We start from the raw sequence: 57,671 nt of genomic DNA on the forward strand, positions 1-57,671 counted from the left end.
AAGCAAAAGATTATGCGTGCTGCAAGTACAACAGATTCAGACGTTATCATTACTGAAGTTGGTGGTACTGTTGGTGATATTGAATCACAACCATACCTTGAAGCATTGCGTCAAATGAAAGCTGAAGTTGGCTCAGAAAACGTTGTTTATATTCATACATCACTAGTACCTTACTTGAAGGCAGCTGGTGAAATGAAGACAAAGCCAACACAACACAGTGTTAAAGAATTACGTGGTATCGGTATCCAACCTAACATCTTGGTTGTTAGAACTGAACTTCCAATGCCACAAAATATGAAAGACAAGATTGCATCATTCTGTGATGTTGATTCCGAAGCTGTTATTGAATCACGTGATGCTAACTCATTGTATGATGTTCCATTGAACTTACAAGCTCAAAACTTTGATGACATTGTATGTCGTTACTTGCACTTAGATACAAAACCAGCTGATATGACAGATTGGCATAAGTTGGTTGACCGTGTTCACAATTTGAAACATAAGACAAAGATTACCCTAGTTGGTAAATACACTAAATTACAAGATGCTTACATTTCTGTTACTGAAGCACTTCGTGCTGCTGGATATGTATATAATACAGAGATAGAAATCGAAAAGATTTCAGCTGACCTTATCAATGATGACAACGTTGCTGATTATCTTAAAGATTCTGATGGTATTCTAGTACCAGGTGGTTTTGGTAGCCGTGGTCTAGAAGGAATGATTGCTGCTATTAAGTATGCTCGTGAACATGATGTTCCATATCTTGGACTATGTTTAGGTATGCAAATGGCAAGTATTGAATTTGCTAGAGACGTTGCTGGTATCAAGGATGCTACAACTGGTGAAGTTGATCCAGATGCAGCAAACAAGATCATTGATATCATGGCAGATAAGAAAGATGTTGAGGATCGTGGTGGTACTTTACGTTTAGGCGCATACCCATGTAAGTTAAAACCAGGTTCAAAGACAGCTGCTGCATATGACAATCAATCAGTTATCCAAGAAAGACATCGTCATAGATATGAATTTAACAATGAATATCGTAAGCAATTTGAAGATCTTGGACTAGTATTCTCAGGTGTTTCACCAGATAACCACTTGGTTGAAGTTATCGAAATTCCTGAAAACAAGTTCTTTATCGCTGCTCAATACCATCCAGAATTCTTGTCAAGACCTACTAAGCCAGAAGGCCTATTCAAAGCCTTTATCGGTGCAGCTTCAGGCCTTGCAGAAGACAACATGTAGTCTTCTCTTGAAGTAGTCAAATATAGTTAGGAAAAAGCTTATGCAAAAACTTGTAATCAACGGTGGAAAGAAATTATCAGGTGAAGTAACAATTGGCGGGGCTAAGAACAGTACTGTAGCTTTGATTCCAGCTGCTATTTTGTCTGATACACCTGTAGTGTTAGATTCAGTACCACAAATTAGAGACGTAAAAAATTTGCGTTCAATTTTAAAAGATATGAACGTTACTTCTGAAATGAATAATGATGTATTAAAAATTGATCCAACTAAAATCCAATTTGCTGAATTGCCTAGTGGAAAAGTTAGTAGTTTGCGAGCTTCATATTACTTTATGGGAGCAATGCTAGGCCGTTTTGGTAAAGCTGTTGTCGGTTTCCCAGGTGGGGATGATATCGGACCACGTCCAATCGATCAACACATTAAAGGATTTGAAGCACTAGGTGCACACGTTGAGAACAGACACGGGCAAATCATTATTACAGCTCCTGAAGAAGGCCTAAAGGGAGCAAAGATCTTTTTAGATATGGTTTCAGTTGGAGCAACAATTAATGTTATCTTAGCGGCCGTCAAAGCTAAAGGGACAACTATAATTGAAAATGCTGCTAAGGAACCTGAAATCATCGATTTAGCAACATTTTTGAACAATATGGGTGCTACCATCCGTGGTGTTGGGACGGAAACCATTCGTATTGAAGGTGTTGATACATTACGTTCAAACAATGCTCATACGATTATTCCAGATCGTATTGAAGCAGGAACTTATCTTAGTTTAGCTGCAGCTAATGGTGGCGATATTTTGGTGAAAAATATCATCAGTGAACATTTGGATGCTTTTTTAGCTAAACTAGACGAGATGGGCGTTAATCTTGAGGTTGGTGAAGATAGTATTTATGTGAAACCATCTCCCAACTTGAAAGCTGTTAATATCAAGACGATGCCATATCCTGGTTTTGCCACAGATTTACAACAACCAATTACACCATTGCTAATGAAAGCCAGTGGTGAAGCAATGATTATTGATACCATTTATCCCAAACGAGTAAAACATATTTCTCAATTGACGAAGATGGGTGCCGATATCACTAGTGAAAATGATTTGATTTTTGTTCATGGCGGAGCCCAATTAAAGGGTGCAAATGTGAGTGCAGATGAAATCAGAGCTGGTGCTTGCTTGATGATTGCTGGTTTATTAGCTGATGGTCAAACCGTTATTAGTCATGCTGAAAATATTCTACGTGGCTATGATCAAGTCGTTTGGAAGCTACATTGTTTGAATGCTGATGTTAAATTGATCGGTGAAGATGATTTAGTTGAGTCTTGACATTAAGGATTTAAATTGGTAGATTAAGTGATAGTTTAATACAAGAGAGGAAGTGCGCCGTTGAGAAACTAAGCTAGAGTTCAAAATTATACAAATATAGAAATATATGGTGTGTAGTTTGGCTCGGCTTAAATTCTCAACAGTGCTTCCCAAAATAATTAGGGAACGCTGTTTAGCGTTCTCTTTTTTTGTCGAAAAGAATGAACAAACCAAGTCGATCTGACCCACACCTTAAGTGGGGTGTTGTTTTATGGGAACAATTCAAATAGAAAATGTAAGTTTTAGATATGATCAAATGGTGGATAACTTATTCAATGCTTTGAATTTAAAGATTGATGAGAGTTGGAAATTAGGATTGATTGGACGTAACGGTCGTGGCAAAACAACTTTGATGAAAATGTTGTTAGGTCAATTGCAGTATCAAGGCCAGATCGTCTCCAATTTGAATTTTTATTATTATCCACAGACAGTTGTTGATAAAAATGTGCCAACTGTTGAAGTAGTTAAGAATTTAGCACATTTAGAGGATTACGATCTCTGGAAAATTGAGATCGAATTAGAAAAGTTACAAGTTGACGTGGACGTTTTGCAACAAGAGTTTTCAACCTTGAGTCCAGGTGAACGAACTAAAGTATTATTGGCAATTCTGTTCATTGACGAGTCAGGATTTCAATTAATTGATGAACCAACCAATCATCTGGATATTGAGGGTAGAAAGATCGTTTCAGATTACCTCAAGAGTAAGAAAGGTTTTATTGTGATCAGTCATGATAAGAGTTTCTTGAATCCAGTGATCGATCATGTTATTTCAATCGACCGTAACGATGTGGTGGTTTATAAAGGGAATTTTGATACTTGGCAAGAGCAAAAGGAACGTCAAGATCAATCAGAACTAGCTGAGAAAGAACAATTAAAGAAAGATATTAGTCGTCTTCATGAAACAGCGGTTAAACGTGAGAATTGGTCCAGACAAACTGAATCACAGAAGAATAAGAAACATTATACTGAAAAAGTGCATTTGGATAAGGGCTTCATTGGTACCAAGGCAGCTAAGATGATGAAAAAGGCTAAAACAGCTGAACGTCGAGTTAATTCGGCTATTGATGAGAAGAAAACCTTATTAAAAAATATTGAAATAGAAGCCCCTATCGAACTAAATTACGAAGAATTATCGCATCCTGACGTATTTGTACAGGTGGAGAATTTAACTTTGCAGCATGAGAATATTGTGACACCAACAGTTGATTTCAAAGTGAAACGAGATCAAGTAGTGTCAGTGATTGGACCTAATGGAATTGGTAAGACAACGATCTTTAAACAAATTCTAGGTTTGTCACAGCCTTTTGAACAGACCGGGCAAATTCATGTTGCCAATAATTTGAAAATTTCTTATCTGCGTCAAGACAACGAATTACAAGGAACTATCAGAGAATTGGCGGAACAAAAACAAATTGAATCAGAATTGATTTTTTCCAACTTACGCAAATTAGGTTTTGAACGCTATCTCTTTGAACAACCAATCGAGCAGATGAGCCAAGGTCAACGTCGAAAAGTCGCACTGGCAGTGAGTTTGTCAGAAGAAGCCAATCTTTATTTCTGGGACGAACCGTTGAACTATTTAGACGTAATTACTCGTCAACAAATTATCGAAGCAATAAAAGAACAACACCCAACGATGTTGTTAATTGATCATGATCAAGATCTAATTGATTCAGTTTCTAGTAAAAGAATTGAACTACATAAATAATCATGTGGGAACGAAAGGGAGTTTTAAAGTTGAGAAAAAAATTCTTTAATTCATCATATAAATTTATGTAGTCCAAGTAAGCCTTTGACTACATCGGGGGTATTTTTCTTATGGGAACAATACAAATAAAAGATGTTAGTTTTAGATATGATCAAATGGCAACAGATCTTTTCAGCAAAATCAATTTGAAAATAGATGAGTCGTGGAAATTGGGCCTGATAGGGCGTAATGGTCGAGGTAAGACGACTTTATTAAAGATGATAATGGGGCAATTAAATTTTTCAGGGGAAATAATTTCTAATCTGAACTTTTATTATTATCCACAGACGGTTGTTGATAAAAATGTGTTAACTGTTGAAGTTGTTAAGAATTTAGCGCAATTAGAAGATTACGACCTTTGGAGAATTGAGATTGAATTAGAAAAGTTGCAAGTTGATGCGGATGTTTTGCAACGAAAATTTTCTAATTTAAGTCCTGGTGAACAAACTAAAGTGTTGCTGGCTATTCTATTTCTTGATGAATCAGGTTTTCAATTGCTTGATGAACCGACGAATCATTTAGATATTGAAGGTCGAAAAACAGTAGCTAAATACTTAAAAGGTAAAAAGGGATTTATAGTTATAAGTCATGATAAAAATTTTTTAAATCCGGTGATTAATCACGTAATATCAATTGATCGAAATGAAATTTCGGTTTATAAAGGAAACTTTGATACTTGGCAACAGTAAAAGAATTATCAAGATGAACGAGAATTATCTCAAAAGAATCAGTTGCAAAAAGATATTAATCGTTTAAAAGTCACGGCTAATGAACGAAAAAATTGGGCATTGGAATCGGAAGTTAATCCTGATAGTACTGCTAGAAAGATGATGAAGAAGGCCCAACACGTTATGAAACGAATTGATAAATCGGTAAGTGAGAAGCAGTCTTTATTGAAGAATATTGAAATTGAAGATCCATTAAAATTTAATTATCAAGAATTAAAGTATCCTAAGGTTTTTCTGCAAGTAGTTGATTTATCTTTAAAAAAAGGTGAAATAATAATTCCTAAAGTTAATTTTAAAATAGAAGTGAATCAAGTCGTTTCACTTATGGGACCCAATGGAATTGGAAAAAGTTCAATCGTCAAAAGTATTTTAGGATTGTCTCATTTTTTTGAACAGAGTGGAGATATCCAATTGGCTAAAGGGTTAAAAATTTCTTATCTGCGTCAAGATAATGAATTACAAGGCACTATTAGACAGTTAGCGGAACAAAAACAAATCGAACCTGAATTGATTTTTTCCAATTTACGTAAGTTAGGCTTTGAACGCTATCTCTTTGAACAACTGATTGAACAAATGAGTCAGGGACAACGTCGAAAAGTCGCATTGGCAGTTAGTTTGTCAGAAGAAGCTAATTTTTATTTCTGGGACGAGCCTTTGAATTATTTAGACGTAATTACTCGTCAACAAATTATCGATGCAATAAAAAAACAACACCCAACGATGTTGTTGATTGATCATGATCAAGATCTAATTGATGCGGTATCTAGTGGAAAAGTCAATTTACATTACTAGAATTGTATTGAATAATTGTCTAACTCATGATATTATTAGACACTGTTAGTAATTTAATCTATATTTCTGTAAAAGATTTATGGCAAAGGAGCGACATAGAATGAAACAAGGAATTCACCCAGATTACCATCAAGTTGTCTTTATGGACTCATCAACAGGTAAGAAGTTCTTAGCTGGTTCAACTGTTCAATCAAAAGAAACAACTGATTACGAAGGTAACGAATATCCATTAATTCGTGTTGAAATCTCATCAGATTCACATCCTTTCTACACTGGTAAACAAAAGTTTGCTCAAGCAGATGGACGTATCGACCGTTTCAACAAGAAATATGGCTTGTCAAACAAGTAAAAAAAAGTCATCCGAATGGATGGCTTATTTTTTTTGAAAAGCTTTATATTTTGACTTTACTTTTCTTTGATTTCAAATGTGTGTAGACCCAAATGAAGTTGATCAAAGCTAAACCACTGGTACTGATGAAGACAGCGGAATAACTTAAGGCACTGGTAATATAAGAACCGAGAAGTGGTCCACAGACATTACCAACTGATTGGAATGACTGATTATAACCGAAGATTCTACCAGTGTATTTTGGATCAGTATATTTGGCCAGAATTGTCTGAACTTGAGGAACCAAGCAGGCATCAGAGACACCAACTAGGAATCTTAAAGCAGCCAACTGCCAAACGTTAGTGACGAAGGCTTGAGGAATATAAACTAAGATGGCAAAAATTAATCCACCAACTAAAATTTTCCCCGTTCCAATTTTGTCACCTAAAGCACCAAATCTTGGTGCCGCAATAATATTAGCAATACCAGGCATCGCCGCAACGACCCCAGCAACCAATGTGACCTGACTAGAATTGTGCATTAATTGCTTAATGTACAAACTAATGATTGGGTTGATCGAATTGTTAGAGGTCTGAATGATCATGGTTGTGACAAACATTGCTAAAATGAGATTAGGATTTTTCAACTTGTGGAAAATTTCCTTAGTTGATTCCTCTTCTCCTTTAGGAATTGGTTTGAAGTCTTCTTTGATGAAGATAGTAACCAAGATGAAAGCAATGAAAAGTAGAGAACCGGTTATCATAAATGGAATTCGATAACCGAAATATTGTGCAATTACACCGCCGACCAGTGGTCCTAACAAAGTACCGGAAATAACACCGGTATTTAAAGTACCTAAGGCTTTTCCACTTTCAGATCTAGGAGCTGTTGAAGCAATTAAGGTGTTGGAGTTACTAACGAATCCTGAAAAGACACCTTGAAGGAGTCTTAGAACAACTAATTGCCATGGGGCAGTTACGAAGGCCTGTAGGAAAATAACGATTGCCATACCTAGTGAAGCTCGGATCAGCATTAACTTCCGACCGCGTCGATCGGCAATCTTACCCCAAATAGGAGAAATGATCGCCATGACCAAGAAGGTCGATGAAAAGGCAATACCATTCCAGATCACAAGCTGACTTTTTGTGAAATTACCTAACTGGTTAATGTATAATGGCATAAAAGGTGTAATCATACTAAAGCCAATACCTGATACAAAAGTACTAAACCATAAAACTATTAGATTCTTTTTCCAATAATTATTCGGTTCAGGAGTATCACTTGTATTAGATGTCATATACATCAAATCCTTTCTAAGTATCTTAGTATACTCTTTTTTTGTTTATATCTTATAAAATTATTTTTTCAAATTAAGGAAGTTTTTCTATGAAGATGAAGTTAAGGGAAGTTTACTCTGCATTAAAAATTGAAAGCGACAAGGTTGAAGACGTTGAAATAACAGGCGTTTGTTTCGATAGTCGTAAAGCTAAAGCCGGTGACTTATTCTTTCCATTGCAGGGGGAACGTGATGGGCATGAGTTTATTAATAGTGCAATTAAGAATGGAATCAGCGCTACTATTTGGCAAAGTGACCACGAAATTCCTAACGACCAAGTGCCATATGTTATTGTAAAAAATGTTTCAGAAGCATTTGAGAATTTAGCTAAGTATTATTTGAAGAAAGTTAACCCTAAAGTTGTTGCCGTAACAGGTAGTAATGGGAAGACTACAACTAAAGATATGATTGCTAAAATTTTGAGTACAAGCAATAATGTTGCCAAAACTCCACAAAACTTTAATAATGAGATCGGTGTGCCATACACAATTTTGAATATGCCAACTAATACAGAAGTTTTAGTTGTTGAAATGGGAATGGATCGTCCTGGTCAAATCGACCATTTGAGCGATATTGCTAACCCCGATATTTCCGTGATCACAATGATTGGTGAAGCGCACATCGAGTTTTTTGGTACTAGAGATAAGATTGCTGATGCAAAAATGGAGATCGTCGATCACCTAAATGAGGATGGAACCTTTGTTTTTAATGGGGATGAACCTTTGTTGCTAGAACGTGCTGAGAAAGTAGAACAACGACAAGCTACTTTTGGTAATCACGACAGCAATGATTTGTATGCAACTGAAATTAAGCCTGGTAAAACTACAACTAGTTTTAAGACTAACTTGTGGCCAGAACTTGAATTTGAAATTCCTATGATGGGTGAATACAACGTTAATAATGCCTTAGCTGCAATGCAAGTAGGTCGTATTTCGCATATTAAACCAGAAGCAATGCAACAAGCACTAAAAGAATTATTTGTTACAGCTAACCGTACTGAATGGATGAAGGCTAAAAACGGAGCCGATATTTTAAGTGATGTTTATAATTCTAATCCCACTGCCGCTATTGAAGTTCTTAACAGTTTAAAGGACATCAAGACTACAGGTCGTAAATTGATCGTTCTAGGCGACATGCTGGAATTAGGGGATGCATCAGAAAGACTCCACGAATCCTTAGCCGATTCTATTAATAAAGAAGATTTTGCTAAAGTTTATCTTGTCGGTGATTATATGAAGTATTTACGCGATAAGTTGAACGCTAAATATGATACAAACGATCTTTTCTGGTTTGAAAAGAATCAGTTAGATGAATTAACTATAAAATTAAAAGAAGAATTACAGCCCAATGACACGATTTTATTAAAGGGTAGCCATGGAATTCATTTAGAAAACGTTTTACATGAACTAATTTAGTCTTGTCAATTGAGATTGTTCATAAAACATGGTAGAGTAGATAGATTGTTATTTTATCGTGTTTTAAAAAATGGAGGACATTTGTGAAATTTAAAGAATTAGATTTAGATCCCAGATTATTGAGCGCTATCAATGAAGCCGGTTTTGAAGAAACGACACCAATCCAAGCTCAAACTATTCCGCTAGTTATGAGTGGAGCCGACGTAATTGGTCAAGCTCAAACTGGTACAGGAAAGACGGCAGCCTTTGGTTTACCAATTTTAAATGCCGTTGATACTCAATCAAGCAACATTCAAGCATTGATTATCTCTCCAACTAGAGAATTAGCTATTCAAACACAAGAAGAACTTTACCGCTTAGGTAGTGACAAGAAGGTTAAGGTTCAAAGTGTTTATGGTGGATCAGATATTAGAAGACAGATCCGTGCCTTGAAGAATCACCCTCAGATCGTGGTTGGTACTCCCGGAAGAATGCTTGACCACATCAACCGTCACACCTTAAAACTTGGCAACGTTAATACCGTTGTTCTTGACGAAGCTGATGAAATGTTAGATATGGGATTCGTTGAGGATATTGAAAGTATCCTTTCAAACGTACCAAACAAACATCAAACATTATTATTCTCAGCTACAATGCCAAAACCTATCATGAAAATTGCTGATAAGTTTATGACAGAACCTAAGATCGTTAAAATCAAGTCAAAAGAATTGACTGCTGATAAGATCGATCAATACTTTGTTAAAGCTAAGGAATTTGAAAAGTTTGACTTGATGACTCGTTTATTCGATGTTCAAGCACCAGAGCTAGCTTTGATCTTTGGTCGTACAAAGCGTCGTGTTGACGAACTTACACGTGGTTTACAAGCTCGTGGCTATAATGCTGAAGGTATTCACGGTGACTTGTCACAAGACAAGAGAACTAGCGTATTACGCAAGTTCAAAGCCGGTAAGCTAGACTTCCTAGTTGCAACTGATGTTGCTGCTCGTGGATTGGATATTTCAGGTGTATCACATGTTTATAACTATGATATTCCTCAAGATCCTGATAGTTATGTTCACCGTATTGGCCGTACAGGTCGTGCCGGACATTCTGGTGTTTCTGTAACATTCGTTACACCAAATGAAATGGGTTACCTACGTACAATCGAAAACTTAACTAAGAAACGTATGGAACCACTTGCTCAACCTACTGATAAAGAAGTTCTTAAAGGACAATTGGAATCAGTTAAAGAAGATATCAAGGATACTTTGGAACATGACAAACACTTGGATCGTTTCGATTCAGCTGTTCAAGAATTGTTAGCAACTTATTCTCCTGAGGATATTGCTCGTATCTTCTTGAGCGAATCAATCAAGGATGCTGAAAGTGTTCCTGTTAAGATTGCTCCTGAAAGACCACTTCCTTCACGTAAGGTAAGTCATAGCCGTTCAGGCCATGGTCGTCGTGGTAAGTTCAATGGACACCGTGGTAACGGTGGCGAACATCGTGGTGGAAACAGACGTCGCAACAGTGATCGTCGTGATGGACACCGTGATGAAAAAGGTGGCAAACGCCGCGAACATGACAACAAACGTAATGGTCGCAGCAAGAAGTCATTCAAGATTAGAACAAATCTATAATTTTTGAATATGAATTATGATTGTTGAAAATATAATTATAATGATAGAGGCGAAGTAAATAATTTTACTTTGCCTTTTTTTATACAGTAAAATAGAGCTGGAAAAGAGGCTTTTACTCGAATTCGGCTATAGTGTAAAAATGCCGTCCTCCACAACAAGAAAATTTGGCTGGAACGCCATGGGCCGACTGGAAGCTAATAATTTTGCACTTTGTGCGAAATTATGGATCTTCAAGCTCGGCCTTTACCTAAGCGATAAATCGCTAAGGTAAATTTCATGGCTGAGCCAATTTTCTTGTTGTTCCGGACTAGTCTGGTGTTCTGAATTTTGTACATTTTAAAATGTTGGATGGTAGAACAGTATTCTATTGTTATGAGAGATTGAGTAAATATGTGTATCGGAATATTATCCTCGTTTAAAGCTAGATATTATTTGATCGTACGGAATTATAAATGCAAAATTTCCAGATATGGCAGTTTTTTTCGACAATAATAGAACCAGAAATATAGTCGGTAGTAGAAAATCTGTGGACCCTCAGTGGTGAAATTCTACTTAGCTTGCGTCAGCAAGGTTAGTAGAAGACCGGACTTGGAGATCCATGATTTTTCACGGAGTGAAAAATTATTAGCTTCAAGCCGTGTCCACCACGTTCCAGCGGCCCACAGATTTTCTACTACCGACGGGCATACTTAATTACATCAGTTGATATTAATCACACTCGAATTTCAGTAAAAACCACTTAATAAACTTGAAAAGTTACCTGAAAATGCTATGATTTAAGCTTAAATCAAACAAATTTTAATTTAGTTGTTGAATCGAACTGCAAAAAATTGAAAATTGTGCTTTACTTCAATTGGAAGCTTTTCAATTTATTAATTAAAAAAATAGATTGCGAGAGAAATTATGATCAAAGGATTAGGTATAGATATTGCAGAAATCGACCGTGTACGTGCGATTTATGGTCGTCACCCTCGATTTTTAGAGAAAATTTTGAATGAAGACGAAACAGAAGTTTTCAATAACCTGAATACTGAAAAAGCCAAGATGACGTACTTAACTGGGCGTTTCTCAGTTAAAGAGGCTTTCACAAAAGCTATGGGTACTGGACTTCGTGGTATTGGCTTTCATGACTTGAGTGTCTTGAATCATGAATCAGGTCAACCTTATATCAAGACTGAAATTTTCAAGGGTAATATTCACGTATCAATCTCTGATACAGATGAACTAGTAATAACTGAGGTTATTCTAGAGGAGGCTAATTAGATGTTACCATCAATTCATCGTCCAGCTTATGCAGAAGTGGACTTGTCAAAGTTAAAAAGAAATTTACAAAATGAATTAAATGCCGTTCCAGAAGGTACAAAAGTCTTTGCAGTTGTGAAGGCTAACGCTTACGGTCACGGATTGGTTAAGGTAGCTCAAGCAGAAATCAAGTTTGGAGCAGCCGGACTTTGCGTTGCTAGTTTGGATGAAGGTCTAGAAATACGAAATAGTGGCGTTACAGCTCCTATTTTAGTTCTAGGTATAATTCCCGTAGAATATGCTAAAGTGGCCGCTAACGCCGATATTTCCCTCACAGTCGGTAGTTTAGACTGGTTGAAGGTAGCAGTTCAGTTAAGAGTTGCTAATTTGAAAGTTCATCTGGCTATTGATAGTGGAATGGGTCGTATTGGATTCCAAGACAAAGAAAGTTTAATTGAAGCATGTAATTTTCTAAATGATCACAAGGATGCCTTTATTCCCGAGGGACTATTTACACATTTCGCTACTGCTGATAGTCCTGATGAAAGTTACTTCGATAAACAAGTTGCAAAATTCAAAGAGATGTCCAGTGATCTTCCAACTAAATTTACTTATGTTCACTGTGCTAATTCGGCGACTGCTTTGTGGCATAAAGACTTGGCCGTTAATATGGTTAGATATGGTATAGCCTTGTATGGACTGAATCCTTCAGGAACCGATATTACTAAGTTGCCATATAAATTGGAACCAGCCTTAAGTCTCTATTCAGAATTAACATTCGTTAAGAAAGTCAAAGCTGGTCAAAGTATCGGTTATGGTGCTACATATACTAGTAAAGAGGATGAATGGATCGGTACGATTCCTCTAGGCTATGCTGATGGTTGGTTACGAAGAATGCAAGGGTGCGACATCTTGATCGATGGACAACGTTGTCAAAGTGTTGGTCGCATCTGTATGGATCAATTCATGGTACGTTTGCCAAAAGAATTACCAGTCGGTACAAAAGTTACACTAATTGGTAAAGATGGCGATGAGGAGATCACAGCTACCGATGTGGCTAAATATGCTGGCACGATCAGTTACGAAATTCTTTGCTGCTTGAGTGAAAGATTACCTCGAGTTTATAAATATTAAGAGCAAATAATTGCTACATGAATTGAAATCGTAGTATCCTCTGGTTGAAATTTCAGAAAAAGAAAAGAAGTGTCAACCATGATTGATGAAGAATGGTATAAATTTATGCGAAACGGCGAGTATAAAAGATATCAGATACTCGTTGATCGAAATAAACCATATGTTGACAGCTTTCAACGTGATTTGATGGAACAATATCAATTACAATATTTCAAAAGCCATCCAATCGACGAAGAATTAAATCGTCATCACGAGGAACCTGCTTTTAAAATTAAAAAATTACTATAAAAAAAGTCTGCTCTAGTTGACGTAGTTCAACCAGAACAGACTTTTTGGGTTTTGTTTTAGAAAGATTTTTTTAAATAAGAACTATAGGGTGTTCTTATCTAGAATTTTACCAGACTTCAAATCATCAATTTCTGAAACTACAAAGCTCTTCTTTTCTAGACGCTTGATGATTTCCTTTAAAGTATCGATATCGGTACCAGTTGGTAAAGTGAAGAGAGTTCTTCGTACAACTTCATTTGATTTAGCATCTAAGGTCATACAAGCGGCAACAGAAACATACTTGGCAAAGATTTTTGACATCTTTTCTAGATCGCCACGGTCGCCAGAAGAACTAACGGTCAAAACATAACTACTAATATCAAGGTTCCAAGCATCTGATAACATGCTGAGAAGTCTTGAGTGAGTTAGAATGCCGTAGAATAAATTATTTTCATCCAAAACAGCAATATAAGGTAAATCCTTAATATTGAAGAATACTTTGAAGAAAGGTGAGTCTACACTAATTGTTTTAGTAGCATTTTTCATCAGTGTAGTTACAGGTAAGCTCATATCGCCACCACGTGACTTGTGACGGTAGATGTGCATCTTGTAAATATTCCCTCTAAATATTTGTCCACTTTCGTCCAAAATTGGCACACAACGGAAACCAGAGTCTTCTAGGACTTTTAATGCTTCCTCAAGTGTAACAGTTTCTTTAACTGTCGTAAGCTTGTCCTTTTTTAGTACAAGTGACTTAACTAACATATATATTCACATCCAATCTATCTATAATTGAATTAATAATACAGTACTTCAGAATAAAAAAAAAGCTGAAACAAATTTTTCATTTGTTTCAGTCTTTTTAATACACGAATTAAGGATTATTGACGACCCTTGATACCTGTAGCTTCGAAACCATCTTTAAGAATTTTTTCAAGTTCTGCAGCTGATTTCTTCATTTGTGCTGATTCTTCATCATTCAATGGAACTTCAATGATTTGTTTTAGACCCTTACGGTTAACGATAGCAGGTGAACCGATATAGATGTCTGAAACGCCATATTGACCAGTCATCATGTTTGATAATGGAAGAACAGTGTTTTCGTCGCTTAGCAAAGCCTTGCAGATTCTTGCAAGAGCAGTACCGATACCGTAGAATGTAGCACCCTTAGTATTGATAATGTCGTAAGCTGCGTTAACAACCTTCTTGTAAATCTTGTCAAGAGTATCTTTAGTGATTTCTGGGTGTTGTTCCATCCATTCGGCCATTGTAACGCCACCGATTGTTAGATGTGACCATGCAGCGAATTCTGAATCACCGTGTTCACCCATGATGTAACCATGAACTGAACGAGGGTCAAGATCTAATTCTTCACCAACGAATTTTTGTAATCTAGCAGTATCTAGTGATGTACCTGAACCAATTACACGTTCCTTAGGGAAGCCTGAAAGTTTCCAAGTAGCGTATGTCAAGATATCAACTGGGTTAGCAGCAACTACGAAGATACCATTGAATCCTGATTCAACAATAGGATCAACGATTGTCTTCAAGATGTTCAAGTTCTTGTTAACAAGGTCAAGTCTTGTTTCACCTGGTTTTTGTGGAGCGCCGGCTGTGATAACAACGATATCAGCATCCTTAGCATCTGAATATTCACCAGCGTGAATGTTCTTAGGGAATGAGAATGGAATTGCATCAGCAAGGTCCATTGCGTCACCCTTAATCTTGTCTTTAGCGATATCGCAGATAACTAGTTCTTGAGCAATACCTTGAAGTGTCATAGCGTAGGCAAATGTTGAACCTACAGCACCGTCACCAACTAGAAGTACTTTTTGGTGGTTCTTTTCGTTTGTTGGAGTTGTCATTATAAAATATCATCCCTTCGAAAATAATATGTTCCTGACTCATTATACAAATAATTAAGGTAAATAAACAAGCCGATTGTGAAAAAAGTGAAAAAATAGTATTTTTGACATGATATAATGTAAGTTCGAAATGAGGTATATTAATATGAAACTAATTGTTGGCTTAGGAAATCCAGGAAAAAAATATGATCGAACAAAGCACAATATGGGCTTTATGACCATTGATAGATTGATGGACGAATACGGTCAAACACAAATGAAAAAGGATTTTGAAGCAGAGTACTGCAAATTCAAAGTTGATGGTGAAACAGTTTTTTTAGTTAAGCCACTTACATTTATGAATGAATCTGGTCGCGCCGTAAACTTTTTGATGGGATATTATCAAATTAAGCCTGAAGAATTAATGGTAATTCAAGATGACTTAGATATGCCAATCGGAAAAGTAAGATTACGGACAAAGGGTTCTGCTGGTGGTCACAATGGTATTAAGAGTATAATCTCTGCTGTGGGTACAAAAGATTTCAAACGAATTAAGATTGGTATACAACATCCTGACCGTCAAACTGTGGTTAATTGGGTGTTGACGCCATTTAGTAAAGATCAAGAGCCAGTGGCTTTATCTGGAATTGACCAAGCAGTTGATATGGTTAAAGATTGGGTTGCCGGCAGTAGTATTGATCAATTAATGAATAAATACAATTAGAAAATTAAAAGGGGGCAAAAATTGAATTTAATAAATTTCATTACGAACAAGTTAGATTTAGGGGAATTTATTAGTCAAGTTAAGCCTGAAACAAAGAATTTATTAACAGGCCTAACGGGATCAACAATTTCCCTTTTTGCATTGGATACTTTAAAACAATTAAATAAGAAGATTTTGATTGTTGAGAATACTAATTTTCATGCAAATAAGCTATACGATGATTTAAATTTATTAGATAGTGAAGCAGTTCATATTTTCCCAGTTGAAGAATCTATCTCAACGGAGTTGGCCACCAGTTCCCCAGATGAATTAAGCCAACGATTAGACACTTTAAGCTTTTTAGCTGACGATAAACCAGGTATAGTAGTTACCTCAGTAGCTGGTTTAGAGTATGAGTTATCGACTAAAGAGCTATTTAAGTCTGCCCAATTAAAGATTGAAGTAAATGAAGAATATGATTTAGAGGACTTAAACCAACAATTCGTTCAAATGGGTTATATAAAAGATAAGTTGGTCGCCAAACCTGGTGACTTCGCCATTCGTGGTGATATCGTCGATATTTATCCACTTAATGTTGATAATCCTGTGCGAATCGACTTTTTCGGTAATCAAGTGGAAAAGATTAAATACTTCGATACGGAAACACAACGTAGTATTGAAGAATTAAAGACACTTGAGATCCTGCCAGCTCAAGATCGTATTGTAACTGATGAACAAGTTGAAAAAGGTTTGGCTAAGCTACAAAAAAGTTATGATCGTCAATTGAAGTCATCTGATGACAAAGATATCAAAGAGAATCTTCAAGTTAATTTTGGTCAGACAGTTGAAGAGTTGTCAGAAGGAATCCGTCCAGAAAATATCGGACGAATTGCTGATTATCTTTTTGAAAAGCCAAATAGTTTGTTAGATTACTTGGATACTGACGATATCATCATATTTGATGAATACAATCGCTTAATTGAGCAATCAAATGACAGTCAGGCTGAAAACCAATCGTGGTTGGCTAGTCAATTGGAATTTGGTAAAGCTCTACCAGAACAAAAGATTCGTCAAAATTTTGCTGATTTGATCAAAGAAAATAAATTAGCCCAAATATATTTGTCAGCTTTCCAACAAGGGATGGGACATATCCGCTTGGATCAGTTGCAGAATGTACCAGTCAGAACAATGCAACAATTCTTCAGCCAGATGCCACTATTGAAGTCAGAAGTTGAACGTTGGCAAAAGCAAAAGTACACCGTTTTATTAACGATCAGTAATGAAAAAAGAATTGCGGCTATCAACAACACACTGGTTGATTTCGGTATAAAAGCTACCTTAACGACTGCGGATAAAGTTATTGCAGATCAGACCCAAATTATGAATGCTACTTTGAGTTCTGGTTTTGAAATGCCTGAGCAAAAATTGGCCGTTATTACTGAAAAAGAACTTTTCAACAAACAGCCAAAGAAACGTCGTCATCAAACCTTGGCTAATGCTGAAAGATTGAAGAGTTATAACGAACTCAAACCAGGCGATTACGTCGTTCACGTTAACCATGGTATCGGTAAATTTATCGGTATGCAGACAATGGAAGTCGATGGTAAGCATCAAGATTACATTACAATTGAATATCGTGACGATGGCCGCCTGTTCATTCCTGTTACGCAGTTGGACATGGTGCAGAAGTATGTATCAGCCGAAGGTAAATCGCCTAAGATCAACAAATTGGGTGGTAACGAGTGGCAAAAGACTAAGCGTCGGGTTCAATCTAATATTGAGGATATCGCCGATGACCTGATTGATCTTTACGCTAAACGTGAGGCTGAAAAGGGCTTTGCTTTCCCTAAAGATGACTCCATGCAAACAGACTTCGACAACGCCTTTCCATATCCGGAGACACCGGATCAATTAAGGTCAGTTGACGAAATCAAGCGTGATATGGAAAAACCACATCCCATGGATCGACTTTTAGTTGGTGATGTTGGGTTTGGTAAGACCGAGGTGGCCTTAAGAGCTGCTTTCAAAGCTGTAGAAGCTGGCAAACAAGTAGTCTTTTTAGTGCCAACGACACTACTAGCTCAGCAACATTACGAAACAATGAAGGAACGTTTTGATGGTTTTCCAGTTGAAATTGGAATATTGTCACGTTTCCAAACTCGTAAGCAGAGTAAAGATACCATTGAGAAATTAGAATCCGGTTCGCTTGATATTGTTGTGGGAACCCATCGTCTACTTTCGAAGGATGTTAAATTCCACGATATCGGATTACTGATTATTGATGAGGAACAGCGTTTTGGTGTAAAACACAAGGAAAAGATTAAGCAGTTAAAGAGTAATGTCGATGTTTTAACTCTAACGGCTACACCGATTCCGAGAACTTTGAACATGTCGATGTTGGGTGTGCGTGATCTTTCTTTGATTGAAACAGCTCCAAGTAATCGTTATCCAGTTCAAACCTATGTAATGGAACAAAACTATCAAGTCATAGCTGGTGCAATTAAGCGTGAAATGGCTCGTGGTGGACAAGTATTTTACTTACATAATCGAGTTGAAGATATGGATCAGGTGGCAGATCAATTACAGGCTTTAGTACCAGATGCTAGGATTGCGACAGCCCATGGCCGAATGAATGAAACTCAAATGGAAGGCGTGATCTCTGATTATCTAGCTGGAGAGTATGATGTTTTAGTGACGACGACAATTATTGAAACAGGTGTTGATATGCCTAATACCAATACTTTAGTGGTTGAGAACGCAGATCGTTACGGATTATCACAGCTTTATCAAATCAGAGGCCGTGTCGGAAGATCTAATCGTGTAGCTTATGCTTACTTGATGTATCGTCCTAATAAGGTTTTGACTGAAGTTGGCGAACAACGTTTGGAAGCTATTAAGAATTTCACGGAATTAGGTTCAGGTTTCAAAATTGCGATGCGAGATTTATCAATTCGTGGTGCTGGTAACTTGTTAGGTAAACAACAACACGGTTTCATTGATTCAGTCGGATTTGATCTATATACCCAAATGTTAAATGATGCTGTAGCAAAGAAACGTGGTCACACTAAGGCTGAGAAGACTAATTCTGAGATCAATTTAGCTTTGGAAGCTTATTTGCCAGAGGATTACATTAGTGATCAACGACAAAAAGTTGAGCTTTACAAACGAATTCGTCAGATTGATTCCCTAGAGAACTATCAAGAAGTTAAGTCAGAATTGTTGGATCGTTTCGGTGATTATCCACAAGAAGTTGCCAACTTGCTTGATGTCAGTTTATTGAAGAATTCATTTGATGAGTCATTGGTAAATAGCGTTGTTATGCGTAATAAGAAAATTACGATTAAGTTTTCACGTAAAGCTGCTGACTATTTGACCGGAGATTTGGTATTTAAATTCTTGGCAAACACAACTATGAAAGCCAAAGTGAATAATAAGAATGGTGAATTCATGATTATTTTAGACGCTGACAGTGTCAAAAAAGATGAATGGTTCGCTCAATTGAAGGTATTCGCAGAAAAAATGGCTGATGGCTTTGATAATTTAAAGAAAGAAAAAATAAAAAACTAATATGCAAAAAGAAGTGTCGAGGGCGATAAAGGGGACTTGGATTTTGACGATTGCTTCACTGTTCTCAGAACTTCTGAGTGCAATCTATCGAATTCCACTGCAAAATATTGTAGGTGATCGGGGATACTTCATCTATCAACAGGTTTATCCAATTTATGGAATATTCTCGGTACTAGCTTTGTCAGGGTTACCAGTCGTGTTGTCGAAGGCCTTTGCACAGCAGAGAAATAACGCAGCAAAGAATAATTTATTGAAGAGGACTTTTGTCCTGTTAATGATTGCTAGTTGTGTGATTACTGCTTTGTTGTGGACGTCGTCTCGGTATTTAGCATTTTTAATGGGTGATCCGCGACTTTATTTAGAAGTCCGAGCTGTTGCTTTAACTTTCTTGTTGATTCCATTCGAGGCCAGTTTAAGAGGTTATTTTCAAAGTGACCTGTTGATGACACCCAGTGCTATTTCTCAAGTTTCTGAACAATTTTTGCGAATTGTCATTATTATTGGCAGTGCTTTACTGTTTGGTCACAATATTATTAATGTGTATCATATGGGAACACTGGCTAATGCTGGTGCCTTTATAGGTGGCTTATTAGCGGTTGGCATTTTAATAGCTACCTTTATGAAAAATAAGGATAATTTCTTAGCGTCTAAACAAGATGATGACGCAATTGAATTGGAACATGGTTTAGCCTTGGAAATTGTCTTGATTGTTGTGTTTACCGGAATCACGATTTTTTATCAATTTATCGATTCCTTTTCAATGATTCGCTTATTGATGCATGCGGGTATTTCTTTAGACCAAGCTGAAATTCAAAAGGGTGTCTTTGATCGTGGTCAGCCGTTGTTACAGTTAGGAATTGTGATATCACTGTCTTTTGTTTCAACGATAATGCCTCAATTAAAGGAAACTAATCGTCTAAAACAGAATAAAAAGACTATTTCTAAAATGGTACGTGTCTGTCTATGGCTATCAGGAGCTGAGACCGCTGGATTGATTGCGTTAATGCCACAGATCAATACGATGTTATTCACTAATACTAATGGTTCGAGAACTTTAAGTATTTATATGTTTTCAATTATCATCGTTTCCTTTATTAATTTATTAATTGCGGTTACCAGTGGTGATGATGAGAAGAACTTACATAAATTGGTATTGTTTGGGATGTCATTGATAGCCAAAGTTGCATTGAATATTATTTTTGTACCAAGATTTGGTATCGCTGGGGCAGCTTTAGCAACAGTACTCAGCGAATGCGTAATTTTGTTTGGAATCATGATCATATATGGTTTCAATCGGAGCTTTTTATCACTTGATAAAGGCTTCATCAAGAATTTAATTAAAGCCGGTTTAGCGATGGCTATCATTGTTAAACTGTTGGTTGTTATTTTGTCGTCAGGCTTTGTTATGACTAGATCGATAAGTATTTTGTTAAACGTTATAGCGATACCAGTCGGTGCTTTAGTATATTTAAGATTAACTAAGCGTTGGCGAATTTTAACTAAAGAAGAATGGGAAATTTTGCCCATGGGAAAATATATTACGAGATTTATGAAAATAGAGGATTAAAAATGAGATTAGACAAATATTTAAAAGTTACTAGAATTATCAAAAGAAGAACTGTAGCTAAAGAGTTTACCGATAATGGTCGTGCCAGCATCAATGGTCATGTAGCCAAATCGTCTAGTAATGTAGCAATCGGTGATGTGATTGAATTACATTTTGGTGAAAAGACAATGAAGGTGAAAGTTCTTAATATTAAGGAAACTACTAAGAAGAACGAATCCGAAGATATGTACGAAGAAATTTAGTAAACAATTAGAATAAGATTAAAATTAAGGATTTTTTTATTCAAATAATTGCGTAAACTTGTTATACTCAAAGTAATCATTTCTAGGGGAGTAGTGGTATGGAAGTACATAAATTAAATTCCAATGTTTCTGTATTGAAGCCTAAACAATCGCAAATGCCTCCAAAGCCAGGCCCTAATAATTACGCCAAAAAGGTTCATCGTCGACGTATGGCAGTGATAGGTATTGTTTTCGCAATTATTTTGGTAGTATTTGGTGTTCAGATTTTTAGTGCACACAAAACTTATGCCAATACCATGGAACAGATTGAAGTTAGTAAGACGAAGTTAAACAAGCAAAAATCCGTTCAAAGTGATTTGAAACTTGAAGTTGCACAACTTCATGATACGAATTATTTGGAAAAATATATTCGGGAAAAATATATGTATAGTAAACCTGGCGAACAAATTTATAATTTGCCTGGTGACGTAAAGACCACTACGATTCAAAAATAGGGAAAGGAATTATTTTTAATTAGATGACAGTTGAAGTAGGAGCTAAAACAGAAGGTAAAGTTACTGGAATTACAAACTTTGGGGCATTCGTTGACCTTGGAGAAGGACAAAGCGGAATGGTACATATCAGTGAAGTTGCTGATGGCTATGTCAAAGATATTCACGATGTATTGAGTGTTGGAGATACCGTAAAGGTTTTAGTTCTTAACGAAAAAGATCATAAAATTGCACTTTCAATCAAGCAGGCTTCCGATAAGCCTAAGCCAAAGTATCAGGCACATCGTTCTCACGAGCGTAATGAACGTAAACCACGTCCACATAAGCCTGAAAGTTTTGATGATATGATGTCAGGCTTTATGAAGGAAAGCGAAGAACGTTTAAGTACAATTAAGAAAAACACAGAAGGAAAACGTGGCGGTCGCGGTGGCCGTCGTAGTTAATAAAGTTTATGGTTGGGACATTGTCTCAACCTTTTTAATTTCGGGAGCTTGGTGACAAAATGGAGTTAGATGAAAAAATAGTCAACACTGTCAAAAGTGTTTTGAAAAAGTATCATTCCCAGAGAGTGCTAGTAGCTGTTTCCGGTGGCGTTGATTCAATGGTTCTATTGAATGTTATTGGAGAAATCTTACCTAAGCAATCTTTTGGGGTCGTAAATGTCGACCATGATCTGCGACCGGAAAGTGCCAAAGAAGTAGAGTTTGTTCAAAATTTTTGTGTTGATCACGGGTATCAATTCTTTACGACAAAATGGTTGAATAAACCACAAGATGACATTGGGATGGAAGCAGCAGCACGGTTGTTCAGGTATGATTTTTTTAAGAAAATTATGAAAGATAACGATTTTGATACTCTGTTAACGGCTCATCATGCTAATGATTTAGCTGAGAACATTTTGATGAAACTGATTCGTTCAGGTAATGCGTATGAGGTCGTTAGTTTGAAGGAACAACGTCCGTTTGCAGATGGTCAAATTGTGCGGCCATTATTGAAATTCGCTAAGTCCGATATCACAGTTTTTGCTGATATCCATGATATTCGTCATGTTCAGGACGAAACTAATTTTGATAATATAACTATGCGCAACCGACTTCGGAACAATATTTTCCCTGAGTTACAAAAGGAAAACGGTCAATTGTTGACGCACTTTAATTTTTTTGAACAACAGATCATTGCATTATTGGATCTTGCTCAAAAAGAATTCTCCAAAATTGAACAGGCCATGAATTTAACTAAGACTTCAGAAAAGATAACTGGTTCAATAAGACCAGTCGAGTCCTTGAATTCAGAACAACAGACACTTTTCTGGGGCAGTTTTTTTACTAAAAGTAATTTGGGTATTTCTGTTAGTAATCGACAGATTGACCAAATCATTGAAGTCATAACGGCCGATCATGCTAATGCATCAATTGATTTGGCAGATTCTTGGCAATTTATCAAAAGTTATGGTAAATTTTCCATTCAGAGAATTCAAAATCAAGATATGGCAATTACTCCTATTAAAGTTGGTCAAACGCAAACGTTCAATCAACATTCATTTACTCTTTTGAAGGATGATCAGGATTTTACGATAACAGTAGATAAAGCTCCACATGAAATCACTTTGCGAACACGAAGAAATGGTGATAAATTGCTATTGTCAAATGGTCAACATCAGAAGTTGAGTAAGAGATTTATAAATGAAAAAATACCTGAATATGAACGTGATAATTATTTAATTTTATTATTTGATAATCAGATAGTATGGGTTGAAAAAATTTATAATATGAGTGATTATTTAAAAAAAGGCAATATACATTACAAAATAAAACTTAATTGAGGTAAAGACATGAATTCAGATATTAAAGAGGTATTAGTCTCCCAAAAGGAGATTGATGAAACTATTCAACGTTTGGGTAAACAGTTGACAGATGAATATAAAGGTAAGAATCCTTTGTTCGTCTGCATTTTACGTGGTGCTGCTATGTTCATGATGGACCTTGTAAAAAGTTTAGATTTCAAGATGGAGTATGATTTTATGGATGTTTCTAGTTATGGTGGTGAAAATACTGTAACGACAGGTGATGTTCGTATCATTAAGGATTTGGATACACCGGTACGTGATCGTGACGTCGTAATCGTCGAAGATATCATTGATACTGGATATACTTTGGACCGTTTAGTAGAGCTATTTGAATCACGCCATGCTAAATCAATTAAGTTAGTTTCATTTTTAGATAAGCCTGCTCGTAGAATCAAACATGTCAAGGTTGATTACGTTGGTGTAGAGATTCCTGACGAATTTGTAGTTGGTTACGGAATGGATTACGACGAGAATTATCGTAATTTACCTTATGTTGGTGTATTAAAACCAGAGGTATATAGTACAAAATAATTAAGATAGAGTTACAATTATTATTGTGTTACTGTTCACCAATGTTACAATATGTAACGTCTAAGTAATTTAGGAGGAAATGTATGAAAAATAATCGAAATAGGTTAATTAATAATAGCCTGTTTTACATCTTGCTCTTTGTTGTTTTGGTTCTGGCAGCAAGTTGGTTTGCTGGTGGTCAATCCTCAGATCAATCTAAAACACTAAGCCAAGACCAATTCATCACACAATTGAAGCAAGGCAAAGTGAAGAGTTTCAAACTAGAGCCTATTGGAGGAGCTTATCAAGTAACTGGTGAATACAAGAAAGCTCAAAAGGCCAATACAACACGTTCCGTGTCGTTGTTCAGCCGTACTCAATCAACAGGATCTAGTGAAGTAACTTCATTTAGTTCAACTGTTTTGCCTAACAATGATACGTTAAAGAGAATCAATAACGCCGCTATGGCAAAGGGAGTTAAGACTACTGCTGCTCCTAAGTCACAATCCGGTCAATGGATTTCCTTGATATTGACGGTTATTGTTCCATTTGCATTATTCTTCTTTATAATCTTTGCAATGATGGGCCGTGGTGGCCAAGGTGGTGGCGCAAACCGTGTCATGAACTTTGGTAAATCCAAGGTTAAACCAGAGGATCCAAAGAAAAACAAAGTTAGATTTTCTGACGTTGCTGGTGCCGAAGAAGAAAAACAAGAACTTGTTGAAGTTGTTGAATTCTTAAAAGATCCAAGGAAATTTGTTTCTTTGGGTGCCAGAATACCGGCCGGTGTCCTACTAGAGGGTCCTCCCGGGACTGGTAAAACTTTACTAGCTAAGGCTGTTGCTGGTGAAGCTAAAGTTCCTTTCTATTCAATTTCTGGTTCAGATTTCGTTGAAATGTTCGTTGGTGTCGGTGCCTCACGTGTTCGTGACTTGTTCGAGAATGCTAAAAAAGATGCCCCATCAATTATCTTTATCGATGAAATTGATGCCGTTGGTCGTCAACGTGGTTCAGGTACCGGTGGCGGTAACGATGAGCGTGAACAAACACTTAATCAATTATTGATTGAGATGGATGGATTTACTGGTAACGAGGGTGTTATCGTTATGGCTGCTACTAACCGTTCCGATGTCCTTGATCCAGCGCTATTACGTCCCGGTCGTTTTGACCGTAAGATTTTGGTTGGTCGTCCTGATGTTAAGGGTCGTGAAGCCATTCTTAAAGTTCATGCTAAGAACAAACCATTTACAGATGATGTTGATTTGAAAGCAATTGCTCAACAAACACCAGGTTTCGCTGGTGCTGATCTAGAAAACTTACTTAATGAAGCTGCCTTAGTTGCTGCTCGTCGTGGTAAGCAAAAGATCGACCCTAGTGATCTTGATGAAGCTGAAGATCGTGTTATTGCCGGTCCAGCTAAGAGAAATCATGTTGTTCCTGAACAAGAGCGTCATACAGTGGCTTACCACGAAGCAGGACATGCTTTGATTGGTTTGGTATTGAGTGATTCTCGTGTTGTTAGAAAGGTTACTATCGTTCCTCGTGGACGTGCTGGCGGTTACGCTATCATGCTTCCAAAGGATGATCAAAACCTTGCAACTAAGAAGGAATTGAACGAACAAATTACTGGTTTACTTGGTGGACGTACTGCTGAAGAGATCATTGTTGGTCAACCTTCATCAGGTGCATCAAATGACTTTGAACAAGCTACACAAATTGCTCGTACAATGGTTACTGAATATGGTATGACAGACCGCTTAGGTACCGTTCAACTTGAAAAGAATGGTCAACCATTTAGTGGTGGAAATTACCGTCAATTACCTTCATACTCAGAAGATACTGCCAAAGCAATTGATCAAGAAGTTAAACGTATTATTGATGAAGATCACGAACGTGCTCGAGAAATTCTTGAAACACATCGTGAACAACATAAGATTATTGCCGAAGCCCTATTGAAGTATGAAACACTTGATGAAAAGGAAATCTTGAGTTTGTATAACACAGGTAAGATGCCTGCTAACGATGCTAACCAAGAATTCCCAAGTGAAAGTGCTGCAACTTTTGAAGAAGCTAAGAAGGCTGTTGAAGCTAAAGATGCTGAAAAGCAAAAAACTGAAGGTCCAACTAAGAATGATGCAGATAAGTCAGATGAGAATGTTGACGAAACTGTCTATCCTTCAGAAAAAGACCAAACAAAGTCAGATGATACAAATAGTTCTAACGATACTACGACATCATCTACTGAGAACAAGTCTGATAATGATTCAGCTGATTCAAAAGATTCAACTGACAGTAACGACAAAGATAATAACAATAATGATAATCAATAAAAAAGAGCGACTCGTATGAGTCGCTTTTTTGAACGGAGGAAACTATGGCTGATATTTTAACTAAATCAGTTTCTAAAAATGGAAAGTTTAGAGTTTATGTAGTTAATGCGACTCAAACAATTCAAGAAGCACAAAAGAGGCACGATACTTGGAGAAACTCCAGTGCGGCACTAGGTAGAACGATGATTGGCTCAATCTTAGTGGCTACTTCAACTCTTAAAGAAGATGAAGTTTTAACAACGAGAGTTCAAGGCGATGGCCCAGTTGGTGCAATTGTCGTTGATGCCGATGCTAAGGGAAATACTAAGGGCTATATTACTAATCCACATGTTAGTCTAAAAGCACGTGAAGATGGTCATATTGATGTTCAAGCTGCCGTTGGTAAAAATGGTACATTGAGTATTACTAAAGATTTACATATGAAGAAACCTTTTACTGGTGAAGTTCCACTAGTTTCTGGTGAAATCGGCATGGATTTTGCCTATTATATGGCTAAGTCGGAGCAAATTCCTTCAGCAATCGGAGTATCAGTCTTTGTTGAACCAAACGAAAAAGTTGGAGCTGCCGGTGGATTCCTAGTTCAAACATTGCCAGGAGCTACTGATAAGGATATTTCTCAAATTGAAGCTAATTTGAAAGTGGTACCTAACTTATCAACACTTCTTAATGAGGGTCTAAGTAATAATGAAGTGTTAGATAAAATTATGAATGGAATTGAAATGAAGGTTTTGGAAGAAATGCCAGTTCAATTCCAATGTGACTGTTCTAAAGAACGTTTTTCTAAATCATTAGCAACTTTATCTAAAGATAATTTGCAAGCTATGATTGATGAAGATCATGGTGCAGAAGCTGTTTGCAAGTTTTGTGGTAACAAATATCAATTCAGTGAAGATGAGTTGAAAGAAATTATTGCAACCAAAGGTTAATCATGTTTGCCATATGAATAGAAAATTTGTTATTATTGCAAGTTGTAGTTAATAATTTGAGGTAAAAAGTATGGAATGGAAAATAGGCAATGTAACAATTCCTAATCAAATTGTTGTCGCTCCAATGGCTGGAATAACTAATTCGGCTTTTCGAGTTACTGCAAGAGAGTTTGGTGCAGGTTTAACTGTTTGTGAAATGATCAGTGATCAAGGTATTAAATATCGAAATGAGAAGACACTAGGTATGATGTTTGTTGATCCTAAGGAACATCCGGTCAGTATTCAAATTTTCGGTGGTACTGTTGAATCATTAGTTCAGGCAGCTAAGTTTGTTGATGATAATACCAGTGCTGATATTATTGATATCAACATGGGTTGTCCGGTTAAGAAAGTTACAAAGACAGGTGCAGGTTCTTGCTGGTTAAGAGATCCAGATCATCTTTATGAGGCTGTAAAAGCTGTAAGTTCAGCAATTTCTAAGCCGTTAACTGTGAAGATGAGAACTGGTTGGGATGATGATCATATTTTGGCAGTTGAGAATGCTTTGGCCGCTCAAGAAGGTGGAGCATCAGCAATTGCAATGCATGGTCGTACTAAATCTCAGATGTATATGGGACATGCCAATTGGGATATCTTACACGAGGTAGCACAAAATGTTTCCATTCCATTTATGGGTAATGGCGATATCAAAACACCCCAAGACGCTAAGACAATGATCGAAGAAGTGGGGGCAGATGCCGCTATGGTCGGTCGTGCTGTACTTGGCAACTTATGGCGCTTAAATGCGATGAACCATTATTTAGAAACTGGAGAATTATTGCCAGAACCAAGCGTTCCAGAAAAAATTAATATAGCTAAACTTCAACTCCAACGTCTGGTAGACTTAAAAGGTGAGCATGTTGGTGTTCCAGAATTTCGTCAACAGGCAGCATATTATCTAAAGGGGATTCCCCATGCAGTAAGAACACGTGCTAAAGTAGTGGAAGAAGATTCCATGCAAGAAGTGTTCGACACATTAGATCAATTTGTTGAAAGTTACGAGAAGAGAGAAGCGAAATCTTCAAGAATTTCGTAGACAGGGGGAAAATTTTGAGTAACGAGAATAAGAAAAAGCAACCAACCAAAGAAGAAATAAAAAAGACTAGAGTCATGAATGACCAATTGAGGGTCAGACGTGAAAAGCTACAAGAACTTTATGACGAAGGCGTTGATCCATTCGGTTCAAGATTTGAAAGAACTGCATTGGCTCAAGAGATCCATGACAAGTATGGTGATGAGGATAAGGATGTTCTTGAAGAACAAGACTTACCAGTTGTTATTGCTGGTCGTATGATGTCAAAACGTGGTAAGGGTAAAGTTGGTTTTGCTGATCTACGTGATAGAAGTGGCAGAATTCAAATTTATGTTCGTAAAGATGTTGTTGGCGAAGAAAATTATCATATCTTCAAACGTGCTGATATCGGTGATCATCTAGGTATCCACGGTGAAATCATGAAGACAGATATGGGTGAATTGACTGTCAAAGCCACTCATGTAACGATGCTATCAAAATCATTACGTCCATTGCCTGATAAATTCCATGGTTTAACAAATGTTGAACAAATTTATCGTCAAAGATATTTGGATCTAATTGCTAACCAAGATAGTTTCGAACGTTTCAAGAAACGTACAAAGATCATTTCCGCTGTTCGTGAATATTTAGACGGCGAGGGCTTCATGTCAGTTGAAACTCCTGTTCTAAATACTCAAGCTGGTGGTGCTAGTGCTAGACCATTTATCACACACCACAATGCTTTGGATATGCAAATGTATCTCCGTATTGCTCTTGAATTACCACTTAAGAGATTAATCGTCGGTGGCTTTGAAAGAGTTTATGAAATTGGACGTGCCTTCCGTAACGAAGGTTTGGATACACAACATAACCCTGAATATACTTCACTAGAAACATATGCTGCATATTGGGATATGACAGATGTTATGAAAGAAGTCGAAGGACTCTTCAGACATGCCGCTCAAAAAGCCAATGGTACACAACAAGTAACTTATCAAGGTGAAGAAATTGATTTGAGCAAGCCATTCAAGCGTATCAAGATGGTTGATGCAATCAAGGAACAAACAGGAATTGATTTCAGCCAAGATATGGATCTTGAACAAGCACGCAAGTTAGCTGATGAAAAAGGTGTTAAGTACGAAGACTTCTGGGGTGTTGGACACATCATCGCTGAATTCTTTGAAGAATTCGTTGAAGACACACTAAAGGAACCTACATTCGTTTACGAATATCCTTTGGAAGTTTCACCACTTGCTAAGAAGAGTAAAGAAAACCCTAACTTTACAGATCGTTTCGAAGTTTACATCTTAGGCCATGAATTTGGTAATGCCTTTACTGAATTAAATGATCCTATTGATCAAAAGGAACGTTTTGAAGCACAAGCTGCTGAACGTGAAAAAGGTAATGATGAAGCCGAACATATTGATAACGACTTCGTTGAAGCTATGGAATATGGTATGCCACCAACAGGTGGACTAGGTATCGGTATTGATAGACTAGTAATGTTGCTAACAGATGCACCATCAATTCGTGATGTCATCTTGTTCCCAACTATGAGACCTGAAGATAATACTAATAACGAAGAATAGAGAGCAGAGAGCGAAGCAGGCCTGGGAATTTCCGAGGATCAAGACTACTATCTCAGTCGGCAGCGAAAGATAGTTGACTTGACCGGAAGAAATTGGCCTGCGCAGCTCGTTTCCACTGTTCAACAAAGAACAATGGTTATTTACAAATAAAACAAAAATATCCGTGTAACAACTAAAAAAGGTTGTCACACGGGTATTTTTTTTCGTACTTTTAATTATTCCAAAATAAAACGACATATTCGGTCGCCATTGATGTATAAAATATGAGTAAGAGATTTATTTGAGGGGATAAATATGAATTTAACACTAGAAATATTTTTTTTGCTATTAGAGAACAAACCGCTGTTGAACCGTGAGATTGCAGAACGGATGGATACCAATATTCGAAATGTTCAACGTGCAATTGAAAAGATTGAATTAGAATTTGATCGAAATGTTACTTTGAGTAAATATTTTACTTTCAAAAAGGATGGCCGTTACCATACAGTTTGCCAAAAACTATTTTTAAAAGAGGATGAAATCCTAGTACTTATTAAAATCCTAATTGCCAGTCGGTCGCTGAATGAGAAAGAGTTACGCAAATTAGTCGACAAGATGATTAATATGGTTGGCATTGAGAATCGTAAAATTGTTAAGGCATCCGTTGCCAGTGAAAGATTATCGGAACTTTATATTGATGATAAGAGTGATCGACAGCAAAAATTGTGGCAATTGGAACAATATATTTATCATCAAACTAAAATTGAATTCCAATATACCAACCATGAGCAGCAGGAAAAGACTAAGACTGAAATAGTCGAATTATTGCCAGTCCATACGTTCTTTGATAATTATTACTTTTTCTTGGTGGGGATGGAAAAACAGACTCATCAATATGTGACATATCGAATTGATTGGATGGATAATATTGAACCAATTAAAGTGAAATTAAATATTGAGCACACTGAACGAATAGACCATGGAAAAGAAGCCGAACACAATCTTTATGGATACATGGGAAAACCCACACATATCTATTTTGAATACTATGGGTATATTGAATATATCAAAGATAAGTTTCCAAACTGTCGAGTAATAAGAAAGCTTGATAAGCCTAATAAGTTTCCCTTTTCGGTTAATTTAATTGAAATTGAAGTTAACTATTCTGATGGTGTTAAATTGTGGTTATTGGGAGAAACGACGATATTACGAGTTGTAAAACCTAAGGCGATTGCCGATGATATAAAGAAAACCTTATATGATACTTACTGTCTTTATAACGATAATGACGACGATTTGTAAAAATATATGATATTTATAATTATTGTTGATAAATTTTTTGAAAAAATCCTCTATTCAAGGGTTAAACGACATTTATTGTCGCTAGCGCTTGCTAATATTAATTTGTAGTCAAAATAAATTAATAAGGGGATTTAAATATGAAAAAGTATTACGGACCAATCGTTTTAGGACTAGCCGCACTAACTCTTGGAGCTACCGCATCACAAACTACTGTTCATGCTGATGGAAACGACGGGGAAGATACACAAGTCGAAACTCCAGCTAAAGATGGGGAAACAGAGACTGATAACGGAGACCAAACAGAGACTCCTGATAAGAGCGCTATCCAAAAAGATTTGGATAAAGAAATTGCTTCAATTGATACTAAGATTTCATCTGGCAATTATAAAGACGCTCAGATTACCACTCTTAAGAATTTGAAGGAAGAATACACAGCAAAAGCAGCCGCTGCGACTGATGATCAAACTAGAGATACCATTTATAGTGATCTATATTTAAGCTTAGAAAATGTTGCTTATACAGTAAGTACGCCTACTAATGCTATTGTTAGTGGCACAAAGGAAAACATTACGCTATCAGCTCAAACAGTAACGTTGAAAAAGGGCGATACTGAAGACATTATTATTAAATTGCCTAGTGGTTATGCTCCAGCAAGTGAGAACTCAAGTAGTTCTATTGTATTAAAGGCATCAGTAAATAAAGATGGGGAAGTTATATTTAGTGGTGACATTGACAAAGATAATAACTTATTAATTACTGATACTGTTACTACGGATAGTTTAAAAAAGGAAATTGCTGAAGATTCATCACTTTCTCAGTATTATACAAGTCCAGATAAGGCAGATGAATTGGCTAAACTGACTGATAGTTACAAACAAGAATTAACGGCTATTCAGGATAAGATTCCTACTGGTAATACTGATGCTAAAACTCTACATGCTTTAAATGATGATATTACAAATGTAATTAATAAATACACAAATAAAATCTTGCTCGATAGAAATACAGCTCAGTGGAATGTCCCTATTTTGAAAGATGGATCCGTTACTTTTAGAGCGCTTAAGAGCGAATATGTAACTATTAAATACAGCGCAGATGGTACTAAACTAACATCTGCTGAAATCACTGATAAAGATGGTAATAAGATCAAATCCAATACAAAGATAGTTGCATCAATTGGTTTGGACAGCTTTGGTCAACCGGGTGCAGTTGAAAATACTAACGATCCACTACCAAACACTAATAGCGGCAATTACGTTGAACCAAGCAAACCAGAAACAACACAAAAGAAGTCAGTTTCAGATCACACTTCAACCTTCTACGTCTTACCAAATGGTCCAATAAGTCTATTTGATGATAATGGCAATAAGGCAACTAACCTTGTTCTTGGTAAAAATTCATTCTGGCGTGTTGATAAGGTAATGACACTTGATGGTGTTACTTATCTACGTGTTGCTACAAACGAATGGGTTAAGCTAGCTGACGGTTTGGAAGTTACTCCACTTAAAGAAACTGTTACAACTAATAAACAAGTACGTCTATACACTGGTGAAGGCAAACTTATTACTAATCGTATTTTAGGTAACAATACTGCCTGGTTAACTGATAATTCAGCTACAATCAACGGTCAAAAGATGTATCGTGTTGCAACTAACGAATGGATCAGTGCTAACGATATTAAATAAGCACTAAAAAATTTATAATCCCAAAATCAGAAAATTCGGTATGAATTCGTAAGAATTCTATATCGAATTTTTTTTTACAAATTTTCGTTGACAATGTTTGTATTCAATAGGTATAATAATATAGTTGTTTCGAACAGGAAACACTATGGAGGATTAGCTCAGCTGGGAGAGCATCTGCCTTACAAGCAGGAGGTCACAGGTTCGATCCCTGTATCCTCCATTAAGCAAAATGCTTAGTGGAAATCATTTAGTTTTTTGCGGGTGTGGCGGAATTGGCAGACGCGCTAGATTTAGGTTCTAGTGTCCAGTGGACATGAAGGTTCAAGTCCTTTCACCCGTATTGATAATTGGTCTTGCAAAAAGATTGGTTATTGTGTATTATATTAATGTCGTTTGGCATAATGCCGACTTAGCTCAGTTGGCAGAGCATCTGTCTTGTAAACAGGGGGTCGGAGGTTCGAATCCTCTAGTCGGCATAGTCATAATGCGGAAGTAGTTCAGTGGTAGAACATCACCTTGCCATGGTGGGGGTCGCGGGTTCGAATCCCGTCTTCCGCTTAGAGAGAGGTTCGGGAAATAGCTCAGCTTGGTGGAGCGTCACGTTCGGGACGTGAAGGCCGCAAGTTCGAATCTTGTTTTCCCGATCTCATGATAAGTTTAAAAAGGTAATTAATTCTGAAAATGAATTAGTTACCTTTTTTCGTTCTCTAAAGACTATTTTGAAGTCAGGAAACAATTATAAATCTCATGAATGTGTTAGGATTCTATTGGAGGCAATATCTGAAGAATTATTAACTAATTTATATTTTGTAAGATGAAATAATTGCTTTTTTTTGAAACATAATTATACTTTCTAAACAGACACTTAAAAAGTAGAGGTAACATTAATGGACAAAGTATTTACCGAAAGCGCCAAGAATGCACTAGTTTTAGCTCAAGAACAAGCCAAGACGTTTCATCATAATGCCGTTGGTACAGAACATATTCTCCTTGGGTTAGTAATGGAAAATGATGGTATTGCCGGTATTACTTTGAGAGATCTAGCTGTAAGTGATCGAGATGTTGAAGAGGAGATTGAACATCTGACAGGTTATGGGGATGTCTCATCTAATACTGCTAAGGGAATCTATCTACCATATTCTCCTAAGGGACAAATGATCCTGAATAATGCGGAAGAAGATTCTAACCTATATAAGGCCAACCGTATTGGTACGGAACACGTCTTATTAGCAATCCTCGACGATGCCGATAATTTGGCTAACCGTATTTTGGTTAATTTAGGACTGAGCTTGGCTAAGACTAAGTCATTACTATTAAACAAGATGGGTATGTCAAATAAGGCTGCTCGTCGTGGTTTTGCCGCTAATTTAAATAAACAAAAGAACCAACAATCACAGGGTGGAACTCCAACTTTGGATTCTTTAGCTCGTGACTTAACTAAATTGGCTCGTGAGAACCAAATTGACCCTGTTATTGGTCGTAAAAAAGAAGTTGACCGTACGATTCAAATTTTGAGTCGTCGTACAAAGAATAATCCGGTACTAGTTGGTGAACCTGGTGTTGGTAAGACAGCTATTGCTGAAGGTTTAGCTATTGCTATCGTTAAAAAAGAAGTTCCATTAGATATGCAAGGCAAGCGTATCATGATGTTAGATATGGGTTCATTAGTAGCCGGTACTAAATATCGTGGTGAGTTTGAAGACCGTTTAAAGAAAGTTATTAAAGAAATTTACGAAGATAAGCATGTTATTCTCTTTATCGATGAGTTGCATACTTTGATCGGTGCCGGTGGAGCTGAAGGTGCTATTGATGCTTCGAATATTTTGAAGCCCGCTTTAGCCCGTGGTGAACTACAATTGATCGGTGCAACAACATCTAATGAGTATCAAAAGTATATTGAGAAGGATACAGCCTTAGAGCGTCGTTTTGCCAAGGTTTATGTTGAAGAGCCAACCGCTGAAGATTCTGTAAAAATTTTGACAGGACTTCGTCCAAGATATGAGCAACATCATGGCTTAACAATTTCTGATGAAGCTGTTGAAGCTGCAGTTCGCCTTTCAACACGTTACTTAACTAACCGTTTCTTGCCTGATAAGGCAATTGATTTAATGGATGAAGCTTCTGCAAAAGTTAGAATCCACAATGTATCTAAGAACAATGATCTTGAAGAATTAACAGATAAAGCTATGAAGTTGATGGATGACAAGAATAATGCCATCTTAGATCAAGACTTTGAAAAAGCTGCTAAGATTCGTGAACAAGAACAAACTGTTCAAGAAGACATTGCTAAATTAAATGACAAGAAATCAACACAAAAGAAACCTGTTGTAACAGCAAATGATATTGCTGAGATTATTGCAGAGTGGACAGGCGTTCCAGTTAAGCAAATTACTCGTAAAGAGAGTGAAAAACTACTTAACCTTGAAAAGGAACTCCACAAGCGTGTTATTGGACAAAATGATGCTATTAATGCCGTTTCTCGTGCTATCCGTCGTGCCAGAAGTGGTATGAAAGATCCTAATCGTCCAATCGGTTCATTTATGTTCTTAGGACCTACTGGTGTTGGTAAGACAGAGCTGGCTAAGTCTATCGCTGAGGTAATGTTTGGCTCTGAAGACAATTTGATTCGTGTAGATATGTCTGAATATATGGAACAATACAGTACTTCTAAATTGATCGGTTCAGCACCTGGATATGTTGGCTTTGATGATGGTGGTCAATTGACTGAGAAAGTTAGAAATGAACCTTATTCAGTTGTTTTACTTGATGAAGTTGAAAAAGCTCATCCAGATGTCTTCAATATTTTATTGCAAGTTCTAGATGATGGTATTTTAACAGATGCTAAGGGCCGTAAAGTCGACTTTAGAAATACGATCATTATCATGACTTCTAACTTAGGTGCTAGATCATTGGAAGACGATAAGTCAGTTGGTTTCGGTGCTAAGGATGTTCATGATGACTTCAAGGAAATGCAAGAACGTATTAATACTGAATTGAAGCGTTTCTTCCGTCCTGAGTTCTTGAATCGTATTGATGAAACAATCGTCTTCAAGGCTCTTGATAAGGATCAACTTAAGGATATTGCTAAGATCATGAGTAATAACTTGAGAAAACGTCTTGCTGAAAGAGAAATCAAGTTGGTTATCACACCGACAGCTTATAGTGATTTAGTTAAGGATGGCTATAATCCTGAATATGGTGCTCGTCCAATGAGAAGAACTATTCAACGAGAAATTGAGGATCCAGTTAGTGAACAGTTACTTATGGGTCACGTTAAAGCTGGCGATTCAATTAAGGTTGGATCCAAGAAGGGTAAATTGACTGTAACGGTTGATAGCCCTAATAGTAAAGAAGCAGTATCTAATCAAAAATAATAGACTTGACTATTGACATGAAGAGTGCTTAAGTGTATTATTTCATTTGAGATTCATAGTTCAAATTGCAGACCGCGATCTATTGTCCGTGGTTATGCTAAATAAAAAAACACAAAAATAGATTTTCGATTCTATTTTTGGTTTTTTTTTGCCTTAAAACAGGGTTTAAAAACGTTTTCAGGCAAATTGTAATCAAATTGTAATATTTGAGGTCTGGATTTGGACAAAATATATGTTGAGGTGAAAAATTTGACTTATCATAACGTTAATTATGGTGCACACCGTGTTCGTCGTAGTTATGCAAAGATCAAGGAAGTACTTCCACTGCCAAATTTGATTGACATTCAAACAAACTCTTACAAATGGTTCTTAGATGAAGGACTAAAAGATATGTTTGACGACATTATGCCAATCGATGATTTTGCTGGAAACCTTTCTTTGGAATACGTCGGTTACAAGTTACTAGAACCAAAATATACTGTTGAAGAAGCTAGAGCACATGACGCTAATTTCTCAGCACCATTACATGTAACATTGAAATTGACTAATCATGAAACTGGTGAAATCAAGACACAAGATGTTTTCTTTGGTGATTTCCCTATCATGACTGATGAAGGAACTTTCATCATCAACGGTGCTGAACGTGTAATTGTTTCCCAATTAGTACGTTCACCTGGTATTTACTACAATCAAGACACAGATAAAAATGGTCGTGAGAACTACGGTACAACTGTTATTCCTAACCGTGGTGCATGGTTGGAATTTGAAACAGATGCCAAAGGTCTTGGCTATGTAAGAATTGATAGAACTAGAAAATTACCTATTTCTGAACTAGTTAGAGCACTTGGCTTTGGTAGTGATTCAGAAATTCTTGATATTTTTGGTGAAAACGATACTTTAAACCTAACACTTGAAAAAGATGTTCATAAAGATACAAACGATTCACGTGTTGAAGAAGCCTTAAAGGATATCTATGAAAGACTCCGTCCTGGTGAACCAAAGACTGCAGATAGTTCACGTTCATTGCTATATGCTAGATTCTTTGACCCACGTAGATATGACTTAGCTCCTGTTGGTCGTTATAAGATCAATAAGAAGTTAAATCTTAAGACAAGACTTTTGAACAAGACTTTGGCTGAAACTTTAGCTGACCCTGATACAGGTGAAGTTGTTTTAGCTAAGGACACTGTAATTGACCGTGATGCTATGAGCAAATTGAGCCCATATCTTGAAAGAGATGACTTCAAGACAGTTACATTGAATCCTTCTGACGAAGGTGTCTTGACAGACCCAATCACCGTTCAAATTATTAAGATCTATTCAGAAGCTGACAATGAAAAAGTTGTTAATATTATTGGTAACGGTCATATTCCAGAAGAAAACCGTACAATTACTCCTGCTGATATTTTAGCTGGTATTAACTACTTCTTAAACTTGAAAGAAAACATCGGTACAACAGATGATATTGATCACTTGGGTAACCGTCGTATTCGTTCAGTTGGTGAATTGCTACAAAACCAATTCCGTATTGGTTTATCACGTATGGAACGTGTTGTACGTGAAAGAATGTCAATTCAAGACTCAGCTACTGTTACACCTCAACAATTGATCAATATCAGACCTGTTGTTGCTTCAATTAAGGAATTCTTTGGTTCATCACAATTGTCACAATTCATGGATCAAACTAATCCACTTGGAGAACTAGAACACAAGCGTCGTCTATCAGCTCTTGGACCTGGTGGTTTGACTCGTGATCGTGCCGGATATGAAGTTCGTGATGTTCACTATACTCACTATGGTCGTATGTGTCCTATTGAAACACCAGAAGGTCCTAATATCGGACTTATTAATAACTTGGCTTCATACGCTATTATTAATAAATATGGTTTCATCGAAACACCATATCGTCGTGTTTCATGGGATACTCACAAAGTAACTGATAAGATCGATTACTTAACTGCTGACGAAGAAGATAACTATGTTGTTGCTCAAGCTAATACACCATTGGAAGACGATGGTTCATTTGCTGACAACACAATCTTGGCTCGTCACAAGGATGACAACATTGAAACTACTCCAGAAAAAGTCGATTACATGGACGTTTCTCCTAAGCAAGTAGTTTCTGTAGCCACTGCATGTATTCCTTTCTTGGAAAATGATGATTCGAACCGTGCCTTGATGGGTGCCAACATGCAACGTCAAGCCGTTCCTTTGATCAATCCACACGCACCACTAGTTGGTACTGGTATGGAATACATTGCTGCTCATGATTCTGGTGCTGCTTTATTAGCCGATCATGATGGTGTTGTTGAATATGTTGATGCTAAACAAGTTACTATCAAACGTGACGAAGATGGCACAACTGATACTTATAAGGTAACTAAATTCCGTCGTTCAAATAATGGTAAGAGTTACAACCAAAGACCTATCGTTCGTAAGGATGAAAAGGTTAAGAAGGGTGACATCATTGCCGATGGTCCTGCCATGGAAAATGGTGAATTAGCTCTTGGTCAAAACCCACTTATTGCCTTTATGACATGGAATATGTATAACTACGAAGATGCTATCGTACTTTCTGAAAAACTAGTACGTGAAGATGCATATACTTCAATTCATATTGAAGAGTATGAATCAGAAGCACGTGATACAAAACTTGGACCTGAAGAAATCACACGTGAAATTCCTAACGTTGGTGAAGATTCACTTAAGGATCTTGACGAATTTGGTATTATCCGTGTTGGTGCTGAAGTTCGTGATGGCGATATCTTAGTTGGTAAAGTTACACCTAAGGGTGTTACAGAATTATCAGCCGAAGAAAGATTGCTACATGCTATCTTTGGTGAAAAGGCTCGTGAAGTTCGTGATACTTCACTTCGTGTACCACATGGTGGTGGCGGTATTATCCAAGATGTTAAGGTCTTCACTCGTGAAGCCGGAGACGAACTTGATCCTGGTGTTAACATGTTAGTTCGTGTTTACATCGCTCAAAAGCGTAAGATTCAAGTTGGTGATAAGATGTCTGGTCGTCACGGTAACAAAGGTACTGTTTCAATCGTTGTACCAGAAGAAGATATGCCTTACATGCCAGATGGTACTCCAGTAGATATCCTATTGAACCCAATGGGTGTTCCATCACGTATGAATATTGGACAAGTTCTAGATCTTCACTTAGGTATGGCTGCTAGAAAACTTGGCATCCACGTTTCAACACCTGTTTTCGATGGTGTAAGTAACGATGAACTTTGGGACATTGTTAAAGAAGCTGATATGGATACTGATGGTAAGTCAATCCTTTATGATGGACGTACTGGTGAACCATTCAAGAACCGTGTATCAGTTGGTGTCATGTACTACTTGAAACTAGCTCACATGGTTGATGATAAACTTCATGCTCGTTCAATCGGACCATACTCACTAGTTACTCAACAACCACTTGGTGGTAAAGCACAATTTGGTGGTCAGAGATTTGGTGAAATGGAAGTTTGGGCCCTTGAAGCTTATGGTGCCGCATATACACTTCAAGAAATCTTGACATACAAGTCAGATGATATTGTTGGTCGTGTAAAGACTTATGAAGCTATCGTTAAGGGTGAAAGTATTCCTAAACCTGGTGTTCCTGAATCATTCCGTGTTCTTGTCAAAGAACTACAAGCTCTTGGATTGGACATGAAAGTTCTAGACGCACATCAAAAAGAAATTGAACTTAGAGATATGGATGATGACGAAGATACAGTTAGTGTTGACGCCTTATCTAAATTCGCTAAACAACAAGAACAAAAACGTGCTGAAGAAGAAGCTAAGAAGCTTGAAGCATCAAAGGATTCAACTGAAACTAGTACAAAGTCAGAAAACTAGTTAAAACTGTAGGGAGGTTACCTTTTGATAGACGTTAATAAATTCGATAGTATGCAAATTGGTTTAGCATCTCCTGATAAGATCCGTAGTTGGTCTTATGGAGAAGTTAAAAAACCTGAAACTATTAACTACCGTACTTTAAAACCAGAAAAAGATGGTCTATTCGATGAAAGAATCTTTGGACCAACTAAAGACTGGGAATGTGCCTGTGGTAAGTACAAACGTATCCGTTATAAGGGTATTGTCTGTGACCGCTGTGGTGTTGAAGTTACTCGTTCAAAAGTTCGTCGTGAACGTATGGCTCATATTGAACTAGCAGCTCCTGTATCACATATCTGGTACTTTAAGGGTATCCCATCACGTATGGGACTCGTATTGGACATGAGTCCAAGAAACTTGGAAGAAGTAATCTACTTTGCATCATACGTAGTTATCGATCCAGGTGAAACAGATCTAGAAAAGAAACAATTATTGACTGAAACAGAATATCGTAAGAAGCGTGAAGAATTTGGTAACAAGTTCGTCGCTGAAATGGGTGCTGAAGGTATCCGTGATCTTCTAAGACAAGTCGATATGGATTCTGAAGTTAAAGAGTTACGTGAAACATTGAAGACTGCTCAAGGTCAAAAACGTACACGTGCTATCAGACGTTTGGATATTTTAAGTGCCTTCCAAAAATCAGGTAACAAACCTGAATGGATGGTAATGGAAGCAATTCCTGTTATCCCACCTGATCTTCGTCCTATGGTTCAACTAGAAGGTGGCCGTTTCGCTACTTCTGATTTGAACGATTTGTACCGTCGTGTTATCAACAGAAATAACCGTCTTAAGAGATTGTTGGATCTACATGCTCCTAACATCATTGTTCAAAATGAAAAGAGAATGTTGCAAGAAGCTGTTGATGCTTTGATCGATAATGGTCGTCGTGGCCGTCCTGTTACAGGACCTGGTAATCGTCCATTGAAGTCACTTTCACATATGCTTAAAGGTAAGCAAGGACGTTTCCGTCAAAACTTACTTGGTAAACGTGTTGACTACTCAGGACGTTCAGTTATCGATGTTGGTCCTACATTGAAGTTCTATCAATGTGGATTACCTCGTGAAATGGCTTTGGAATTATTCAAACCATTCGTTATGCATGAACTTGTTAAGAGAGAGATTGCTTCTAACGTCAAGAATGCTAGAAGAAAGATCGACAGACAAGATGATGACATTTGGGATGTACTAGAAGACGTTATCAAAGAACGTCCAGTACTTCTTAACCGTGCCCCTACACTTCACAGACTTGGTATTCAAGCCTTTGAACCTGTATTGGTTGATGGTAAATCAATTCGTTTACATCCACTTGCTTGTGAAGCTTATAATGCCGATTTTGATGGTGATCAGATGGCTATCCATGTGCCACTATCAGATGAAGCTCAAGCCGAAGCTCGTATGTTGATGCTTGCTGCTCACCATATTCTTGCTCCTAAAGATGGTAAGCCTATCGTTACACCTTCACAGGATGTTGTTTTAGGTAACTACTATCTAACAATTGAAACAAGACATATGACTGGTGAAGGTAAGATCTTCAAGGATTCTAATGAAGTTCAAACAGCTTTACTAAATGGTGACGTTCATTACCATACAAGAATTGGTATTGCTGTTGATTCAATGCCTAACAAACCATTCAAGGATGATCAAAGAGATAAAGTTATGATTACTAGTGTTGGTAAAGTAATCTTTAACGAAATTCTTCCAGAAGATTTCCCATACTTGAATGAACCAACTGATGACAATTTGAAGAATGGTGTTCCTGATAAGTACTTCCTAGGCAAAGGTGAAGATATTCACCAACGTCTTGATGAAATGGATCTAGTAGACCCACTTAAGAGTGGTTATCTATCAGATATCATTGCTCAAATCTTTAAGGTATACCGTGTTCAAAGAACATCATCACTTCTTGATGATATGAAGGAATTAGGTTACACAATTTGTACATTATCTGGTTTGACAGTTGGTGTTACAGATGTTCCTAACTTAACTCAAAAACCTGAAATTATCGAAAAGGCCCACAAACAAGTTGCTTCAATTTCTAAGCAATTCCGTCGTGGTCTTATTACAGATACTGAACGTCATGACCGTGTTATCAGTGTTTGGAATGATACAAAAGATGAAATTCAACAATTGTTGATCGATTCCTTTGATCCTACAAACCCTATTTCAATGATGTCTGACTCCGGTGCCCGTGGTAACATCTCAAACTTTACACAGCTAGCTGGTATGCGTGGACTTATGGCCGCTCCTAACGGTGGTATGATGGAAATCCCTGTTATTTCTAACTTCCGTGAAGGACTATCTGTCATGGAAATGTTCATGTCAACCCACGGTGCTCGTAAAGGTATGACTGATACAGCCTTGAAGACTGCTAACTCAGGTTACTTGACACGTCGTTTGGTTGATGTTGCTCAAGATGTTATTGTTCGTGAAGAAGATTGTGGTACTGACCGTGGACTTGTTGTAAGTTCAATCATGGAAGGTACAGATATGATCGAACCATTGTATGACAGACTTGTTGGTCGTTATACACAAAAGACAGTTAAAGATCCTAAGACAGGCGAAGTTATCGTACCTCGTGGTGTCATGATGGATGAAACAATGGCTCAAAAGGTCGTTGATGCTGGTGTTACACACGTTACAATTCGTTCAGCATTCACATGTGATACAAAACATGGTGTATGTAAGAAATGTTACGGTCGTAACCTTGCTACTGGTGAAGAAGTTGAAATTGGTGAAGCAGTTGGTACTGTTGCTGCTCAATCAATCGGTGAACCAGGTACACAATTAACTATGCGTAACTTCCATACCGGTGGTGTTGCTGGTGGTGACGATATTACTCAAGGACTTCCTCGTGTTCAAGAAATTGTTGAAGCTAGAAATCCTAAAGGTCTTGCCGTTATTTCAGAAGTTGATGGTACAATTACAGCCATCGATGAAAACCCAGCAGAACACACCAAGGAAATTACTGTTCAAGGTGATATTGATACTAGAACATATAGTGTTCCTTATACATCAAGTGTTGCGGTTGCCGAAGGTGATCACGTTAAACGTGGTGGTAAGTTGACACAAGGTTCAATTGATCCTAAGGAATTGATCAAAGTTACAAACGTTCTACATACAGAAAACTACTTACTTGCTGAAGTTCAAAAGGTTTACCGTATGCAGGGTGTTGATATCTCTGATAAGCACTTTGAGGTTATGGTTAGACAAATGCTTAGAAAGATCCGCATTCTTGATCCTGGTGATACAGATGTATTGCCTGGTCAATTGATGGATATTTCACAATTTACTGACCATAACCGTGAAACATTGTTCAATGGTGGTATTCCAGCTACTGGACGTCCAGTACTTCTTGGTATTACTAAGGCTTCTCTTGAAACAAACAGTTTCTTGTCAGCCGCTTCCTTCCAGGAAACAACAAGAGTTCTTACTGATGCTTCAATTCGTGGTAAGAATGATCCACTTCTTGGTCTTAAGGAAAATGTTATTATTGGTAAACTTATTCCTGCCGGTACTGGTATGGCTAAGTACAACCATATGGAACCAAAGAAGACTGGCCCTATGGCAGATAACTCTTTGAATGGTGCCTACACAATTTCTGACATCGAAGCTCAAATGAAAGCTGAAGATGCAGCTAAATCAGAAAAATAAGTAATAAATGAAAAAGACGGCCGATGAGGTCGTCTTTTTTTGTATAATGGTGTTATTGATAGAAATTTTGGGAGGGGAAGTATTTTGCAAAAACAAGAATTATCCTATGAAGATAGCAAGTTTACTTTAGATACCTATTGGTTAGACCCTATTTCCGATTTTGATAAACCGGTTGATCAACCATTGGCAATTATTTGTCCAGGTGGTGCTTTTAAGTTCCATTCAGACCGTGAAGCTCAACCTATCGCAATGAAGTTTAATGCAGCGGGAATGCATGCCTTAGTATTGCATTACCAACTAATTGAAGATGGCAAAGCTGTTTATCCTTTAGCACTACAAGAAATGGCTATGACTTTGAACTGGTTAAAGACACAAAGTGAGAGTCATCATATTGATTTAAACAAGGTTGTTTTAATCGGTTTCTCTGCTGGTGGCCAGATTGTAGCTAACTTTAATTCAATCATGTTAAATCCAGATGAACGCAAGAAGATTTTTAAAGATGATCTTGAAGTAGAACCAGCCGCTAATATTTTAGGCTATTCCGTTATTGATATGACTTTGGGTTGGCCTAAAGATGAGGAATGGTCAATGAAGATCAGTCCTGATATTTACTATTGGCAAGCACAAGAACACTTAACTAAACATGGTAAGCCAACATTCATTTGGCAAACAGTTACTGATGATACAGTGCCAGTTATGAATTCAATCATCTATGCTCAAAAGATGGATCTCTTAGGAATCCCTTATGAAATGCACCTCTTTGGTTCAGGTGGACACGGCCTATCGCTATCAACATATGTGACAAAGCATCCCGATGGTGGAGACTACAACACTTATGATGCTAAGTGGTGGGAATTATGTGTGAACTGGATGAAACTCCAAGAAATTTTACCTAAGTTTTAAATAAGAAGATCAGATAGATTATGCCTGTTGCAATAGTAAGATAGGGAATAAATCTATATGATCTTTTTTTATTGAAAAGAAACTGGATGATACAGAGCAAGCAGGCCAAGATAATAATTCTAAGGATGATGTTTAAATCAAAAACCAGAGCTAGTATGGTAAGAACTTCAACATCCCCCAAACCGATTAATGATTTCCGATTTAAAAGGAACAAGCTTAAATAAATGATAATAGCCGTTAGAAAATGGACGGTGGAAAAGTGCCAAATAATCGTAGGGAGAGCCAGTAGATAGAAAATAGGGTAGATATAGCCATAGAAGGCATCGCTGAAGCCTAAAATAATAAGCGTTATGAATAAAGGAAGATAATTTAAATTGCCAAACTGTACAACCAGCAAGATAAATATTCCGCCTAAAAATTCTTGCAGTGGATTGTTAAAATCAATTTGATTTTTGCAGCTAGAGCATTTACCATGAACTATGAAATAACCTATTATAGGGATGATTTCATACCATTGTAAGATTCTGTGACAGTAGTCGCACTGTGAACGTCTGACATAGTTGATGTTGGGATAGTCTTGTGCAATTACTTTTAGGAAGGAGATAATGCAAGCTCCTAGAATAAAAACAGTTATTTGTATAAAAAGTTCCATTTCAATCACCTCGTTTTAAATTACGGAGAAATTGTGGATAACTTTTAGGCGATTACATTGACATGGCTTTTTATAGATGGTATTCTAGTAGACGTGCTTTTATTGGCAGCAATATTAGTTTGTTTATTTAAATATAAGCTCATAACGTACGCCACTAACGTGGTTTATTATTTTACAAAATTATGAACCACCTGGATGTGTGTACTTAAATTTTTAGGAGGAACTTTGAATGCCTACAATTAATCAATTAGTTCGCAAAGGCCGTAAGTCACAAACTTCTAAGTCCGATGCACCTGCATTGAACTACGGCTACAACAGTATGAAGAAAGTCGCTACAAAGAACCCAGCTCCACAAAAACGTGGTGTTGCAACTCGTGTCGGAACAATGACACCTAAGAAACCTAACTCAGCTTTACGTAAGTATGCCCGTGTTAGATTATCAAACCTTATCGAAGTAACAGCATATATCCCTGGTATTGGCCACAACCTACAAGAGCATAGTGTTGTCCTTGTCCGTGGTGGACGTGTAAAGGATCTACCTGGTGTTCGTTATCACGTTGTTCGTGGTGCCTTAGATACAGCCGGTGTTGATGGACGTATGCAAAGTCGTTCAAAATATGGTGCTAAGAAGCCTAAGAAATAACAATAAATAATCATTCTTAATGAAATAATGTAATAACGGAGGAATTTTTTATGCGTAAAGGTAGAGCTCCAAAACGTGATGTTTTGCCAGATCCAATGTACAACTCAAAGCTAGTAACTCGTTTGATTAACCACTTGATGTATGATGGTAAAAGAGGTACTGCTTCAACAATTTTATATCGTGCTTTCGATATTATTAAGGATAAGACAGGTAACGAACCATTGGACGTGTTTGAAGAAGCAATGAACAATGTTATGCCTGTACTTGAAGTTAAGGCTCGCCGTATCGGTGGTTCTAACTATCAAATTCCTATCGAAGTTCGTCCAGACCGTCGTACAACTCTTGGACTTCGTTGGATCACAAGCTATGCTCGTCTACGTGGTGAACACACAATGGACGAACGTCTAGCAAATGAAATTATGGATGCAGCCAACAATACTGGTGCTGCTGTTAAGAAACGTGAAGATACACATAAGATGGCCGATGCTAACCGTGCATTCGCTCACTATCGCTGGTAGGATCTAGTTACTTAAACTAGTTAATTTGAGAGGAGAAACAATTTTTCATGGCTAATAAACGTGAATTTCCACTAAAAGATACCCGTAATATTGGTATCATGGCCCACATCGATGCCGGTAAAACTACAACTACTGAACGTATCTTGTACTATACTGGTAAGATCCACAAAATTGGTGAAACACATGATGGTGCTTCACAAATGGACTGGATGGCCCAAGAACAAGAACGTGGTATTACTATCACATCAGCTGCTACAACTGCTGAATGGAAGAACAACCGTATCAATATTATTGATACTCCAGGACACGTTGACTTCACAATCGAAGTTGAACGTTCACTCCGTGTTCTAGATGGTGCTATTACAGTTCTTGATGCTCAATCTGGTGTTGAACCACAAACAGAAAATGTTTGGCGTCAAGCTTCAACATACGGTGTTCCAAGAATCGTCTTTGTTAACAAGATGGATAAAATCGGTGCTAACTTTGACTACTCTGTAGAAACACTTCATGAAAGACTAGATGCTAACGCTCATGCTATCCAAATGCCTATTGGTGCTGAGGACAAGTTTGAAGGTGTTATCGATCTAATCGAAATGAAAGCTGATCTTTATGATGAAGATGAGTTAGGTACAAAGTGGGATACAGTTGATGTTCCTGCTGACTACGTTGAAGAAGCTAAAAAGAAGCGTGCTGAATTGATCGAAGCCGTTGCTGATGTCGATGATGATATCATGGACAAGTACCTTGAAGGTGAAGAAATCAGTAACGATGAAATTCGTGCAGCTATTCGTAAGGCTACTATCAATTTGAAATTCTTCCCAGTTCTTGCTGGTTCTGCCTTCAAGAACAAGGGTGTTCAAATGTTGATGGATGCGGTTGTTGATTACCTACCATCACCACTTGATGTACGTCCTTATAAAGCTACAAATCCAAAGGATGATTCAGAAGTTGAACTTATGGCTGATGATGCAAAACCATTCGCTGGTTTAGCATTCAAGATTGCCACTGATCCATTCGTTGGTCGTCTAACATACATTCGTGTATATAGAGGTTCTCTAGAATCTGGTTCTTATGTCTTGAACTCAACAAAAGACAAACGTGAACGTGTTGGTCGTTTGCTACAAATGCATTCTAACCACCGTAAAGAAATCCCAGAAGTATTCTCAGGTGATATCGCTGCTGTTATCGGTTTGAAGAATACTACAACTGGTGACTCTTTAACTGACCCTTCAGATCCATTGATTCTTGAATCATTGGATATTCCAGATCCAGTTATCCAAGTTTCTATCGAACCTGATTCTAAGGAAGATAGAGATAAGATGGATATTGCTATCCAAAAACTATCTGAAGAAGATCCTACATTCCAAGCTGAAACAAATCCTGAAACTGGTGAAACTCTTATCGCCGGAATGGGTGAATTGCACTTGGATATCATGGTTGATCGTATGAAACGTGAATTCCACGTTGCTGCCAAAGTTGGTGAACCACAAGTTGCTTACCGTGAAACATTTACTCAACAAACAAGTGCTCAAGGTAAGTTCGTTCGTCAATCTGGTGGTAAAGGTCAATATGGTGATGTTTGGGTTGAATTTACACCTAATGAAGAAGGTAAAGGCTTCGAATTCGAAGATGCTATCGTCGGTGGTGTTGTTCCTCGTGAATACATCCCTTCAGTAGAACAAGGATTGAAAGAAGCTATGGAAAACGGTGTTCTTGCCGGTTATCCATTAATCGATGTTAAGGCTAAGTTGTATGATGGTTCATACCACGAAGTCGATTCATCTGAAGCTGCCTTCAAGATTGCCGCTTCAATGTCTCTACGTAATGCAGCTAAGACTGCTGGTGCCGTAATTCTTGAACCTATTATGAAGGTTGAAATTGTTACACCAGAATCATACTTAGGTGATGTTATGGGACAAGTTACTGCTCGTCGTGGACGTGTTGAAGGTATGGAAGCACGTGGTAATGCACAACTTATCAATGCTTTCGTTCCACTAGCAGAAATGTTTGGTTACGCTACAACACTTCGTTCAGCAACACAAGGTCGTGGTACATTTACAATGACAATGGATCACTACGAAAAGGTTCCTAAGTCTATTCAAGCTGATATTATCAAGAAGAATGGCGGAAACCCTGACGCTGAATAATTTTTAGCAAATAAAAAACACAATAACTTCGGTTATTGTGTTTTTTTGTGCAATCATTTAAAATTGAAAGCTTCGACGTCGAGACCGACGATAGACAGCTATCAATAATCCTAAAGCGATAATAGCAAAGACGACCGTTTCTAAAATAGTGAAGAGAGTGTCTACGCCAGATACTTTGCCGGTCATCATTTCACCTGAAGTTGTAAAAGCTAGGGCATCTAGCAACGTGTGAAAAATGACAGGGAGATAGAATAAATTAGTATATAGGTAAATCCCACACATTAGTAATCCCATACCAAAGGCAAAGATAACTTGATCGATCGTGTTAGCTAAACTTTGACCGGCAGAAACATTGCTAATGTGAATAATTCCGAAACAAAGACTACTTAGAATACTTGCATAGAAAATTTTAAAGCGGAAGTTTTTAAAAGCTACAAGTAATACTGTTAAAAATACATAGCGGAATAATAATTCTTCGGCGATACCAGCTTCTAATCCACTTAGCAGATAGCGAATATTAAAGTTTGCGCCCTTAAAACTAAAAGTGTAAAGAGAGCTTATTAAACTTTTTCCGCCACCAAAGGCATTCCACATTGTAAACCAAATACATAATAATAGAAGAAAGAGCAATACTTTCCAGTTGACCTGGGAAGATAAACGCATGTGAGGGTAGTCATAGCCCCATTTTCTCATCATGACTAAGACCATGATTAAAAATACAATGGCACCTAAGAAACCAGAATCAGTTATAACACTAATAAAAGAATTGAAACTGAGGATGGTTCCATAAGTGACGACGCCAATAGTTCCCATGGCAATAACGGCGAATGAAAAGGTAGCCAGTAGTAACTGCAATATTTTATTCCTAAAGGGCGTAAAGAAAACCACCGTGTAGGGAATATACATAACCAGTATAGAAACTAGTAGTAAGGCAATCGAACTGGGGAGATTCCAATCATAATAGCGTGCGCTAAAACTTATTAAGTAGAAGTATGATTCTGCAATTATGAATGCCTGAAAAAAGAGTTGGAAAACGAAATTGAAACGCTGTGAGAAATTTGTAGGATTCAATTTAATTTTCAAAGCTAAAAGATTCAAAAAAATTGGAACAAACAGATAAAGGTTCTCGGTCAAGGCACTGTAAGTAAAAATAATGATTGTATCTAAGATTACTTGACCACGAAATAAATAGAGATAAAGTTTATCTTTATTATTTTGTTGAAACCTGTTATTATATCTAAATTCGTAATCGTTCAATATACACCTCCACTTTTAATAGAGTATAGATTAAATTGTCTTTTTTAGAAAGCAACTTTAATTTGAAAAAATATCCATTTTAGCTTGAAAATACGGAGGTCATCGTGTAGTATTATAAGAGTGCTTATTTCTTGGAGAAGTATGTACTTAAATAGATATTATAAATAATATCGACGGTTTAGAAGTGAGAGGTTGCGACACACCCGGCCGCTTTGCCACGGCAGGGCTGGCGGATATTTTCACGGAGCCGGTCATCTTGAAAGAGACAAAAAGGAGGTAACCCCATGGCAAGTCAAAAAATTCGCATTCGTTTAAAGGCTTATGAACATCGTATTCTAGATCAATCAGCTGACAAGATTGTGGAAACTGCAAAAAGAACTGGTGCAACAATTTCAGGCCCAATTCCTTTGCCAACAGAGCGTTCACTATATACAGTGTTAGCTTCACCACACAAGCATAAGGATTCTAGAGAACAATTCGAAATGCGTACACATAAAAGACTTATCGACGTTGTTAACCCAACAAAGAAGACGGTTGATTCACTTATGAAGTTGGATCTACCATCTGGTGTTGACATTGAAATCAAATTATAATTATTAAAAATAAATTATTGGAGGTGCAAACATGGCCAGAAAAGGAATTCTTGGTAAAAAAGTCGGAATGACTCAAATTTTTACTGATAATGGTGAATTAGTTCCCGTTACAGTTGTTGAAGCAACACCAAATGTTGTTATGCAACTTAAAACAGTTGAAAATGATGGTTATGAGGCCGTTCAACTAGGTTTAGGCGATATGCGTGAAGTATTATCAAACAAACCTGCCAAGGGTCATGCAGAAAAGGCAAATACAACTCCTAAACGTTACATTCGCGAATTCCGCGATGTTGAAATGGGAGACTACGAATTAGGTGCTGAAGTTACAGTAGACACATTTAATTCTGGTGATATTGTCGACGTTACAGGAACAACAAAGGGACATGGAATGCAAGGTAACATCAAGAGATTCGGTCAAGCTAGAGGACCTGAAACTCACGGTTCAAGATATCACCGTATTCCTGGTTCAATGGGTGCTATCATTAACCGTGTATTCAAGGGTAAGATGCTTCCAGGACGTATGGGTAACAACCGTGTTACTACACAAAACCTAGAAATCGTTAAAGTTGATACTGAACATAATGCAATTATGATCAAGGGTAATGTACCCGGTGCAAACAAATCATTAGTTAAAATCCAAACAGCTGTTAAAGCTAATCAAAAATAGGAAGGAGGAAAATGAGTTATGACAAAAATCACAGCTTACAAAGATAACGGTGCTGAAAACGGTAGTGTTGATGTAAAGGATGAAGTTTTTGGTGTTGAACCAAATAACAACGTTGTTACAGATGCAGTTATCATGCAACGTGCATCAATGAGACAAGGTACTCATGATGTTAAGAACCGTTCCGAAGTACGTGGTGGTGGTAGAAAACCATGGCGTCAAAAAGGTACTGGACGTGCTCGTCAAGGTTCAATTAGATCACCTCAATGGGTAGGTGGTGGTGTCGTATTCGGCCCAACACCAAGATCTTATGCATATCACCTTCCTAAGAAGGTTAGCCGTTTGGCATTGAAGTCTGTTCTTTCACAAAAGGCTGCTGACAGTAACCTAATCGTTATTGACTCAATTTCATACGACAAGCCAAGTACAAAAGCTTTTGCACAATTACTAAACAAAGTAGGTGCTGACAACAAAGCTCTTGTAGTTGTTGAAGATGGTAACGACAACGTTGCTTTATCAGCAAGAAACATTGATAAGGTTAAGGTTGTTGCACCAGAAGGTGTTAACGTTCTTGACGTTATTAACGCTAATAAGTTAGTTGTTACACAAGCAGCACTTTCTAAAATTGAGGAGGTGCTTGGATAATGAGCGCAAGAGACGTAATTATTCGCCCTATTATCACTGAAAGCTCAATGGATGCAATGAGCGACAAGAAATATACTTTCGAAGTTGCTTTGGATGCTAACAAGGTTCTTGTTAGACAAGCCGTTGAAGAAATTTTCGGTGTAAAGGTTAAACAAGTAAACATCATGAATGTTTCAGGTAAGAAGAAGCGCCAAGGTCGTTATGTTGGTTTCACTAACAAACGTCGTAAGGCAATTGTTACACTTACTGCAGATTCTGATGAAATTAAGATTTTTGAAGACGAGAAATAAATAAGGAGGTCAAATAATGGCGATTATCAAGTATAAACCAACCACAAACGGTCGTCGTAATATGACAGGTTCTGACTTTTCTGAGATTACTAAAACTACTCCTGAAAAGACACTTTTAGAATCACAAAGCCATACTGCTGGTCGTAACTCATACGGTCATATTACAGTGCGTCACCGTGGTGGTGGACACAAACAAAAATACCGTGTTATTGATTTCAAACGTATCAAAGACGGTGTTAAAGCTACAGTTAAATCTATTGAATACGATCCAAATCGTACAGCTAATATTGCACTAATTCACTATTCTGATGGTGTTAAGTCATATATTCTAGCTCCTAAGGGCCTTGAAGTAGGGCAAATTGTTGAATCTGGTAAAGATGCAGATATCAAACCAGGTAATGCACTTGCACTTGCAGATATCCCTGTTGGTACAGTTCTTCATAACGTTGAATTAAAACCTGGTAAGGGTGGTCAACTAGGCCGTTCTGCTGGTACTTCAGTTCAATTGTTAGGTAGAGATGGTAAATACTCACTATTACGTTTACCTTCTGGTGAAGTTCGTATGATTCTTTCAACTTGCCGTGCTACTGTTGGTTCAATTGGTAATGAACAACATGAACTTATTAAGATTGGTAAGGCTGGACGTAAGCGCTGGTTAGGTATGAGACCTACAGTTCGTGGTTCAGTTATGAACCCTAACGATCACCCACATGGTGGTGGTGAAGGTAAAGCTCCTATCGGTCATCCATCACCAATGTCACCATGGGGTAAGAAGACCTTGGGTAAGAAGACTCGTTCATCACATGCCAAATCTGAAAGACTTATCATTCGTCATAGAAAAGGTAAGTAAACTATTCATTAGAATACTATAAGGAGGACATAAGATGAGTCGTAGTTTAAAAAAAGGACCATTCGCTGATGCACACCTTCTAAAGAAGATCGATGCACAAGCAGATTCTGATAAGAAGTCAGTTATCAAGACATGGTCAAGACGTTCAACAATTTTTCCTAGTTTCGTAGGATACACAATCGCAGTTCATGATGGACGTAAGCACGTTCCAGTTTACATCCAAGAAGATATGGTTGGACATAAGTTAGGTGAATTCGTACCTACACGTACATTCCATGGTCATGGTACTGATGACAAAAAGACAGTTAAGAAATAAGAAGGGAGACTTAAATGATGGCAGAACAAGAAATTACATCTGCAACAGCTAAGGTTACTAATGTGCGTATCGCACCTCGTAAGGCTCGCCTTGTTATTGATCTAATCAGAGGCAAGCAAGCTGCTGAAGCACTTGCAATTTTGCAATTCACACCAAGAGCAGGCTCTCCAATTATTGCTAAAGCTCTTAAGTCAGCAATTGCAAATGCAGAACATAACTTTGATTTAGATGCACAAAACCTATACGTCAGTGAAGCTTTCGTTGACGAAGGACCAACTCTAAAACGTTTCCGTCCTAGAGCTAAGGGTTCAGCATCACCAATTAACAAGAGAACAAGTCACATTACAGTCGTTGTAAGTGAAAAAGAATAGTATAGGAGGTAACTTTAGTGGGTCAAAAGATTAATCCAGTCGGATTCCGTGTCGGTGTTATCCGTGACTGGGATGCCAAATGGTATGCAAACAATAAAGACTTTTCAACATTTTTACATGAAGACCTTAAGATTCGTAAGTATATTGAAGACAAACTTTCAAATGCTTCCGTATCAAGAATCGAAATCGAACGTACTGCTAAGAACGTTACTGTTTCAATTCACACTGCTAAACCAGGTATGGTTATCGGTAAAGGTGGTTCTGAAGTTGAAAAATTACGTAATGAACTAAATAACTTAACTAATAGAAACATTCACATCAACATCATTGAAATCAAGAAACCTGATTTAGATGCAAAACTTGTTGGTGAAAGTATCGCCCGTCAACTTGAAGCTCGTATTGCTTTCAGACGTGCACAACGTCAAGCAGTTCAACGTTCAAGACGTGCCGGTGCTAAAGGTATCAAGGTACAAATTTCTGGTCGTTTAAACGGTGCCGATATGGCTCGTCGTGAATGGCATACAGAAGGAACTGTTCCTTTGCACACATTGCGTGCTGATATCGATTATGCTTGGGTTGAAGCTAAGACAACTTATGGTAATTTAGGTGTTAAAACTTGGATTTATCGTGGTGAAATTCTTCCAGCTAAGCCACAACATAATGATCAAAAAACTGAAGGGAAAGGAGAATAATCTATGCTAGTACCAAAACGTGTAAAACACCGTCGTGAATTCCGTGGAAAGATGCGCGGAGAAGCTAAAGGTGGTAAAGAAGTTACATTTGGTGAATATGGTTTGAAAGCTCTACAATCAAGCTGGATCACTAATAGACAGATCGAAGCAGCTCGTGTTGCTATGACTCGTTACATGAAGCGTGGTGGTAAGGTTTGGATTAAAATCTTCCCTCACAAATCATACACAGCTAAAGGTGTCGGAGTTCGTATGGGTTCTGGTAAAGGTGCACCTGCAGGTTGGGTAGCTCCAGTTAAACGTGAAAAGGTTCTCTTCGAAATCGGTGGAGTATCTGAAGAAGTTGCTCGTGAAGCTCTTAGACTTGCATCAAACAAACTACCCGTTAGAACTAAGTTTGTAAAACGTGAGGAAGTAGGTGGCGCTGATGAAGGCTAGTGAAATCAAAGAGCTTACTGCTGCTCAATTACAAGATAAAGTTAAAGAATACAAAGAAGAACTATTCAACTTGCGTTTCCAACAAGCTACTGGCCAATTGGAAAACACAGCCCGTCTTAAGGCCGTAAGAAAGAACATCGCAAGATTAAGAACAGCTCAAAACCAAAAGAATAACGAAAAATAATAAACAGGAAGGGGATATCAAGTTGAGCGAAACACAAACTCGTAACCATCGTAAAGTATATCAAGGACGCGTCGTTTCAGATAAAATGGATAAGACAATCGTTGTTGTTGTTGAAACTTACAAAACACACCCAGTATATGGCAAGCGTGTTAGATATTCTAAGAAATATTACGTTCAAGACGATAACAACGAAGCTAAAGTTAACGATATTGTACGTATCATGGAAACTCGACCTTTGTCAAAGACAAAGCGCTTCCGTTTATTAGAAATCGTCGAAAAAGCAGTCACAATCTAGACTATAACTGATGAGAGGAGGGCCAAAACGTGATTCAACAAGAAAGTCGTCTAAAAGTTGCAGATAATTCTGGAGCTCGTGAAATTCTAACTATTAAAGTTCTTGGTGGTTCAAACCGCAAGACAGCTAATATCGGTGATATTATTGTTGCTACTGTCAAACAAGCAACACCAGGTGGCGTTGTTAAAAAAGGTGACGTTGTTAAAGCTGTTATCGTAAGAACTGTATCAGGTGCTCACCGTACAGATGGTTCTTACATCAGATTTGATGAAAACGCCGCAGTTATTATTAATGCTGATAAAACACCTAGAGGAACACGTATCTTCGGACCCGTTGCTCGTGAACTACGTGATAGCGATTTTATGAAGATCGTATCCCTAGCACCAGAAGTGCTATAAAAGAACAATTAAATTCAGGAGGTGCTGAATAGTGTTTGTAAAAACTGGAGACAATGTCAAAGTTATTGCTGGTGATGCTAAAGGCAAGACAGGTGTAGTTAAAAAAGCTATTCCTGCTGCTAACAAAGTAATCGTCGAAGGCGTTAACGTTGTCAAGAAACACTCTAAGCCAAGCAACGCTCAACCCCAAGGTGGAATTGTTGACGTTGAAAGACCTATTAGCGCAACTAACGTTAAAGTTGTAAGTAAAACAACTGATAAAGAAGATAAATAAGAAAGGAGAAAACTAAATGGTTAACGCTTTAAAAGAAAAGTATGCTAATGACATCACACCATCAATGATGAAGAAGTTCAACTACTCATCAGTAATGGAAGCACCAAAATTAGACAAGATCGTTCTAAACATGGGTGTTGGTGATGCTATTGCTAACTCAAAGAACCTAGACGAAGCCGTTGAAGAACTTGGCCTAATTGCCGGTCAAAAGCCACTAATCACAAAGGCTAAGAAATCAATCGCTGGTTTCAGACTTCGTGAAGGTATGTCAATCGGTGCTAAGGTTACACTTCGTGGTGACCGTATGTATGACTTCCTTGACAAATTAATCAACATTGCTTTACCACGTGTTCGTGATTTCCGTGGTGTAAGTACACGTTCATTCGATGGTCGTGGTAACTACACACTAGGTATTAAAGAACAATTGGTTTTCCCAGAAATTGACTACGATAAGGTTAATAAAATTCGTGGATTGGACATCGTTATTGTTACAACAGCAAATACTGATGAAGAATCACGTGAACTATTAACACAAATCGGTATGCCATTCACAAAATAATTTAGGAGGTAAATTCATTGGCTAAGAAATCTCAAATCGTACGTAATCATAGACCCGCAAAGTTCTCTTCTCAAGCTTATACACGTTGCGAACGCTGTGGTCGTCCACATTCTGTATATCGTAAGTTCAAGCTTTGCCGACTTTGCCTTCGTCAATTGGCTCATGAAGGTCAAATCCCTGGTATGAAAAAAGCTAGCTGGTAAGATTTTAACTAATAAAGGAGGTAAATTAAATGGTCATGACAGATCCTATTGCGGATTACCTAACACGTATTCGTAACGCTAATATGGTTAAACATGAATCTCTAGAAATCCCTGCTTCAAACATCAAGAAGAGCATGACAGAGATTCTTAAGAATGAAGGATTTATCAAGGATTACGAAGTTGTTGAAGACAACAAGCAAAACGTACTTCGTATTTTCTTAAAATATGGTAAAGATCAACAACGCGTCATTTCAGGCTTGAAACGTATTTCAAGACCAGGCTTGCGTAGTTATGTTGATTCAGATAACGTACCTAAGGTTCTTAACGGTTTAGGTATCGCTATTCTTTCAACTTCAAAGGGTGTTATTACTGACAAAGAAGCTCGCGCACAACACGTGGGTGGAGAAGTAATCGCTTATATCTGGTAATAATCTTAAAAAGTAAGGAGGTGCACTAATTTGAGTCGTATCGGTTATAAAGTAATTGAAATTCCCGCAGGAGTAACAGTTACTCAAAAAGATGAAAACATCACAGTTAAAGGCCCTAAGGGTGAATTAACAAGATCATTCAGTCCAAAAATCAAGTTGACTATTGAAGGTACAGAAGCTAAGTTCACACGTGAAAGTGATAATGACAAAGCTCTTCATGGAACAATGCGTTCAAACCTTAACAACATGATTATTGGTGTTACAGAAGGTTACGAAAAGAAACTTGAACTAAGAGGTGTTGGTTACCGTGCACAAGTTAAAGGTGACACACTAACACTTTCAGTTGGATATTCACATCCAGTTGTTATGGATGCACCAAAAGGTATCAAGTTGGAATCACCTTCAAACACAGAAATCAACGTTTCAGGAATTTCAAAGCAAAAGGTTGGTCAATTTGCTGCTGAAATCCGCGATGTACGTTCTCCAGAACCTTATAAAGGTAAAGGTATTCGTTATGTTGGCGAATATGTACGTCGTAAAGAAGGTAAAACTGGTAAATAGTAAATAAATCTATGAGGTGAAAATTG

Annotated in this window: 55 protein-coding genes and 5 tRNA genes (2 of these 60 cut by a window edge); 55 read left to right on the plus strand and 5 right to left on the minus strand. The window is 37.4% G+C overall.

Annotated features, from left to right (window positions below):
• The 6 genes from U8526_RS06030 to U8526_RS06055 all read left to right on the plus strand — a co-directional run.
• Positions 1-1,248: the 3' portion of a CTP synthase gene (locus U8526_RS06030; protein WP_334341071.1), read on the plus strand. Its footprint begins 366 nt before the window's first position; 1,248 of the gene's 1,614 nt are visible here — the last part of the coding sequence; its start codon lies off the left edge, out of view; it ends in the stop codon at positions 1,246-1,248.
• Between the two features lie 40 nt (positions 1,249-1,288).
• Positions 1,289-2,569 (plus strand): UDP-N-acetylglucosamine 1-carboxyvinyltransferase, encoded by a 1,281-nt coding sequence (locus U8526_RS06035; protein WP_334341072.1) that lies wholly within the window; start codon positions 1,289-1,291, stop codon positions 2,567-2,569.
• 250 nt (positions 2,570-2,819) lie between these two features.
• The gene (gene abc-f, locus U8526_RS06040; RefSeq protein WP_334341073.1) at positions 2,820-4,316 is read left to right on the plus strand and encodes a ribosomal protection-like ABC-F family protein; all 1,497 of its coding nucleotides are present in this window, start codon (positions 2,820-2,822) and stop codon (positions 4,314-4,316) included.
• A 110-nt stretch (positions 4,317-4,426) separates the two neighbouring features.
• Positions 4,427-5,044, plus strand: coding sequence for an ATP-binding cassette domain-containing protein (locus U8526_RS06045; RefSeq protein WP_334341074.1), 618 nt, complete (start codon positions 4,427-4,429; stop codon positions 5,042-5,044).
• A 42-nt stretch (positions 5,045-5,086) separates the two neighbouring features.
• Entirely contained in the window at positions 5,087-5,875 is a 789-nt protein-coding gene (locus U8526_RS06050) for an ATP-binding cassette domain-containing protein (protein WP_334341075.1), read from the plus strand.
• Positions 5,876-5,975: 100 nt separating this feature from the next.
• Positions 5,976-6,224, plus strand: coding sequence for a type B 50S ribosomal protein L31 (locus U8526_RS06055; protein ID WP_334341076.1), 249 nt, complete (start codon positions 5,976-5,978; stop codon positions 6,222-6,224).
• A gap of 43 nt (positions 6,225-6,267) precedes the next feature.
• Here the strand turns inward: U8526_RS06055 and U8526_RS06060 are convergent, their stop codons facing one another.
• Positions 6,268-7,500, minus strand: coding sequence for a multidrug efflux MFS transporter (locus U8526_RS06060; RefSeq protein ID WP_334341077.1), 1,233 nt, complete (start codon positions 7,498-7,500; stop codon positions 6,268-6,270).
• 89 nt (positions 7,501-7,589) lie between these two features.
• On the opposite strand from U8526_RS06060, the gene U8526_RS06065 reads away from it, so the two are divergent.
• The 5 genes from U8526_RS06065 (at position 7,590) to U8526_RS06085 (ending at position 13,237) form a co-directional block, all read left to right on the plus strand.
• The gene (locus U8526_RS06065; protein ID WP_334341078.1) at positions 7,590-8,954 is read left to right on the plus strand and encodes a UDP-N-acetylmuramoyl-tripeptide--D-alanyl-D-alanine ligase; all 1,365 of its coding nucleotides are present in this window, start codon (positions 7,590-7,592) and stop codon (positions 8,952-8,954) included.
• Positions 8,955-9,037: 83 nt separating this feature from the next.
• Positions 9,038-10,573: a DEAD/DEAH box helicase gene (locus U8526_RS06070; protein ID WP_334341079.1), complete on the plus strand. Its 1,536-nt coding sequence runs from the start codon at positions 9,038-9,040 to the stop codon at positions 10,571-10,573.
• A gap of 903 nt (positions 10,574-11,476) precedes the next feature.
• Positions 11,477-11,836 carry a holo-ACP synthase gene (gene acpS, locus U8526_RS06075; protein ID WP_334341080.1) on the plus strand — a complete coding sequence of 120 codons (360 nt, stop codon included), beginning with the start codon at positions 11,477-11,479 and terminating at the stop codon, positions 11,834-11,836.
• Positions 11,837-12,949, plus strand: a complete 1,113-nt coding sequence (gene alr / locus U8526_RS06080) for an alanine racemase (RefSeq protein WP_334341081.1) — start codon at positions 11,837-11,839, stop codon at positions 12,947-12,949. It begins immediately after the preceding gene.
• 78 nt (positions 12,950-13,027) lie between these two features.
• Positions 13,028-13,237 (plus strand): hypothetical protein, encoded by a 210-nt coding sequence (locus U8526_RS06085; RefSeq protein WP_334341082.1) that lies wholly within the window; start codon positions 13,028-13,030, stop codon positions 13,235-13,237.
• A gap of 81 nt (positions 13,238-13,318) precedes the next feature.
• On the opposite strand, the gene cbpA is transcribed toward U8526_RS06085, so the two are convergent.
• Both cbpA and U8526_RS06095 read right to left on the minus strand, forming a co-directional pair.
• On the minus strand, positions 13,319-13,981 hold the full coding sequence (gene cbpA, locus U8526_RS06090; protein ID WP_334341083.1) for a cyclic di-AMP binding protein CbpA: 663 nt from the start codon (positions 13,979-13,981) through the stop codon (positions 13,319-13,321).
• A 116-nt stretch (positions 13,982-14,097) separates the two neighbouring features.
• Entirely contained in the window at positions 14,098-15,081 is a 984-nt protein-coding gene (locus U8526_RS06095; protein WP_334341084.1) for an L-lactate dehydrogenase, read from the minus strand.
• A gap of 145 nt (positions 15,082-15,226) precedes the next feature.
• On the opposite strand from U8526_RS06095, the gene pth reads away from it, so the two are divergent.
• From pth to U8526_RS06210, 23 genes are all read left to right on the plus strand, one after another.
• The gene (gene pth, locus U8526_RS06100) at positions 15,227-15,784 is read left to right on the plus strand and encodes an aminoacyl-tRNA hydrolase (protein WP_334341085.1); all 558 of its coding nucleotides are present in this window, start codon (positions 15,227-15,229) and stop codon (positions 15,782-15,784) included.
• Between the two features lie 21 nt (positions 15,785-15,805).
• Positions 15,806-19,330: a transcription-repair coupling factor gene (gene mfd / locus U8526_RS06105; protein WP_334341086.1), complete on the plus strand. Its 3,525-nt coding sequence runs from the start codon at positions 15,806-15,808 to the stop codon at positions 19,328-19,330.
• 1 nt (position 19,331) lies between these two features.
• Positions 19,332-20,897, plus strand: coding sequence for a putative polysaccharide biosynthesis protein (locus U8526_RS06110; protein ID WP_334341087.1), 1,566 nt, complete (start codon positions 19,332-19,334; stop codon positions 20,895-20,897).
• A gap of 2 nt (positions 20,898-20,899) precedes the next feature.
• Positions 20,900-21,139 (plus strand): RNA-binding S4 domain-containing protein, encoded by a 240-nt coding sequence (locus tag U8526_RS06115; protein ID WP_334341088.1) that lies wholly within the window; start codon positions 20,900-20,902, stop codon positions 21,137-21,139.
• A gap of 98 nt (positions 21,140-21,237) precedes the next feature.
• Complete coding sequence (locus U8526_RS06120; protein ID WP_334341089.1) at positions 21,238-21,633, plus strand: FtsB family cell division protein; 396 nt, start codon at positions 21,238-21,240, stop codon at positions 21,631-21,633.
• 23 nt (positions 21,634-21,656) lie between these two features.
• On the plus strand, positions 21,657-22,073 hold the full coding sequence (locus U8526_RS06125) for a S1 domain-containing RNA-binding protein (RefSeq protein WP_334341090.1): 417 nt from the start codon (positions 21,657-21,659) through the stop codon (positions 22,071-22,073).
• Positions 22,074-22,132: 59 nt separating this feature from the next.
• Positions 22,133-23,452, plus strand: a complete 1,320-nt coding sequence (gene tilS / locus U8526_RS06130) for a tRNA lysidine(34) synthetase TilS (protein ID WP_334341091.1) — start codon at positions 22,133-22,135, stop codon at positions 23,450-23,452.
• A gap of 9 nt (positions 23,453-23,461) precedes the next feature.
• Positions 23,462-24,007: a hypoxanthine phosphoribosyltransferase gene (hpt, locus tag U8526_RS06135; RefSeq protein ID WP_334341092.1), complete on the plus strand. Its 546-nt coding sequence runs from the start codon at positions 23,462-23,464 to the stop codon at positions 24,005-24,007.
• 83 nt (positions 24,008-24,090) lie between these two features.
• Positions 24,091-26,316 carry an ATP-dependent zinc metalloprotease FtsH gene (ftsH, locus tag U8526_RS06140; RefSeq protein ID WP_334341093.1) on the plus strand — a complete coding sequence of 742 codons (2,226 nt, stop codon included), beginning with the start codon at positions 24,091-24,093 and terminating at the stop codon, positions 26,314-26,316.
• A 44-nt stretch (positions 26,317-26,360) separates the two neighbouring features.
• Positions 26,361-27,242 (plus strand): Hsp33 family molecular chaperone HslO, encoded by an 882-nt coding sequence (hslO, locus tag U8526_RS06145; protein ID WP_334341094.1) that lies wholly within the window; start codon positions 26,361-26,363, stop codon positions 27,240-27,242.
• A gap of 70 nt (positions 27,243-27,312) precedes the next feature.
• Positions 27,313-28,317 (plus strand): tRNA dihydrouridine synthase DusB, encoded by a 1,005-nt coding sequence (gene dusB, locus U8526_RS06150; protein ID WP_334341095.1) that lies wholly within the window; start codon positions 27,313-27,315, stop codon positions 28,315-28,317.
• Positions 28,318-28,391: 74 nt separating this feature from the next.
• Positions 28,392-29,882 carry a lysine--tRNA ligase gene (gene lysS / locus U8526_RS06155; protein ID WP_334341148.1) on the plus strand — a complete coding sequence of 497 codons (1,491 nt, stop codon included), beginning with the start codon at positions 28,392-28,394 and terminating at the stop codon, positions 29,880-29,882.
• Between the two features lie 294 nt (positions 29,883-30,176).
• Positions 30,177-31,163: a helix-turn-helix transcriptional regulator gene (locus tag U8526_RS06160; protein WP_334341096.1), complete on the plus strand. Its 987-nt coding sequence runs from the start codon at positions 30,177-30,179 to the stop codon at positions 31,161-31,163.
• A gap of 137 nt (positions 31,164-31,300) precedes the next feature.
• Positions 31,301-32,848, plus strand: a complete 1,548-nt coding sequence (locus U8526_RS06165; RefSeq protein WP_334341097.1) for an SLAP domain-containing protein — start codon at positions 31,301-31,303, stop codon at positions 32,846-32,848.
• A gap of 147 nt (positions 32,849-32,995) precedes the next feature.
• Positions 32,996-33,068 (plus strand) — tRNA-Val (locus tag U8526_RS06170).
• Between the two features lie 37 nt (positions 33,069-33,105).
• Positions 33,106-33,188, plus strand: a tRNA-Leu gene (locus tag U8526_RS06175).
• Between the two features lie 63 nt (positions 33,189-33,251).
• Positions 33,252-33,324 (plus strand) — tRNA-Thr (locus U8526_RS06180).
• Between the two features lie 10 nt (positions 33,325-33,334).
• A tRNA-Gly gene (locus U8526_RS06185) sits at positions 33,335-33,406 on the plus strand.
• A gap of 12 nt (positions 33,407-33,418) precedes the next feature.
• Positions 33,419-33,492 (plus strand) — tRNA-Pro (locus U8526_RS06190).
• Between the two features lie 243 nt (positions 33,493-33,735).
• The gene (locus tag U8526_RS06195; RefSeq protein ID WP_334341098.1) at positions 33,736-36,222 is read left to right on the plus strand and encodes an ATP-dependent Clp protease ATP-binding subunit; all 2,487 of its coding nucleotides are present in this window, start codon (positions 33,736-33,738) and stop codon (positions 36,220-36,222) included.
• 249 nt (positions 36,223-36,471) lie between these two features.
• Positions 36,472-40,077, plus strand: a complete 3,606-nt coding sequence (gene rpoB / locus U8526_RS06200) for a DNA-directed RNA polymerase subunit beta (protein WP_334341149.1) — start codon at positions 36,472-36,474, stop codon at positions 40,075-40,077.
• Positions 40,078-40,101: 24 nt separating this feature from the next.
• A complete protein-coding gene (gene rpoC, locus U8526_RS06205) occupies positions 40,102-43,767 on the plus strand; it encodes a DNA-directed RNA polymerase subunit beta' (RefSeq protein WP_334341099.1) in 3,666 nt (1,221 codons plus the stop codon).
• An 84-nt stretch (positions 43,768-43,851) separates the two neighbouring features.
• The gene (locus tag U8526_RS06210; RefSeq protein WP_334341100.1) at positions 43,852-44,670 is read left to right on the plus strand and encodes an alpha/beta hydrolase; all 819 of its coding nucleotides are present in this window, start codon (positions 43,852-43,854) and stop codon (positions 44,668-44,670) included.
• On the opposite strand, the gene U8526_RS06215 is transcribed toward U8526_RS06210, so the two are convergent.
• Complete coding sequence (locus U8526_RS06215) at positions 44,660-45,322, minus strand: prepilin peptidase (RefSeq protein ID WP_334341101.1); 663 nt, start codon at positions 45,320-45,322, stop codon at positions 44,660-44,662. The two genes, U8526_RS06210 and U8526_RS06215, sit on opposite strands and share 11 nt — an antisense overlap.
• Before the next feature lie 229 nt (positions 45,323-45,551).
• Between U8526_RS06215 and rpsL the strand changes: the two genes are divergently transcribed.
• From rpsL to fusA, 3 genes are read left to right on the plus strand one after another with little or no spacing between them, the layout of a single operon-like run.
• Positions 45,552-45,965, plus strand: coding sequence for a 30S ribosomal protein S12 (gene rpsL, locus U8526_RS06220; protein WP_010018509.1), 414 nt, complete (start codon positions 45,552-45,554; stop codon positions 45,963-45,965).
• Between the two features lie 50 nt (positions 45,966-46,015).
• A complete protein-coding gene (rpsG, locus tag U8526_RS06225; protein ID WP_010018510.1) occupies positions 46,016-46,483 on the plus strand; it encodes a 30S ribosomal protein S7 in 468 nt (155 codons plus the stop codon).
• 47 nt (positions 46,484-46,530) lie between these two features.
• Positions 46,531-48,630, plus strand: coding sequence for an elongation factor G (gene fusA, locus U8526_RS06230; protein WP_334341102.1), 2,100 nt, complete (start codon positions 46,531-46,533; stop codon positions 48,628-48,630).
• Between the two features lie 57 nt (positions 48,631-48,687).
• On the opposite strand, the gene U8526_RS06235 is transcribed toward fusA, so the two are convergent.
• On the minus strand, positions 48,688-49,887 hold the full coding sequence (locus U8526_RS06235; RefSeq protein WP_334341103.1) for a CPBP family intramembrane glutamic endopeptidase: 1,200 nt from the start codon (positions 49,885-49,887) through the stop codon (positions 48,688-48,690).
• Positions 49,888-50,171: 284 nt separating this feature from the next.
• Between U8526_RS06235 and rpsJ the strand changes: the two genes are divergently transcribed.
• The 18 genes in view from rpsJ to rplR are tightly spaced (at most 34 nt apart) and all read left to right on the plus strand, a layout consistent with a single transcriptional unit that may run on beyond the window.
• A complete protein-coding gene (gene rpsJ, locus U8526_RS06240) occupies positions 50,172-50,480 on the plus strand; it encodes a 30S ribosomal protein S10 (protein WP_025084408.1) in 309 nt (102 codons plus the stop codon).
• Positions 50,481-50,511: 31 nt separating this feature from the next.
• On the plus strand, positions 50,512-51,147 hold the full coding sequence (gene rplC, locus U8526_RS06245) for a 50S ribosomal protein L3 (protein WP_334341104.1): 636 nt from the start codon (positions 50,512-50,514) through the stop codon (positions 51,145-51,147).
• A gap of 18 nt (positions 51,148-51,165) precedes the next feature.
• Positions 51,166-51,789 (plus strand): 50S ribosomal protein L4, encoded by a 624-nt coding sequence (gene rplD / locus U8526_RS06250; RefSeq protein ID WP_025084410.1) that lies wholly within the window; start codon positions 51,166-51,168, stop codon positions 51,787-51,789.
• Positions 51,789-52,079: a 50S ribosomal protein L23 gene (rplW, locus tag U8526_RS06255; protein ID WP_025084411.1), complete on the plus strand. Its 291-nt coding sequence runs from the start codon at positions 51,789-51,791 to the stop codon at positions 52,077-52,079. Before rplD ends, rplW begins: the two co-directional genes overlap by 1 nt.
• A 16-nt stretch (positions 52,080-52,095) precedes the next feature.
• The gene (gene rplB / locus U8526_RS06260; protein WP_056967941.1) at positions 52,096-52,929 is read left to right on the plus strand and encodes a 50S ribosomal protein L2; all 834 of its coding nucleotides are present in this window, start codon (positions 52,096-52,098) and stop codon (positions 52,927-52,929) included.
• A 34-nt stretch (positions 52,930-52,963) separates the two neighbouring features.
• The gene (rpsS, locus tag U8526_RS06265) at positions 52,964-53,245 is read left to right on the plus strand and encodes a 30S ribosomal protein S19 (RefSeq protein ID WP_334341105.1); all 282 of its coding nucleotides are present in this window, start codon (positions 52,964-52,966) and stop codon (positions 53,243-53,245) included.
• A 17-nt stretch (positions 53,246-53,262) separates the two neighbouring features.
• Entirely contained in the window at positions 53,263-53,616 is a 354-nt protein-coding gene (gene rplV / locus U8526_RS06270) for a 50S ribosomal protein L22 (RefSeq protein ID WP_057866732.1), read from the plus strand.
• Between the two features lie 17 nt (positions 53,617-53,633).
• On the plus strand, positions 53,634-54,308 hold the full coding sequence (gene rpsC, locus U8526_RS06275) for a 30S ribosomal protein S3 (RefSeq protein ID WP_334341106.1): 675 nt from the start codon (positions 53,634-53,636) through the stop codon (positions 54,306-54,308).
• Positions 54,309-54,311: 3 nt separating this feature from the next.
• Positions 54,312-54,743: a 50S ribosomal protein L16 gene (gene rplP, locus U8526_RS06280; RefSeq protein WP_025084415.1), complete on the plus strand. Its 432-nt coding sequence runs from the start codon at positions 54,312-54,314 to the stop codon at positions 54,741-54,743.
• The gene (gene rpmC, locus U8526_RS06285) at positions 54,733-54,927 is read left to right on the plus strand and encodes a 50S ribosomal protein L29 (RefSeq protein ID WP_010018524.1); all 195 of its coding nucleotides are present in this window, start codon (positions 54,733-54,735) and stop codon (positions 54,925-54,927) included. Before rplP ends, rpmC begins: the two co-directional genes overlap by 11 nt.
• A gap of 22 nt (positions 54,928-54,949) precedes the next feature.
• The gene (gene rpsQ, locus U8526_RS06290; protein ID WP_334341107.1) at positions 54,950-55,222 is read left to right on the plus strand and encodes a 30S ribosomal protein S17; all 273 of its coding nucleotides are present in this window, start codon (positions 54,950-54,952) and stop codon (positions 55,220-55,222) included.
• 29 nt (positions 55,223-55,251) lie between these two features.
• Positions 55,252-55,620 (plus strand): 50S ribosomal protein L14, encoded by a 369-nt coding sequence (gene rplN / locus U8526_RS06295; RefSeq protein WP_048704069.1) that lies wholly within the window; start codon positions 55,252-55,254, stop codon positions 55,618-55,620.
• 31 nt (positions 55,621-55,651) lie between these two features.
• A complete protein-coding gene (gene rplX, locus U8526_RS06300; RefSeq protein WP_334341108.1) occupies positions 55,652-55,894 on the plus strand; it encodes a 50S ribosomal protein L24 in 243 nt (80 codons plus the stop codon).
• A 16-nt stretch (positions 55,895-55,910) separates the two neighbouring features.
• Positions 55,911-56,453 carry a 50S ribosomal protein L5 gene (gene rplE / locus U8526_RS06305; protein ID WP_334341109.1) on the plus strand — a complete coding sequence of 181 codons (543 nt, stop codon included), beginning with the start codon at positions 55,911-55,913 and terminating at the stop codon, positions 56,451-56,453.
• Between the two features lie 17 nt (positions 56,454-56,470).
• A complete protein-coding gene (locus U8526_RS06310; RefSeq protein ID WP_010018530.1) occupies positions 56,471-56,656 on the plus strand; it encodes a type Z 30S ribosomal protein S14 in 186 nt (61 codons plus the stop codon).
• Between the two features lie 29 nt (positions 56,657-56,685).
• Positions 56,686-57,084, plus strand: coding sequence for a 30S ribosomal protein S8 (rpsH, locus tag U8526_RS06315; protein ID WP_010018531.1), 399 nt, complete (start codon positions 56,686-56,688; stop codon positions 57,082-57,084).
• Positions 57,085-57,114: 30 nt separating this feature from the next.
• Entirely contained in the window at positions 57,115-57,645 is a 531-nt protein-coding gene (rplF, locus tag U8526_RS06320) for a 50S ribosomal protein L6 (protein ID WP_334341110.1), read from the plus strand.
• Positions 57,646-57,661: 16 nt separating this feature from the next.
• On the plus strand, positions 57,662-57,671 hold the start of the coding sequence (gene rplR / locus U8526_RS06325; RefSeq protein ID WP_334341111.1) for a 50S ribosomal protein L18. The gene runs 356 nt beyond the window's last position; 10 of the gene's 366 nt are visible here — the first part of the coding sequence; the start codon lies at positions 57,662-57,664; the stop codon falls past the right edge of the window.

Source organism: Companilactobacillus sp. HBUAS56275 (genome assembly GCF_036913655.1).
Lineage (GTDB): Bacteria > Bacillota > Bacilli > Lactobacillales > Lactobacillaceae > Companilactobacillus > Companilactobacillus pullicola.

What these genes read in the sequence shown, in the direction of transcription:
- tilS (WP_334341091.1), top strand. Translation starts at nt 22,133, where the DNA reads ATGGAGTTAGATGAAAAAATAGTCAACACTGTCAAAAGTGTTTTGAAA.
- pth (WP_334341085.1), top strand. Translation starts at nt 15,227, where the DNA reads ATGAAACTAATTGTTGGCTTAGGAAATCCAGGAAAAAAATATGATCGA.
- U8526_RS06195 (WP_334341098.1), top strand. Translation starts at nt 33,736, where the DNA reads ATGGACAAAGTATTTACCGAAAGCGCCAAGAATGCACTAGTTTTAGCT.
- rpsJ (WP_025084408.1), top strand. Translation starts at nt 50,172, where the DNA reads ATGGCAAGTCAAAAAATTCGCATTCGTTTAAAGGCTTATGAACATCGT.
- rpsS (WP_334341105.1), top strand. Translation starts at nt 52,964, where the DNA reads ATGAGTCGTAGTTTAAAAAAAGGACCATTCGCTGATGCACACCTTCTA.
- U8526_RS06120 (WP_334341089.1), top strand. Translation starts at nt 21,238, where the DNA reads ATGGAAGTACATAAATTAAATTCCAATGTTTCTGTATTGAAGCCTAAA.
- rplD (WP_025084410.1), top strand. Translation starts at nt 51,166, where the DNA reads ATGACAAAAATCACAGCTTACAAAGATAACGGTGCTGAAAACGGTAGT.
- U8526_RS06160 (WP_334341096.1), top strand. Translation starts at nt 30,177, where the DNA reads ATGAATTTAACACTAGAAATATTTTTTTTGCTATTAGAGAACAAACCG.
- U8526_RS06065 (WP_334341078.1), top strand. Translation starts at nt 7,590, where the DNA reads ATGAAGATGAAGTTAAGGGAAGTTTACTCTGCATTAAAAATTGAAAGC.
- U8526_RS06095 (WP_334341084.1), bottom strand. Translation starts at nt 15,081, where the DNA reads ATGACAACTCCAACAAACGAAAAGAACCACCAAAAAGTACTTCTAGTT.
- hslO (WP_334341094.1), top strand. Translation starts at nt 26,361, where the DNA reads ATGGCTGATATTTTAACTAAATCAGTTTCTAAAAATGGAAAGTTTAGA.
- U8526_RS06045 (WP_334341074.1), top strand. Translation starts at nt 4,427, where the DNA reads ATGGGAACAATACAAATAAAAGATGTTAGTTTTAGATATGATCAAATG.
- rplB (WP_056967941.1), top strand. Translation starts at nt 52,096, where the DNA reads ATGGCGATTATCAAGTATAAACCAACCACAAACGGTCGTCGTAATATG.
- U8526_RS06110 (WP_334341087.1), top strand. Translation starts at nt 19,332, where the DNA reads ATGCAAAAAGAAGTGTCGAGGGCGATAAAGGGGACTTGGATTTTGACG.
- rplP (WP_025084415.1), top strand. Translation starts at nt 54,312, where the DNA reads ATGCTAGTACCAAAACGTGTAAAACACCGTCGTGAATTCCGTGGAAAG.
- rpsH (WP_010018531.1), top strand. Translation starts at nt 56,686, where the DNA reads ATGGTCATGACAGATCCTATTGCGGATTACCTAACACGTATTCGTAAC.
- alr (WP_334341081.1), top strand. Translation starts at nt 11,837, where the DNA reads ATGTTACCATCAATTCATCGTCCAGCTTATGCAGAAGTGGACTTGTCA.
- dusB (WP_334341095.1), top strand. Translation starts at nt 27,313, where the DNA reads ATGGAATGGAAAATAGGCAATGTAACAATTCCTAATCAAATTGTTGTC.
- lysS (WP_334341148.1), top strand. Translation starts at nt 28,392, where the DNA reads ATGAATGACCAATTGAGGGTCAGACGTGAAAAGCTACAAGAACTTTAT.
- rpsL (WP_010018509.1), top strand. Translation starts at nt 45,552, where the DNA reads ATGCCTACAATTAATCAATTAGTTCGCAAAGGCCGTAAGTCACAAACT.
- rplE (WP_334341109.1), top strand. Translation starts at nt 55,911, where the DNA reads ATGGTTAACGCTTTAAAAGAAAAGTATGCTAATGACATCACACCATCA.
- hpt (WP_334341092.1), top strand. Translation starts at nt 23,462, where the DNA reads ATGAATTCAGATATTAAAGAGGTATTAGTCTCCCAAAAGGAGATTGAT.
- U8526_RS06055 (WP_334341076.1), top strand. Translation starts at nt 5,976, where the DNA reads ATGAAACAAGGAATTCACCCAGATTACCATCAAGTTGTCTTTATGGAC.
- fusA (WP_334341102.1), top strand. Translation starts at nt 46,531, where the DNA reads ATGGCTAATAAACGTGAATTTCCACTAAAAGATACCCGTAATATTGGT.
- U8526_RS06165 (WP_334341097.1), top strand. Translation starts at nt 31,301, where the DNA reads ATGAAAAAGTATTACGGACCAATCGTTTTAGGACTAGCCGCACTAACT.
- U8526_RS06125 (WP_334341090.1), top strand. Translation starts at nt 21,657, where the DNA reads ATGACAGTTGAAGTAGGAGCTAAAACAGAAGGTAAAGTTACTGGAATT.
- U8526_RS06115 (WP_334341088.1), top strand. Translation starts at nt 20,900, where the DNA reads ATGAGATTAGACAAATATTTAAAAGTTACTAGAATTATCAAAAGAAGA.
- cbpA (WP_334341083.1), bottom strand. Translation starts at nt 13,981, where the DNA reads ATGTTAGTTAAGTCACTTGTACTAAAAAAGGACAAGCTTACGACAGTT.
- rplV (WP_057866732.1), top strand. Translation starts at nt 53,263, where the DNA reads ATGGCAGAACAAGAAATTACATCTGCAACAGCTAAGGTTACTAATGTG.
- rplW (WP_025084411.1), top strand. Translation starts at nt 51,789, where the DNA reads ATGAGCGCAAGAGACGTAATTATTCGCCCTATTATCACTGAAAGCTCA.
- rpmC (WP_010018524.1), top strand. Translation starts at nt 54,733, where the DNA reads ATGAAGGCTAGTGAAATCAAAGAGCTTACTGCTGCTCAATTACAAGAT.
- U8526_RS06215 (WP_334341101.1), bottom strand. Translation starts at nt 45,322, where the DNA reads ATGGAACTTTTTATACAAATAACTGTTTTTATTCTAGGAGCTTGCATT.
- ftsH (WP_334341093.1), top strand. Translation starts at nt 24,091, where the DNA reads ATGAAAAATAATCGAAATAGGTTAATTAATAATAGCCTGTTTTACATC.
- rpsG (WP_010018510.1), top strand. Translation starts at nt 46,016, where the DNA reads ATGCGTAAAGGTAGAGCTCCAAAACGTGATGTTTTGCCAGATCCAATG.
- abc-f (WP_334341073.1), top strand. Translation starts at nt 2,820, where the DNA reads ATGGGAACAATTCAAATAGAAAATGTAAGTTTTAGATATGATCAAATG.
- U8526_RS06035 (WP_334341072.1), top strand. Translation starts at nt 1,289, where the DNA reads ATGCAAAAACTTGTAATCAACGGTGGAAAGAAATTATCAGGTGAAGTA.
- U8526_RS06085 (WP_334341082.1), top strand. Translation starts at nt 13,028, where the DNA reads ATGATTGATGAAGAATGGTATAAATTTATGCGAAACGGCGAGTATAAA.
- rplC (WP_334341104.1), top strand. Translation starts at nt 50,512, where the DNA reads ATGGCCAGAAAAGGAATTCTTGGTAAAAAAGTCGGAATGACTCAAATT.
- U8526_RS06060 (WP_334341077.1), bottom strand. Translation starts at nt 7,500, where the DNA reads ATGACATCTAATACAAGTGATACTCCTGAACCGAATAATTATTGGAAA.
- acpS (WP_334341080.1), top strand. Translation starts at nt 11,477, where the DNA reads ATGATCAAAGGATTAGGTATAGATATTGCAGAAATCGACCGTGTACGT.